Origin of the sequence: Sphingobacterium sp. SGR-19, assembly GCF_011043555.1 — a bacterium.
In the GTDB taxonomy this organism is placed as follows: Bacteria; Bacteroidota; Bacteroidia; order Sphingobacteriales; family Sphingobacteriaceae; genus Sphingobacterium.
In genome coordinates, this window is the sequence record NZ_JAAKGS010000002.1 from 634,386 (window position 1) to 692,056 (window position 57,671).

Annotated in this window: 54 protein-coding genes (2 of these 54 cut by a window edge); 33 read left to right on the top strand and 21 right to left on the bottom strand. The window is 42.0% G+C overall.

The genetic code is table 11. The features are described from left to right. Positions 1-377, bottom strand: partial view of an asparaginase gene (locus G5B43_RS06345; RefSeq protein ID WP_165293865.1) — the beginning only. Its footprint begins 646 nt before the window's first position; the window shows 377 of its 1,023 coding nt (coding positions 1-377); the start codon lies at positions 375-377; the stop codon falls past the left edge of the window. A gap of 9 nt (positions 378-386) precedes the next feature. Then, entirely contained in the window at positions 387-1,175 is a 789-nt protein-coding gene (locus G5B43_RS06350) for a TatD family hydrolase (protein ID WP_165293866.1), read from the bottom strand. Between the two features lie 183 nt (positions 1,176-1,358). Here G5B43_RS06350 and G5B43_RS19485 point away from each other — a divergent pair, with 183 nt between their 5' ends. The 4 genes from G5B43_RS19485 (at position 1,359) to G5B43_RS06365 (ending at position 4,530) form a co-directional block, all read left to right on the top strand. Continuing rightward, positions 1,359-1,490, top strand: coding sequence for a hypothetical protein (locus G5B43_RS19485; protein ID WP_262887162.1), 132 nt, complete (start codon positions 1,359-1,361; stop codon positions 1,488-1,490). Between the two features lie 131 nt (positions 1,491-1,621). Next, on the top strand, positions 1,622-2,716 hold the full coding sequence (locus tag G5B43_RS06355; RefSeq protein ID WP_165293867.1) for a type III polyketide synthase: 1,095 nt from the start codon (positions 1,622-1,624) through the stop codon (positions 2,714-2,716). Continuing rightward, positions 2,709-3,410, top strand: coding sequence for a methyltransferase domain-containing protein (locus G5B43_RS06360; RefSeq protein ID WP_165293868.1), 702 nt, complete (start codon positions 2,709-2,711; stop codon positions 3,408-3,410). Before G5B43_RS06355 ends, G5B43_RS06360 begins: the two co-directional genes overlap by 8 nt. Next, positions 3,397-4,530: an NAD(P)/FAD-dependent oxidoreductase gene (locus G5B43_RS06365; protein WP_165293869.1), complete on the top strand. Its 1,134-nt coding sequence runs from the start codon at positions 3,397-3,399 to the stop codon at positions 4,528-4,530. The genes G5B43_RS06360 and G5B43_RS06365 overlap by 14 nt, the downstream gene beginning before the upstream one ends. Before the next feature lie 61 nt (positions 4,531-4,591). On the opposite strand, the gene G5B43_RS06370 is transcribed toward G5B43_RS06365, so the two are convergent. From G5B43_RS06370 to G5B43_RS06380, 3 genes are all read right to left on the bottom strand, one after another. After that, positions 4,592-5,554: an FKBP-type peptidyl-prolyl cis-trans isomerase gene (locus tag G5B43_RS06370; RefSeq protein ID WP_165293870.1), complete on the bottom strand. Its 963-nt coding sequence runs from the start codon at positions 5,552-5,554 to the stop codon at positions 4,592-4,594. A gap of 22 nt (positions 5,555-5,576) precedes the next feature. Further along, positions 5,577-6,587 (bottom strand): DHH family phosphoesterase, encoded by a 1,011-nt coding sequence (locus tag G5B43_RS06375; protein WP_165293871.1) that lies wholly within the window; start codon positions 6,585-6,587, stop codon positions 5,577-5,579. A gap of 96 nt (positions 6,588-6,683) precedes the next feature. Then, entirely contained in the window at positions 6,684-9,305 is a 2,622-nt protein-coding gene (locus G5B43_RS06380) for a PQQ-like beta-propeller repeat protein (RefSeq protein WP_165293872.1), read from the bottom strand. Positions 9,306-9,527: 222 nt separating this feature from the next. Between G5B43_RS06380 and G5B43_RS06385 the strand changes: the two genes are divergently transcribed. After that, the gene (locus G5B43_RS06385; RefSeq protein WP_165293873.1) at positions 9,528-9,917 is read left to right on the top strand and encodes a DUF423 domain-containing protein; all 390 of its coding nucleotides are present in this window, start codon (positions 9,528-9,530) and stop codon (positions 9,915-9,917) included. A 1-nt stretch (position 9,918) separates the two neighbouring features. After that, a complete protein-coding gene (gene priA, locus G5B43_RS06390) occupies positions 9,919-12,399 on the top strand; it encodes a primosomal protein N' (protein WP_165293874.1) in 2,481 nt (826 codons plus the stop codon). On the opposite strand, the gene G5B43_RS06395 is transcribed toward priA, so the two are convergent. Both G5B43_RS06395 and aspS read right to left on the bottom strand, forming a co-directional pair. After that, positions 12,396-13,670 (bottom strand): LUD domain-containing protein, encoded by a 1,275-nt coding sequence (locus G5B43_RS06395; RefSeq protein ID WP_165293875.1) that lies wholly within the window; start codon positions 13,668-13,670, stop codon positions 12,396-12,398. The two genes, priA and G5B43_RS06395, sit on opposite strands and share 4 nt — an antisense overlap. A gap of 77 nt (positions 13,671-13,747) precedes the next feature. Then, a complete protein-coding gene (gene aspS, locus G5B43_RS06400; RefSeq protein WP_165293876.1) occupies positions 13,748-15,502 on the bottom strand; it encodes an aspartate--tRNA ligase in 1,755 nt (584 codons plus the stop codon). 401 nt (positions 15,503-15,903) lie between these two features. Here aspS and mraZ point away from each other — a divergent pair, with 401 nt between their 5' ends. The 14 genes from mraZ to G5B43_RS06470 all read left to right on the top strand — a co-directional run bounded on the left by mraZ (position 15,904) and on the right by G5B43_RS06470 (position 32,963). Continuing rightward, positions 15,904-16,380 carry a division/cell wall cluster transcriptional repressor MraZ gene (gene mraZ, locus G5B43_RS06405; RefSeq protein WP_165293877.1) on the top strand — a complete coding sequence of 159 codons (477 nt, stop codon included), beginning with the start codon at positions 15,904-15,906 and terminating at the stop codon, positions 16,378-16,380. After that, entirely contained in the window at positions 16,370-17,287 is a 918-nt protein-coding gene (gene rsmH / locus G5B43_RS06410; protein ID WP_165294082.1) for a 16S rRNA (cytosine(1402)-N(4))-methyltransferase RsmH, read from the top strand. The genes mraZ and rsmH overlap by 11 nt, the downstream gene beginning before the upstream one ends. A gap of 11 nt (positions 17,288-17,298) precedes the next feature. Beyond that, on the top strand, positions 17,299-17,712 hold the full coding sequence (locus G5B43_RS06415; protein WP_165293878.1) for an FtsL-like putative cell division protein: 414 nt from the start codon (positions 17,299-17,301) through the stop codon (positions 17,710-17,712). Between the two features lie 20 nt (positions 17,713-17,732). Continuing rightward, positions 17,733-19,853 carry a penicillin-binding protein gene (locus tag G5B43_RS06420; RefSeq protein ID WP_165293879.1) on the top strand — a complete coding sequence of 707 codons (2,121 nt, stop codon included), beginning with the start codon at positions 17,733-17,735 and terminating at the stop codon, positions 19,851-19,853. 5 nt (positions 19,854-19,858) lie between these two features. Further along, on the top strand, positions 19,859-21,313 hold the full coding sequence (locus tag G5B43_RS06425) for a UDP-N-acetylmuramoyl-L-alanyl-D-glutamate--2,6-diaminopimelate ligase (RefSeq protein ID WP_165293880.1): 1,455 nt from the start codon (positions 19,859-19,861) through the stop codon (positions 21,311-21,313). Between the two features lie 9 nt (positions 21,314-21,322). Then, entirely contained in the window at positions 21,323-22,567 is a 1,245-nt protein-coding gene (mraY, locus tag G5B43_RS06430) for a phospho-N-acetylmuramoyl-pentapeptide-transferase (protein WP_165293881.1), read from the top strand. A gap of 1 nt (position 22,568) precedes the next feature. Further along, the gene (murD, locus tag G5B43_RS06435; protein ID WP_165293882.1) at positions 22,569-23,942 is read left to right on the top strand and encodes a UDP-N-acetylmuramoyl-L-alanine--D-glutamate ligase; all 1,374 of its coding nucleotides are present in this window, start codon (positions 22,569-22,571) and stop codon (positions 23,940-23,942) included. Between the two features lie 25 nt (positions 23,943-23,967). Beyond that, positions 23,968-25,161 carry an FtsW/RodA/SpoVE family cell cycle protein gene (locus G5B43_RS06440; RefSeq protein ID WP_165294083.1) on the top strand — a complete coding sequence of 398 codons (1,194 nt, stop codon included), beginning with the start codon at positions 23,968-23,970 and terminating at the stop codon, positions 25,159-25,161. Between the two features lie 40 nt (positions 25,162-25,201). After that, positions 25,202-26,311 carry an undecaprenyldiphospho-muramoylpentapeptide beta-N-acetylglucosaminyltransferase gene (murG, locus tag G5B43_RS06445; RefSeq protein WP_165293883.1) on the top strand — a complete coding sequence of 370 codons (1,110 nt, stop codon included), beginning with the start codon at positions 25,202-25,204 and terminating at the stop codon, positions 26,309-26,311. Further along, positions 26,311-27,666, top strand: coding sequence for a UDP-N-acetylmuramate--L-alanine ligase (gene murC / locus G5B43_RS06450; RefSeq protein ID WP_165294084.1), 1,356 nt, complete (start codon positions 26,311-26,313; stop codon positions 27,664-27,666). Before murG ends, murC begins: the two co-directional genes overlap by 1 nt. Further along, on the top strand, positions 27,659-28,486 hold the full coding sequence (locus tag G5B43_RS06455; protein WP_165293884.1) for a cell division protein FtsQ/DivIB: 828 nt from the start codon (positions 27,659-27,661) through the stop codon (positions 28,484-28,486). The genes murC and G5B43_RS06455 overlap by 8 nt, the downstream gene beginning before the upstream one ends. A gap of 39 nt (positions 28,487-28,525) precedes the next feature. Then, complete coding sequence (gene ftsA, locus G5B43_RS06460) at positions 28,526-29,887, top strand: cell division protein FtsA (protein ID WP_165293885.1); 1,362 nt, start codon at positions 28,526-28,528, stop codon at positions 29,885-29,887. A 139-nt stretch (positions 29,888-30,026) separates the two neighbouring features. Further along, the gene (gene ftsZ / locus G5B43_RS06465; protein ID WP_165293886.1) at positions 30,027-31,730 is read left to right on the top strand and encodes a cell division protein FtsZ; all 1,704 of its coding nucleotides are present in this window, start codon (positions 30,027-30,029) and stop codon (positions 31,728-31,730) included. A gap of 90 nt (positions 31,731-31,820) precedes the next feature. Beyond that, the gene (locus tag G5B43_RS06470; protein WP_165293887.1) at positions 31,821-32,963 is read left to right on the top strand and encodes a sugar phosphate isomerase/epimerase family protein; all 1,143 of its coding nucleotides are present in this window, start codon (positions 31,821-31,823) and stop codon (positions 32,961-32,963) included. Here the strand turns inward: G5B43_RS06470 and G5B43_RS06475 are convergent, their stop codons facing one another. Continuing rightward, a complete protein-coding gene (locus G5B43_RS06475; protein ID WP_165293888.1) occupies positions 32,964-33,605 on the bottom strand; it encodes a response regulator transcription factor in 642 nt (213 codons plus the stop codon). 205 nt (positions 33,606-33,810) lie between these two features. On the opposite strand from G5B43_RS06475, the gene mscL reads away from it, so the two are divergent. From mscL to tsaB, 5 genes are all read left to right on the top strand, one after another. Then, positions 33,811-34,221, top strand: coding sequence for a large-conductance mechanosensitive channel protein MscL (gene mscL / locus G5B43_RS06480; protein ID WP_165293889.1), 411 nt, complete (start codon positions 33,811-33,813; stop codon positions 34,219-34,221). A 112-nt stretch (positions 34,222-34,333) separates the two neighbouring features. Beyond that, positions 34,334-34,492 (top strand): 50S ribosomal protein L34, encoded by a 159-nt coding sequence (gene rpmH, locus G5B43_RS06485; protein WP_105716541.1) that lies wholly within the window; start codon positions 34,334-34,336, stop codon positions 34,490-34,492. Positions 34,493-34,543: 51 nt separating this feature from the next. Continuing rightward, complete coding sequence (locus G5B43_RS06490) at positions 34,544-34,954, top strand: ribonuclease P protein component (protein WP_165293890.1); 411 nt, start codon at positions 34,544-34,546, stop codon at positions 34,952-34,954. Continuing rightward, complete coding sequence (yidD, locus tag G5B43_RS06495) at positions 34,917-35,171, top strand: membrane protein insertion efficiency factor YidD (protein ID WP_165293891.1); 255 nt, start codon at positions 34,917-34,919, stop codon at positions 35,169-35,171. Before G5B43_RS06490 ends, yidD begins: the two co-directional genes overlap by 38 nt. A gap of 5 nt (positions 35,172-35,176) precedes the next feature. Then, positions 35,177-35,878 (top strand): tRNA (adenosine(37)-N6)-threonylcarbamoyltransferase complex dimerization subunit type 1 TsaB, encoded by a 702-nt coding sequence (gene tsaB / locus G5B43_RS06500; RefSeq protein WP_165293892.1) that lies wholly within the window; start codon positions 35,177-35,179, stop codon positions 35,876-35,878. Here the strand turns inward: tsaB and G5B43_RS06505 are convergent, their stop codons facing one another. Together G5B43_RS06505 and G5B43_RS06510 are read right to left on the bottom strand one after the other, a co-directional pair. Beyond that, complete coding sequence (locus tag G5B43_RS06505; RefSeq protein WP_165293893.1) at positions 35,879-36,781, bottom strand: CorA family divalent cation transporter; 903 nt, start codon at positions 36,779-36,781, stop codon at positions 35,879-35,881. A gap of 78 nt (positions 36,782-36,859) precedes the next feature. Then, positions 36,860-37,483 carry an OmpH family outer membrane protein gene (locus G5B43_RS06510; RefSeq protein WP_165293894.1) on the bottom strand — a complete coding sequence of 208 codons (624 nt, stop codon included), beginning with the start codon at positions 37,481-37,483 and terminating at the stop codon, positions 36,860-36,862. Between the two features lie 212 nt (positions 37,484-37,695). Between G5B43_RS06510 and gyrB the strand changes: the two genes are divergently transcribed. Then, positions 37,696-39,654 carry a DNA topoisomerase (ATP-hydrolyzing) subunit B gene (gene gyrB, locus G5B43_RS06515; RefSeq protein ID WP_165293895.1) on the top strand — a complete coding sequence of 653 codons (1,959 nt, stop codon included), beginning with the start codon at positions 37,696-37,698 and terminating at the stop codon, positions 39,652-39,654. Positions 39,655-39,723: 69 nt separating this feature from the next. Here the strand turns inward: gyrB and G5B43_RS06520 are convergent, their stop codons facing one another. Together G5B43_RS06520 and G5B43_RS06525 are read right to left on the bottom strand one after the other, a co-directional pair. Further along, positions 39,724-40,335, bottom strand: a complete 612-nt coding sequence (locus G5B43_RS06520; protein WP_165293896.1) for a response regulator — start codon at positions 40,333-40,335, stop codon at positions 39,724-39,726. Positions 40,336-40,337: 2 nt separating this feature from the next. Further along, the gene (locus G5B43_RS06525) at positions 40,338-42,305 is read right to left on the bottom strand and encodes a sensor histidine kinase (protein ID WP_165293897.1); all 1,968 of its coding nucleotides are present in this window, start codon (positions 42,303-42,305) and stop codon (positions 40,338-40,340) included. Between the two features lie 206 nt (positions 42,306-42,511). Here G5B43_RS06525 and G5B43_RS06530 point away from each other — a divergent pair, with 206 nt between their 5' ends. From G5B43_RS06530 to G5B43_RS06540, 3 genes are all read left to right on the top strand, one after another. Further along, on the top strand, positions 42,512-43,288 hold the full coding sequence (locus tag G5B43_RS06530; RefSeq protein WP_165293898.1) for a carboxypeptidase-like regulatory domain-containing protein: 777 nt from the start codon (positions 42,512-42,514) through the stop codon (positions 43,286-43,288). Between the two features lie 35 nt (positions 43,289-43,323). Further along, on the top strand, positions 43,324-44,127 hold the full coding sequence (locus tag G5B43_RS06535) for a hypothetical protein (protein ID WP_165293899.1): 804 nt from the start codon (positions 43,324-43,326) through the stop codon (positions 44,125-44,127). A 204-nt stretch (positions 44,128-44,331) separates the two neighbouring features. Next, the gene (locus tag G5B43_RS06540) at positions 44,332-44,868 is read left to right on the top strand and encodes a hypothetical protein (protein ID WP_165293900.1); all 537 of its coding nucleotides are present in this window, start codon (positions 44,332-44,334) and stop codon (positions 44,866-44,868) included. A gap of 73 nt (positions 44,869-44,941) precedes the next feature. Here G5B43_RS06540 and rpsA read toward each other — a convergent pair whose 3' ends face one another. The 4 genes from rpsA to G5B43_RS06560 all read right to left on the bottom strand — a co-directional run bounded on the left by rpsA (position 44,942) and on the right by G5B43_RS06560 (position 49,223). Next, on the bottom strand, positions 44,942-46,876 hold the full coding sequence (gene rpsA / locus G5B43_RS06545; RefSeq protein WP_165293901.1) for a 30S ribosomal protein S1: 1,935 nt from the start codon (positions 46,874-46,876) through the stop codon (positions 44,942-44,944). Between the two features lie 104 nt (positions 46,877-46,980). Further along, complete coding sequence (locus G5B43_RS06550) at positions 46,981-47,394, bottom strand: acyl-CoA thioesterase (protein ID WP_165293902.1); 414 nt, start codon at positions 47,392-47,394, stop codon at positions 46,981-46,983. An 11-nt stretch (positions 47,395-47,405) separates the two neighbouring features. Then, positions 47,406-48,449, bottom strand: coding sequence for an endolytic transglycosylase MltG (gene mltG / locus G5B43_RS06555; RefSeq protein WP_165293903.1), 1,044 nt, complete (start codon positions 48,447-48,449; stop codon positions 47,406-47,408). A gap of 6 nt (positions 48,450-48,455) precedes the next feature. After that, positions 48,456-49,223, bottom strand: coding sequence for a PASTA domain-containing protein (locus G5B43_RS06560; protein WP_165293904.1), 768 nt, complete (start codon positions 49,221-49,223; stop codon positions 48,456-48,458). 189 nt (positions 49,224-49,412) lie between these two features. On the opposite strand from G5B43_RS06560, the gene G5B43_RS06565 reads away from it, so the two are divergent. Further along, a complete protein-coding gene (locus tag G5B43_RS06565) occupies positions 49,413-50,435 on the top strand; it encodes a D-alanine--D-alanine ligase family protein (protein ID WP_165293905.1) in 1,023 nt (340 codons plus the stop codon). Here G5B43_RS06565 and G5B43_RS06570 read toward each other — a convergent pair. Then, complete coding sequence (locus G5B43_RS06570; RefSeq protein WP_240904773.1) at positions 50,404-50,904, bottom strand: dihydrofolate reductase; 501 nt, start codon at positions 50,902-50,904, stop codon at positions 50,404-50,406. The genes G5B43_RS06565 and G5B43_RS06570 overlap by 32 nt on opposite strands. Positions 50,905-50,932: 28 nt before the next feature. Continuing rightward, positions 50,933-51,754 carry a thymidylate synthase gene (locus G5B43_RS06575; RefSeq protein WP_165293906.1) on the bottom strand — a complete coding sequence of 274 codons (822 nt, stop codon included), beginning with the start codon at positions 51,752-51,754 and terminating at the stop codon, positions 50,933-50,935. A 466-nt stretch (positions 51,755-52,220) separates the two neighbouring features. On the opposite strand from G5B43_RS06575, the gene mtaB reads away from it, so the two are divergent. Then, positions 52,221-53,543 carry a tRNA (N(6)-L-threonylcarbamoyladenosine(37)-C(2))-methylthiotransferase MtaB gene (gene mtaB / locus G5B43_RS06580; protein ID WP_165293907.1) on the top strand — a complete coding sequence of 441 codons (1,323 nt, stop codon included), beginning with the start codon at positions 52,221-52,223 and terminating at the stop codon, positions 53,541-53,543. A gap of 6 nt (positions 53,544-53,549) precedes the next feature. On the opposite strand, the gene G5B43_RS06585 is transcribed toward mtaB, so the two are convergent. Further along, positions 53,550-54,443 carry a DMT family transporter gene (locus G5B43_RS06585; protein WP_165293908.1) on the bottom strand — a complete coding sequence of 298 codons (894 nt, stop codon included), beginning with the start codon at positions 54,441-54,443 and terminating at the stop codon, positions 53,550-53,552. Positions 54,444-54,557: 114 nt separating this feature from the next. On the opposite strand from G5B43_RS06585, the gene G5B43_RS06590 reads away from it, so the two are divergent. Both G5B43_RS06590 and G5B43_RS06595 read left to right on the top strand, forming a co-directional pair. Further along, entirely contained in the window at positions 54,558-55,109 is a 552-nt protein-coding gene (locus G5B43_RS06590) for a C40 family peptidase (RefSeq protein ID WP_165293909.1), read from the top strand. Positions 55,110-55,198: 89 nt separating this feature from the next. Then, positions 55,199-55,699, top strand: a complete 501-nt coding sequence (locus G5B43_RS06595) for a hypothetical protein (RefSeq protein ID WP_240904774.1) — start codon at positions 55,199-55,201, stop codon at positions 55,697-55,699. A gap of 208 nt (positions 55,700-55,907) precedes the next feature. Here G5B43_RS06595 and G5B43_RS06600 read toward each other — a convergent pair whose 3' ends face one another. Beyond that, positions 55,908-57,314 carry a mechanosensitive ion channel family protein gene (locus G5B43_RS06600; protein ID WP_206367256.1) on the bottom strand — a complete coding sequence of 469 codons (1,407 nt, stop codon included), beginning with the start codon at positions 57,312-57,314 and terminating at the stop codon, positions 55,908-55,910. 73 nt (positions 57,315-57,387) lie between these two features. Next, positions 57,388-57,671, bottom strand: partial view of a nucleoside permease gene (locus G5B43_RS06605; protein ID WP_165294088.1) — the 3' end only. Its footprint extends 1,099 nt past the window's final position; 284 of the gene's 1,383 nt are visible here — the last part of the coding sequence; its start codon lies off the right edge, out of view — the gene reads right to left on this strand; its stop codon occupies positions 57,388-57,390.

Sequence of the window (57,671 nt, forward strand, 5' to 3'; positions counted from 1 at the left end):
CGTGCGTCCGTCCTGATTTCCCCGATAGGGAGTTGAGATCCGGATAGGATAACAGGCTTTTGAAGTCCTTCCAACATAAAACTTAAAATCGAAGCAGAGAATGACATCGTATCGGAGCCATGTAAAATAACGAAACCATCGTAATGGTCATGGTTATTCCGGATAATCTCTGCCATTTCCACCCAAATGGTAGGATTCATATTGGATGAATCAATAATGGGGGTAAAGGAATGTACGGTTAGTTTATAATCCAACCTCTCCAAGTCCGGTAGATTACGGGCAATCAATTCAAAGTCAAACGGGACGAAGGTGCCGCTTTCGACATCTTTTACCATCCCAATCGTACCACCCGTATAAATAATAAATATATTTTGCATGGTCAGTGTTTAGATACCAAATATTTTCTTCGAATTGCGCGTTGTGATTCGGGCTACCTCCTCGATATCGATTTGATGTAAATCAGCTACTTTTTGAGCGACATGGTAAAGATAGCTACTCTCATTTTCCTTCCCTCGATGCGGTGACGGAGCTAGGTAGGGGGCGTCTGTCTCCAGCACAATATGCTCCAGGTCTATCTCTTTAACCACCGCGTCTAGCCCAGCTTTTTTAAAGGTCACAACGCCGCCTATGCCTAACGTAAATCCCAAATCAATAGCATGTTTCGCTTGTTCGAGTGTGCCGGTGAAACAATGGAGAACGCCAAACAGTTTATCGTCTTTTAATTCCTCCAAAAGGATGAAAAGCTCATCAAAAGCATCTCGACAATGAATATCAATCGGCAACCCCATAGTCTTCGCCCAGTCCACCTGAATGCGGAAAGCATCACGCTGAAAATCCAACGTACTTTTGTCCCAATATAGATCTAGACCGATTTCTCCAATAGCATATATAGTATGTTTAGATAGCATACGTTCCAGCCGTTGCAGCTCCTCTTTGTAATTTTCTTTGACAGAACACGGGTGCAACCCCAACATGGGGAAACAATTCTCCGGATAGGCATTGACGGTTTCCATGACAAGAGAGACGGAGTCGATGTCTACATTCGGTAGAAACAAACGCTGAATGTTTTTATCGAAACAGCGCTGTAGATGTTCGTCCAATTTGGATGTTCCCGCATGGTAGTAAATGTGCGTATGCGTATCAGTAAATGTGTAAGAGTCAATCGACGTTATCATAGCGGGCTAAATTTAGGGTTTTCGGAGCACAACACCTAACGGCCGATAAAAAAAGCGAAGCTTATAAAAGTTCCATACGTTTAATGCTAAATTATTAATAGTTCATGCAAAATCCCTAATTTTCGTTATTTTCTACACAACTACCTTTTTCTAATTTAGTGCGCTAAGAATGTTACCTGCTATATGAAGCACAAACGTAAACCGTATTCTTTACCATTTTTTGTCCTTCATAGCTCGGCACAGGAATCCATGTGCCAAGAATATGAAGGTATAGATTTCAGCCGTTACAGCCATGGGGTACTTGCACCTATTTAGACGAGGAGTATTCTCTTCCTCTTTTATTTTTGTTAAAAAATAAATACGGTACAGGTCAGAAGAAATAGCGGATTTTATGGGTTTTAGAGAGCGGCGCAAAACCACCTACTGCTATATTTGTTATCTTATATATGGGTACACTAACTTCGATTGCGACGGCAGTACCTCGATATGGGCAAAAACAGATGCAGATATTTGAGGTCGTAAAAAAAATACATGCCAACACGGAAGAGGATGAACGCAAACTACGGTTTATGTACAGATCCAGCGGTATTGATACCCGTTATTCGGTCGTCCCTGATTTTTGTCCCAACATAGAAGATAGTAGACTTTTGGTCAACGATGGAGATGCGATAATCCAGCGAAAGCTTGAAGACCGGCTAAAAATATATGACGAGGAAGCGATTAGATTAGCTGCGGAAGTCGTAGAAAAATGTTTGCCAAATGATACGGAACCAGATAAAATTACCCACCTGATAACCGTTAGCTGTACGGGTGTCAAAGCACCTGGGATAGATATAGACTTGATTCAACGTTTCAACCTGCGGAGCGATATTTGTCGTACGTCTGTAAACTTCATGGGCTGTTACGCGGCTATCCATGGTTTAAAGCAAGCACATTATATTACAGAAAAGGACCCCGATGCGAAGGTATTGCTCGTATGTGTAGAGCTGTGTACCTTGCATTTTCAGACCGACCGGACGATCGATAACGTGACCAGTACCATCATTTTCGGAGATGGAGCTGCTGCCGTACTGATAGAAGGTGATAATGCGCGTACTAGTGGTTGGCGGTTAGCGGACTTTTATAGTGAAATAAATTTTGACGGTTTGGATGATATGGCGTGGCGGATTTCAGCGAATGGGTTTCTCATGACCTTGACCAATCAGGTCCCCGCTATATTGGAGCGCACCTGCGATGCGGTCATTAGGCGTGCGTTACAACGCTATAACATAAGAAAAGGGGATGTTGACCTATGGTGTGTACACCCCGGCGGAAAAAAAATATTAGAAGCTATTGAGCGAGGTGCCCATATTACAAAAGCGCAGCTGGACGCTAGCTACGAAGTACTCCGCGATTACGGCAATATGAGCAGCCCCACCGTACTCTTTGTACTAGAAAAATTGATGAAGAATACCCCAGATCGTGCGAAAGAAAAGAATATGGTTGGCATGGCGTTTGGCCCTGGCTTAACTTTGGAAACTTTTTACATTTATCATGTCTGATTTTCTAAAACGAAGTGACGAAAAGGAATTGTTAGACAACCCATCGGTTCCTTTTGAGGATATTAAGCAGACCATGCAAGAGCTGGGTACGATAAACACTTGGCTGGGTGGGCATCGTACGACTTTGGAGGGCCTGAAGAAGCTACTAAATAACAGAACGAAAGTTAGTGTTTGTGAAATTGGTTGCGGAGGAGGCGACAATTTAGTCGTGATTCAGAAATGGTGTCGAAGATACGGAATCGAAGCAGAGCTTACAGGTATAGATATCAATCCGCATGCTATTGCGTATGCGAAGTCACGTTATGGCATATTGGACATCCAATTCATATGTGACGATTATCGAGCGAATACACTTGTTAAAAAGCCAGATATTTTTTTTAACTCACTGTTCTGCCATCATTTTGATGAGGGAGATTTGGTCGAGATGCTGCGTTGGATGCGCGTAAACAGCCGATGCGGCTTTTTTATAAATGACTTACACCGTCATCCGTTTGCCTATTACAGTATTAAATGGTTAACCAAACTATTTTCGAACTCTTATCTAGTCAAACACGACGCTGCGTTATCTGTGCGGCGCGGATTTACCAAAGCAGAGTGGATGAATCTGTTTGAAAAGGCAGGCCTTAGCGGGGCAACTATAGACTGGCAATGGGCTTTTCGATATCTAATTGTGTGCAGGAATGGAGGGTATTGATTATGATATTGGCATTGTTGGTGCCGGCTTAGCTGGCTTAACCGCAGCTATACAGTTACGGAAAAGGGGATATTCTGTTGTAATCTTTGAAAAAAACAGTTTTCCTTTTCACCGTGTTTGTGGTGAATACATCAGTTTCGAAAGCTGGGATTACCTCACGGATTGCGGTATTGATCTTGCCGGTATGACGTTACCGGTTATTAAAAAGATACAAGTAAGTAGTTTAAGCGGAATATTGTTGAACGCGGATCTCGATCTAGGCGGTTTCGGTATTAGCCGTTATACAATAGATGGATTACTTGCTATGCGTGCGCGGGAGATAGGAGTGGAAGTTCAGGACAACTGCAAGGTAGATCATATGGAAATGTGCTCAGATTATTATTTAATTCACTCGTCCACTGCAAATGTCCGGGTACGGATGGCTATTGGTGCTTTCGGAAAACGCAGTAATATTGATGTAAATTGGAAACGTGATTTTATATCGAGGAAACCAAATGCACTCAATAATTATATCGGTATAAAGTATCACATTAAAACCAGTTTCCCAGACGATACGATCGCGCTACATAATTTTAAGAATGGTTATTGTGGTATTTCTAAAATTGAAGGCAACAAATATTGCCTATGTTATTTGACAACAGCATCTAACTTGCGGGATAGCGGCGGCATTAAAGAGATGGAGCAACGGTTTCTATATCAGAATGCCTATTTGCGGCAATTGTTTGAACAAAGCGAGTTTCAGTATAGCCAACCACTCTCGATTTCTCAGATTTCATTTGATACAAAGGAACCTGTTTTCGCCCGTACGCCACTTGTCGGCGACACGTGTGGTATGATCACACCGATTTGCGGGAATGGGATGAGTATGGCTATGCATAGCGGGAAACTGCTCACCCAACTTGTCGACAAATATTTACAAAAACAGCTCTCACTAGATGACATGCTAGCCGCATACGTGGAAGAATGGAAAAAGCAGTTCGCTGTACGTCTGCGGACCGGACGCTTCGTACAAAGCCAATTGGGCAAGGAATGGCGAACGAATCTGTTCGTATCGTTGCTGAAAAAATTCCCTGCGATAACTAATCGAATCATGGAAAAAACGCACGGTAGAAACTTCTGAATTGCAAAAAGGCGAACGGGATAGTCTTCCGTTCGCCTTTTTAAATAAAATAACTAAAGAATTAATTTACGGCCACTGAATCGGCCGGTGCTTCTTTAGGGCCGGGTATGATATCAACCAATTCCACATCAAAGACTAACGGTGCATACGGAGGGATTTTTCCCCCACCACGTTCACCGTAACCGATGCTTGATGGGACCAGTAATGTTGCTTTTGTACCTTTATTCAATAACTGCAAACCTTCTGTCCAACCTTGGATTACAGGGTCATGGCCTACACGGAAACGGATCGGCTCGTATTGACGCATCGGATTAAATGTGTTCTGTTTTTTTGCCAACTCTGCATCATTTGTGTCGAAGATCGTACCGTTAACTAACGTTCCAGTATAATTTACGACGACCGTATCACCAACAACTGGCTTGTTTCCAGAACCTTCTTCTTTTACGATATATTGTAAACCAGAATTTGTTTTCTTAGGCTCCAACTTGTTTTTCGCGATGTAGTTTGCTAGTTTGCCTTCTTCAGCTTGTTTCAGTGTTTCGATTTCTGCTTTGAAATATTCGTCCACCTGTGCATACATAGCTGAATCTGTTAGATCACCTTTTTTGAAGTGCTTTCTTACTTTAACTTTGAATTCAGCATAGTGATCTGCAAACTCTGGTTTAGGTTGTCCTGTTTTTGCAGCCATGGTGTCTAAATTCAGCCGGAAAACAGCGCTATCGCCTTCTCCTAACATTTTGAACATCGAATTATAATCGCCAGCGTATAAACCTGGGATAGAATCTGGAGCGATGTTTACAATCTGAGGCAAACCGATATCGTATGTACTTTGCAATAGGGAATCCTTACGATCCGATGTTACGATCATGTCTACCGACAATAAATCGCCTGGCTGGGCTTTTTCTGCTCCTGCGTCTTTAACAATGTTATATTCAAGACCGCCTTCGCCTTTCTTGAAGTTTTGGCAACTTGTTGTAGCTAATAAGCCCACAGCAGCCGAGAGGAATAAGATTGATTTCTTCATTCTGATATAGTCACTTTAAATTTTATGTTGTTAATATTTCTTTATATGTTGGCAATATAGATTTGAACTTGTTTACGGTCTGGCTGAGCGTCTCTGTCGAACTCCCCCCCGAAGCGTTTAAATGTCCTCCTCCATTAAAGTACTTTTTACATATTTCATTACATGGAATCTCTCCCGTCGACCGCAAAGATAATTTAATTAATTCGGTTCTGTCAATAAATAACGCAGCTAATCGTATGCCTTTAACAGATAAAGCATAGTTTACCAATCCTTCGGTATCTCCGGTAGTGACTTGGAACTTTTCCAAATCCTCTTTTGTAACCGCAAATACAGCTGCATTGTATTCCGGAATAACCTCCAGACAGTTTAATAAGCAATACCCCAAGAACTTCAATCGATTTTCAGTGGAGCTGTTGTAAATATGTTCGTGTATTTCCCAGTTCCTAGCTCCAGCTTCGATAAGTTTCGATATAATCAGGTGTACAGCTGCGGTAGTAGAACGGAATCGAAACGAGCCGGTATCGGTCATAATACCTGCGTAAAGACAAGTGGCGATTTCCGGTGTTATAGCCGCCGCATCTTCATAAACATCGGAGATAAATGTATATACCAGTTGAGCAGTTGCCGCCGCCGTGGCATCCCAATAACGAAGGGAAGCAAAATCTTCGGGATCCAAATGGTGATCTATCATCCATTTTTGGCCGTTTGCAGCCCGAAGAACAGGTTCCAAAATATTAGTACGGCTCAGTGCACTGTAATCCAAGCAAAAAATAATATCAGCTTGTTGTATAAGGCGTTCTGCTCCTGTAGTATCGTTTGGGAAGATAATAACATCTTCACGGCCGGGCATCCAATTTAGAAAATCCGGAAAATCAGACGACAATACGACCGCTACCTGATGACCTTTCGCTTTCAACCAATGATATAAACCTAAAGAGGAGCCAAGTGCATCTCCATCCGGTTTGTGGTGGGTTGTGATAACGATATTCTTAGGTTGGGTCAGTAAGTGTAAATTATTTTCTCCTGTCAGCATAAATCTTATAAGTGTGCAAACCTACTATTATTTTACGGGTTGCGGAAATTTTTGGAATGATCTCTTTCTTAAAAAATGTTAAGTTTTCCAATTCTGTTAATGCTTAAACGCATACAACTTCCTATCTCGTCTCACACAAAGTAAATAAGTCGCACTGTTGTAATCAATTTTTCCATAATAGAAATCTGGCAACGCTTCGATAGGAAAACCATCTCTTAACGATCCCTTTTCATCGAAAAGATAGACGAGGTAGTTTTTGCGGGAAGCGATACCCAAGGAGTAGCTATTCGATCCATCTGCAAAATACTGTGGACGATCGGTTATTTCTTGGGTAAATGTAAAGTCGAACAAAGCGCTGCTGTCTTGGATATTTTTTATCAGTAGATGCTTTTGATTGAGCATCGCCATACGATACGCGGCCCCATCTGTGCTCGGAAAATAGGAAATCAAGGAACGGTTTCCTCCTTGCTCCAGCTTATAGGTTTTAGGCTCTTCAACAAAATCCATCGTAAGCGAAATCTGAGCGGTGTCAACAGCGTATACTGCATGTCGGTTTTGTTCCAGTTGGACTATGGCTATCGGATTTTTAAACTGACTGTCGCCTATAATTTCTTCTTTAAGCAGATTGCCTTGCGCATCGAATTGATAGAAGTGACCATTTTCTGTACCTAAAAAAACTTGATTGTTGTAGACTTTAATATCAAATAATATTTTTCCGGCTAGATTCATGTCACCCCAGCTTTCCACCTTTTCGCCATCCACTGTATAGACCAGCAACTTGCGACCCGCAGGAATAAAAATCAACTGTTCTCCACCAATATTACTGATGGTAGGCGTATACGTAGGTTCGCTGTCCATACCGAGTGAAAAACTAGGTAACGAGTTGCCTTCAGGGTCAAACCGATAAAGCCTGTTTCGATCGGTTACCAATACAATGGAGCGGTCGTCCAATTGCTGGGCTTCCCCTACTATTCTTCCATGGAATACCGTTGACCATAGTTTGTTCCCGGAAGGGCTAATCGCATGTACGCTGTGGTCTTGCTCTTGGATCAAGATAAATTGACTGGTGTCCGAATGTTCGAAAACTTGTGGTGCGGTAATTGGTCGGTTGTTGAATTCGTATACCCAGTCGGCAGCAGCACCTAACGCATTTTTACTTTTGTATACACCATAAATACTGGATTGGAAATTACCATTATTGCCTGCGATTTGAATAGACCAAGAATAAAAATCTTGATAACCGAAGTTGTTCTTATCACGGAAGCTTTCACGATGGGAAGCTTTAAGAAGATTGCTGATCATAGAAGATGATGCGCTTGTACGTATGAAACAAGTGATATTAGCTTCGTTTCCCTGTATTCTCTCCGAATTTTTGAAACCTAATGTGTTAGTCAATAAGTTCACACGTCCCCAATCACGTCGGTATTCGACCAACAGGCTTTGATAGTTGGCTAAGACCAGAATATTCCGCACGCGCAAGAAATAGGGACGGGTGAATGATTTAAGTGGATCGCCATAAAGTGCATAGGGAATATTCGAATGGTTAAATCGATAAAGAGAATCCGACACCCTCGTGGCTATGGATGAGATAAATGCATCCAGTTTGGTAGAATCTGCGACCGAGATAAAAGCCAACTCGGTTTGATTACTTTGTTCTACCAAAGCAAACTCGTGGCCGAAAATAGGGTGTATATCTTCTTCAAAAGAGACATCCTTGCTTTTTTTTATTTCAGCAAACTGAGCTTGCAATTGGGGTAGCTCCCCACGTTGTTTCAATAACGCAAGCAAATCTTTTCGGAAGCTATCGGTGTCGCTGATAGCAAAAGAAAGGTAAGAAGCCGTGTTCTGGGGAAAGTAATTGTATAAAGTTTGTGAAGTTTTATGTTGGTTTCCGAACAGTTCTATATAGTTTTCTTTTCGATGAGCCGTCTCGCTTTCGCCGCTCAATATCAGCGCGTCGTTCTTGAAGCTTAAATTCCATGCAGATTGACCACCGAGATTGTCGAATAGTTTGATAAAATTACCTGCATTTCTGCGCATAAGGTGTTCAGCAATACGAGGTATCTGTTCATGAACAAAATATACACTGAGGGGCGAATTTCGACTGTTATTCTCTATAAAATAGTCAATTTCGTCTTTACCTAATTTAGGCGCACGCCTATCCATAACCTGATAAAGTAAACTTTCCGAATAAGATGCGAAGAAAATGTCTTTGTAGTAAACGATGTGGAATATAGAGTCTTTAACCCCTTTATCTAGGCTATAAATGCGATTCTCTAGTGTGTCTTTTTGTGTTACGATATAGATAGATGCTGCTTTTTCCAGGAACAAGTCAATTGCCTCTGCATCGATTCGCATCGATGTCGGAATAGTAAATAACGTGGCAATAGCCTCTTTTTCTGGATGGAAAGAAACGTATTGGTCGACTCCGTTTACATAGGGCTGGATAGTTGAATGTCGGAGAAGTTTTGTCTTCAGTGTCTGCCATTGTTCGAATTCCTGTCTGCCTACCATGGCTTCGAAGATTTCAAAATCTTTGAAGATGTTATCGGTCGTCGCATCATTTTGGAACGTGGCGACCAGAAATGTTTCTTTAGGAAGGAACGTAAGTGGACGGAGCGTTTCCTTTTTTTCTCCTTCTAAATTTGCAAAATAATATAGGGAAGCACCAACAATGGCGACGAACAATAAAATGGTAATGATAATCGTATTTCTCATCAAAGACAGTCTCTAACAGATTCAAAATTAAAAAAATAAAATGTGTTTGTGCCTTTTTGCAGAAAACGAAGCGAAAATTGATGACCTCCATGACGCCATGCCTCCGTAATAGCAAGCTTTCTAAACTAGAATGGTGTTTTGTAAAAATTAAAATACAATATGTGTTATATTTTATTACATTTATACCCACGAAAGAAATATCACTAGAATACGATCTCTTTTATGAACAAACAAATTATATTAATAGCATCTTTTTTCGGATTGACAGCTGTAATATTAGGGGCATTTGGGGCGCACGGACTAGAAGGGAAAATCAGCGATTACCATTTGGATACATGGAAAACGGCAAACCAGTATCACTTTTATCATACTTTTGCTTTGTTGTTCTTGTCCACTTTTTCTAGAGCAAAGAATGCCTCGATACGTGTTTCTTTTATCGCATTTACAATTGGTATTCTATTGTTTTCAGGCTCTTTATATTTGTTGAGTGTCCGTTCGTTGATCGGTTTGGAAGGGTTTGCCTGGCTGGGGCCCGTGACACCGCTTGGTGGACTTTGCTTTATGGTAGGATGGGTAGGGTTGTTTGTAGCTGCTGTCCGGAATCGGTCTTAAAATGTCAGAAACCTCTTTATTTCATAACAATCGGGAAACACTGTTTGTCGATGTTATTTTACCATTATACATCGCTAAAACCTACACCTATCGCGTTCCTTTAGAATCGAATGCCGATGTCGCCATTGGAAAACGCGTTATTGTACAATTCGGTCGTAATAAAATCTATGCGGCGATTATCCATAAGATTTCTAAAGAAGCGCCTTTAAGTTATGAGGCAAAGTATATACTCAATGTAATAGATGAAGAGCCAGTGGTTGATGCTAACCAGTTGGCTCTTTGGGAATGGATTTCCGGTTACTACATGTGCTATCTGGGAGAAGTTATGCAAGCGGCTTTACCAGCAGCGTTAAAGATGGCGAGCGAAACAAAAATTGTGGCGTCAGAAAATGTAGATCTGGATCGTTCGCTTTTATCTGACAAGGGATACATGGTCATGGAAGCGTTGGATGTGGCGGGAGAATTGACGATAAACGATATCGTTAAGCTATTAGGACAAAGCACCGTTTTCCCACTATTGAAGAAACTTTTTGATCAAGGATATATATTAATATCTGAAGAGATAAATAATAGATATGTGCCAAAGCGTAAGGCATGTTTAAGGTTTGCACCAGAGTTTGATGATGCCGAAGGTATACGTGGATTGCTGGATTCCTTAAACCGTGCTCCAAAACAGCAGGATGCGGTTTTAGGCTTCATTCAGCTTCGGAAAACAAAGTTGGATATTACTCGACAGGATATTATGGAGGTGACGGGCGTGAGTTCGGCGATCGTAGCCTCATTGATCGAAAAGGGCGTATTTACCGTCGAAGAAAAAATTGTATCCCGTCTAGGAGGTGAAGAGATAGAGATAACGGCAGATTTTGACTTTAATGCCCCACAACAGCAGGCTTTTGATGCGATAGAAGGTTTTTTTGAAAAGAAAGACGTTGTGCTTTTGCACGGTGTAACGGCTTCGGGCAAAACACAGATTTACATACGGTTGATTGAGCAGGCGATAGAGAACGGTAAAAATGCTTTATATCTTTTGCCGGAGATAGCACTGACTACACAGATTACCGATCGATTAAAACTGCATTTTGGGGATAAACTGGGCGTTTATCACTCGAAATTTAATGATAACGAGCGGGCAGAGGTATGGCATAAAGTATTGAAAGGAGAATATAGAATAGTTGTAGGCGCTCGTTCTTCTGTATTTCTGCCGTTTCAAAATTTAGGGCTGGTCATAGTCGACGAAGAGCATGAGAATTCTTATAAGCAATATGAACCAGCCCCGCGATATCACGCTCGTGATACTGCCATTTATCTGGCTCACCTACAACAAGCAAAAGTGTTGTTAGGATCAGCCACGCCATCGATAGAAAGCTACTACAATGCTAAAGCGGATAAATATGGTTTGGTGGAACTAAAAGAGCGCTTTGGAGAATCCCAACTGCCCGATATACAGATTATCAACGTAGCGGAAGAGGGGCGTAAAGACCAGATGTTTTCTTATTTCAGCGGTGTCTTGTTACAGGGTATAACAGATGCTTTGGAACGAAAGGAACAGGTGATTTTGTTTCAGAACAGACGTGGGCATACACCATTCGTACAGTGTAATACTTGCGGTTGGGTAGCCAAATGCGTGAACTGCGATGTGAGTCTGACGTATCATAAATCGACCAATCATTTGCATTGCCATTATTGCGGGCATACCGAACCACCGGTACAGGTTTGTCCTGCATGTGGAATGCCCCATATCGAAAGCAAAGGTTTTGGGACGGAAAGAGTAGAGGAAGAACTGGAATTGCTGCTGCCGCAAGCGCGGCTAGGACGTTTGGATTTAGACTCCACTAAAGGAAAATATGGATTTGAGAATATTATTACGGCGTTTGATGAACACGAGTTCGATATTCTTGTGGGCACGCAAATGGTGGCAAAAGGATTGGATTTTGGACGTGTTAGTCTAATTGGTATCATCAACGCTGATGCGATGATTAATTTTCCCGACTTTCGGGCCTATGAACGGGCCTTTTCGTTATTTTCCCAGGTGGCGGGACGTGCGGGGCGTCGAGAGCATAAAGGAAAGGTAATCATTCAAACACATACCCCAAATCACCGCGTGCTGGAACAAGTCATTCAGCACGATTATGAAGGTATGTTCATGACGGAAATAAAAGAACGCAAGAATTATCTGTACCCGCCTTTTTATCGTATCATTAAATTGGATGTTCGCCATACAGATAGACAGCATGCAAGCGATGCGGCTACTCGTTTAACCAATTTGCTTCGCGCACAGTTGGGCAATAGAGTATTAGGGCCAGAACCGCCGCTGATTTCTCGGATACGGAATCACTTTATTCAAACGGTTACTTTAAAAATCGAACGAAACAACGTCAGCATCGCGCGCGTAAAGGAATTAATCAACCAAGCGATAACACAATTTGGTATGGAAAAACAATACAAGGGCGTTCGTATTTCTATTGATGTAGATCCTTATTAATCCCCCCGCTCTTTCCACTGTTTGGCGAACGATTTATCTGCAAGATTTGGTAATTTGCGATGTTTGCCCCAAGTTTTCTTGAAGAAAATTTGCAGAAAGAAATTTTTTATTTTTCCACTGAAAAAATCGATCAGTCCGCGACGTTGGACGGCATAAGTAAATATTTTCCAAGTGCGTTTTTCCTTTTTTGACACTAGACCTTGCTGTACCGAATCCCGACGATTAAGTAAGGCCAACCGGAGGAAGTCGATGTCAACAGCACATGCTTCGAAGCATGTGCCACAAAGGGGGGAAGCGTAAGCCGGATGTTTTAGCTCCGATACGTTGTTTAAATTGGGAGGTACAAGTGAATTGATAAGGATCTGATAGGTGGTGTCATACCTTTGTCCGGCAATATTTTGGTAAGTGGGACATACATTTAGGCTGGCCTCACAACAAATGCAATAAAGAGCTTGGCGTTGGTCATTTTTTTCCAATACATTGGTCCGGCCGTTGTCCAGCAAAATAACGTACATTTCTTCTGGACCATCCGTGTCATGCACTTGTCGGGGTCCGCTTAAAATAGTATTGTATGTGATGAGATTTTGTCCCGTTCCATGGGAAGCGAGTAAGGGACAGAATAAATCCAAGTCGTTGATGTTTGGGATAGTTTTCTCTATTCCGGCTAATGCGATGTGTACCTTTGGAAAGGAGATAGTAAGTCTTGCATTCCCATCATTCTCCGTAATGGCAATACTGCCCGTATCAGCGATAATAAAATTTGCTCCCGAGATGCCTATATCCGCCGTCGTGTACTTTTTCCGTAACAATTTACCGGCTTCTATCGTCTGTTGTTCTGCTGAGGTATCTAACGGCGTTTCAAAATCATTCTCGAAAATCTCGATGTTTTGCTTTTCTAAAAATTTTTTAAGCTCGATTTCTTCAGCTACCATGGACTTGGATTTCACGACAGATTTCGCGTGATGACGCTCCATGATTTTTGATATCTCCTGACGGGCTTCTTCCGCATCATTCGCCCAGATCACCTGTCCGCCGTTTTTGGTGAAGTTGCTCTCAAAATCCAACAGATAGCGCTCTAGATTTTCGATGGTTTTCCACTTAATAAGATGGGCCTTCTTTTTCGAATTTTCCAAATCGAAAAATTTGCTCTTACTACGCTCGAACGCAAGATTATATTTGTCGATATTCATGTTGATAATCTCCCGACGGCGTTGGTCAAAGGATTTGACGGCACTATCTTTTAAAAATCTGTCTGCAACCTGCTCTCCCATGACAGTAAAACTAATCTTTTTTCGAAAGATAAGCAAGCATATTGGCTATACTATAAATTCGACTAAGATTAGATATATTATCCTTTTATATTCAGCGCTAGACTCAACTCGTTTAGCTGTACGTTGTCAATAGCTGCTGGAGCATCAATCATCACATCGCGTCCCGCATTGTTTTTCGGGAAAGCAATAAAATCACGTATAGTCTCCTGCCCTCCTAGAATAGCCACCAAGCGATCGAGACCGAATGCTAACCCTCCGTGTGGAGGTGCACCGTATTGGAAGGCGTTCAATAAAAAGCCAAATTGCTCCTGTGCCTGCTCTAGTGTAAATCCAAGATGTTTAAACATCAATGCTTGTGTTTCCTTATCATGAATACGGATTGAACCACCGCCAATTTCATTACCATTCAGCACCAAGTCATACGCATTGGCACGAACTTTCCCAGGGTCAGTATCCAAGAGATGCATGTCTTCTTTTTTTGGAGAAGTGAATGGATGGTGCATAGCATGGTAACGTCCTGTCTCCTCATCCCATTCAAGTAAAGGAAAATCTGTTACCCATAGCGGAGCAAACTCGTCTGGTTTGCGTAACCCTAAACGGTTGGCCAGTTCCATACGTAGGGCGCTTAGTTGCGTGCGTGTCTTATTCGCTGGTCCGGACAGAACCAAGATAAGATCTCCCGCTTTTGCACCGGTAACCTCCGCCCATTTGGCAAGATCGGCTTGATCATAGAACTTATCGACAGATGATTTGAATGTTCCATCCACCTCGCACTTGCAGTACACCATGCCTGATGCGCCTACTTGTGGACGTTTTACCCAATCAATTAAGGTATCGATTTGCTTTCTCGTGTAGGACGCGGCCTCTGGTACAGCAATACCGACTACCAATTCGGCGTTGTTAAACACGGCAAATTCCTTATGTTGGGCAACGGCATTCAGTTCGCCAAACTCCATGCCGAAGCGGATATCGGGTTTATCGTTTCCATATCTTTGCATAGCTTCGTCGTAGGTCATACGAGGGAATTGCGCGATATCAATATCGTGTGTCGTTTTCAACAAATGACGTGTCAGCCCCTCGAAAACGTTTAGGATATCTTCCTGTTCAATGAATGCCATTTCGCAGTCAATCTGCGTGAATTCCGGCTGACGGTCTGCGCGCAGATCCTCATCGCGGAAACATTTCACTATCTGGAAATATTTATCTAAACCGCCTACCATTAATAGCTGTTTAAAGGTTTGTGGCGATTGCGGTAAGGCGTAGAACTGTCCGGGGTTCATGCGGGATGGAACCACGAAATCACGTGCACCCTCTGGCGTAGACTTAATTAAATAAGGCGTTTCCACTTCACAGAAGTCCATATTCGATAAATAGTTGCGAACCTCTTGCGTTACCTTATGACGGAAAAGTAGGCTGTTTTTTACCGGATTACGGCGGATGTCCAGATAACGATACTTCATACGCAAGTCTTCACCACCATCTGTTTCATCTTCAATTGTAAAAGGTGGAAGTTGCGCTTCGTTCAGTATCATTAATTCGTTTACGAGTACTTCAACCTCTCCGGTAGGAATATTGATATTTTTCGATTCCCGCTCAATAACGGTACCTTTTATCTGTATAACAAATTCGCGCCCCAATGATCTTGCCTGTTGCATAATGGTTTCATCAGTTCGTGCTTCGTCGAAGATCAACTGCGTGATACCATAACGGTCACGTAAATCTACCCAAATCATAAACCCTTTGTCGCGCGACTTTTGAACCCAGCCCGCTAGTGTGACTTCTTTATCTGTATCGGTTAATCTCAGTTCACCGCAATTATGACTTCTATACATTGTTATTCGTTGTTTTGTCCGTAACTCATAACGCATGATTCGTGGTTGTAGAATACGCCCGAATAACGTATAACGAGTTGCGAATGGATGTTTGCGCAAAAATATTGGATTTTACGGACAATAAAGATTTGTTTCTTCTTTTTTTCATACTCCCACTTTATCCCACCTTTTATTTGCAGAAAGATAACAAAAGAAGAGTAAGGCGGTTTTCTTTGTCGAAATATTAATATTCCCAATAGGATCGGGGCTTTACATCATTTTCGTTGTTACGGGTGTAAAAATGGTCGTGGCGGCTTTTGTGGCTTTTTTACTATGTGGAAAACTTTTTTGTGTTATATTGTGGGAGAAAGTGGGGGAAAGTGTATACTTTTACATTGAAATTTTGATTAGCTGAATAGACTGTGAACTATTTGATCGGAGAATACGAATGCAAGCTGGACGCCAAAGGTAGAATGGTGGTCCCTGCCGCGCTCAAAAGGCAACTGCCTGACGTGGAGCGGGATGGGCTTGTTGTGAACCGTGGCTTCGAGAAAAATTTGGTTATTTATACACGGGCGGAATGGAATAGGATTTTGAGGCAGTTGTCTAGGCTCAATCAATTTCAGCCTAAGAATCGAGATTTCGTAAGGAAGTTTATGAGTGGGGCAACAGAGTTGATGCTCGATTCAGCGGGTAGAGTTTTGATGCCGAAAGCCCTGTTGGAGTATGCGGAAGTGGGGAATGAGTTGGTCTTGGCATGTAATTTAGAAAAGATCGAGGTATGGTCGAAGGCAAAATACGAAGAGCAGTTGGATGCGATATCAGAAGATGATTTTTCAGACTTAGCTGCACAAGTGATGGGTGGATTTGATTTGGAAGGAGGGCAAGATGGCGAGTAATCCTACTGTTTACCATATTCCGGTGATGTTAGAGGAGTGTATGGAGGGGCTAGCTATCAAGTCGGATGGTGTTTACGTTGATGTAACGTTTGGTGGCGGTGGCCATTCACGTGAGATCTTGAAAAGATTAGGTGAAAATGGCAGATTGATAGCGTTTGATCAAGATCCGGACGCGGTAAAGAATACGGTGGATGATCCACGGTTTACGTTGGTGCAACACAATTTTAGGTTTTTGAAAAACAATCTGAGGTTGTTGGGTATCCGGCAAGTGGATGGGGTGTTAGCGGATTTAGGGGTTTCTTCTCATCAATTTGATTCACCGGAGCGTGGTTTTTCCATCCGTTACGACGCTGATTTGGATATGCGAATGGATCAAGTGGCTGATTTGGATGCGAAGAAAGTGTTGAATACATACGCAGAAGCAGAATTGCATCGCATTTTTGGTATGTATGGTGAGATACAAAATGCGCGGTCATTGGCAAAAACGATCGTAACTGCCCGTCTAAGTGAGTCTATTGAAACCGTGGCGGGACTGAAAGAGGTGATTAAGCGTCTGGTGCCGAAAGGGAAAGAACATAAATATCATGCGCAGGTGTTTCAAGCTTTGCGTATCGAAGTGAATCGCGAGCTGGAGGCGTTGCAGGAGTTTTTGGAACAGACTGTCTCGGTGTTGAAGCCGGAAGGGCGCTTGGTTATCATGTCTTACCATTCGTTGGAAGATCGGTTGGTCAAGAATTTTATGCAAAAAGGAAAGTTTAGAGGGGACGTGGAAAAGGATTTCTTTGGAAATGAAATAAAGCCGTTTAAAGTCATTAGCCGTAAAGCGGTGACAGCGAATACTAATGAATTGGCGGTAAATAATAGGGCGCGTAGCGCGAAGCTGCGTATAGCTGAACGCGAAGCTTAATTTTTTGAGATATGTCTAGAAAAAACACGGTCAGAAACAAAGAATTAAGTGAAGAGGTTCAGGAAAAAATGAACGAATCTGTTGAGGAAAAAGTCGAAGAAACCCAGCATTTTATCCGTTCTATTTTTTCAACAAAGCGTTTATCCAGCTATCTGGTGGCGAGAAATTTGCCTTTTGCGGCATTTGTGGCATTGCTTGGTTTGTTGTATATCTCCAATCGGCATTTGGCGGAAAGGACGGTGCGGGATATCGATCGTTTGGGGAGGGGAGTGAAAGAATTGAGTTGGGATTACAAATCGCTGTCTGCTGAATTGATGAAGTTGACCACGCAGACAGAGATTGCGAAGCGGGCAGATACGCTGGGGTTGAAAGAACGTATGGAGCCACCCATTAAGTTGGAAGTAGTAAGAGAAGAAAAGAAGTAAACAGAAAGACACGGAGTCGTATGAATATTAGGAAAACTATACTTATTCGCGTATACGTGGCATTCGGCCTCATGGTGCTTTTTGCGCTAACGGTGTTCGGTAAGCTTTTACATCTGCAATATGTGGATGGCGGGGAGTGGCGTGCAATGGTGGATAGCTTAACCATCCGAGAGCGTGGGATTGAAGCTGCTAGAGGTAATATTTACTCCAATGATGGTAGCTTGTTGGCTACTTCTGTTCCAGAATATGAACTTCGCTTTGATGCGATGTCGATACCATCGGAGGCTGATGACGTGTTTCATTCTAAAGTGGATTCGCTGGCGACACGTTTATCGGCACACTTCAAGGATAAATCTTCCCGGCAGTATTTGGTCCTGTTAAAAAATGCGCGTGCTAAAAAGCAGCGGTATGTCTTGATAAAGCGAGGGGTTTCGCATCAGGATTTGAAGGTCATCAAGACTTTTCCATTGTTCCATACATTTAGGGAGGGCAAGAAGAGATATCCGACGAGTTTGGTTACCGTGCGCGAAAACAAACGGATTTTGCCCTTTACTAACTTAGCAGCGAGAACCATAGGGTATAAAAATACGAAGGGAGATACCGTGTTGGTGGGCTTAGAGGGCGCTTACGGGAAATATATTGATGGAACGAGTGGATCGCAACTGATGCAGCGTATTGCGGGCGGTGTTTGGGTGCCTGTTAACCGCGAGGTGGAAGTCGCGCCTGTGGATGGTTCGGACATCATTTCGACGTTAGATGTGAATATGCAGGATATGGCGCAACGTGCGTTGGAGAAGCAGTTGATTGCGAGCGATGCAGATAATGGTTGTGTTGTGGTTATGGAGGTAAAGACGGGAGAGGTGAGGGCTATTGCGAATTTTACGCGGGATAAAGAGGGTGTTTTCCGCGAGAAATATAATTATGCTATAGCGCAGGGAGCAGATCCGGGATCGACATTTAAACTGGCGAGTTATTTGGCGTTGTTGGATGACGGGTTTGTGGATACCGCAAGCACGGTGGATATAGGAAACGGTACGTATAAAGTGCCTGCTCATACGATACGAGATTCGCACGCTCCCAAAAAATCAGTTTTGACCGTGAAAGAAGCTTTTGAGGAATCTTCGAATGTAGGTGTGGCCAAACTGATCAACACTTATTACGGGAACAAGCCCGCAAAATATACATCGAAGTTGCATCATTTTGGATTGGGTAAGCCTTTGGGTTTGCAGATTCCAGGTGAGGCTATTCCGTGGGTGAAGACGCCTGATAGTAAAACGTGGAGCAAACTGTCGTTAGTACAAATGGCTTATGGTTATGAATTACGATTGACACCCTTGCAAACGTTAGCCCTTTACAACGCGGTTGCCAACGATGGAAAATTGTTAGCGCCTTTGTTCGTGAAGGAGATTCGGCACTTGGGTAATACAGTGGAACGTTTTGATGCGAAGGTGCTTAACAAGCAAATTGCTTCGAAAGAAGCTATTCACAAAATGCAAGCGATGTTGGAAGGAGTCATGACGGAAGGAACGGGTAAACGTTTGAGCTCGCCCTTATATACGTCGGCAGGTAAAACGGGAACAGCGCAGATGAACGATGGTGCTCGAGGATATGGGCAACGTCGTTACCAATCATCCTTTGCAGGTTATTTCCCGGCCGAGAATCCGAAATATTCGATGATTGTGGTTATTCGTAACCCAAGAAGAGGATATTATGGTGGAGCCATCGCCGGCCCGGTCTTTAAAGAGCTGGCCGATATGATTTATGCAAATGATCTAACCTTGCACGGGACGTTAGCCAACAGAAAAGTAAATACCGCCGGGGCAAAATTACCGTTGACATTAAGAGGTTCGAAAGAAGCTTCAAAAACCGTTTACCAAGCATTAGGGTTTAACCCGTCCAATTGGAATACGATAGCGCAGGCGGCAGATTCATCTGCCAAAGCCGTTCCGTTTGTAGAGACTCAAGTGAAAGAGGGAGTTGTGCCGAATGTATTGGGTATGGGATTGTCGGATGCTATATTCACCATGGAAAATGCCGGTTTTAAAACAAAAGTTTCCGGTTGGGGTAAGGTCGTTAATCAATCCCTTATTGCGGGAACAAAATTAAAAGTAGGTACGCCTATAGCATTGTCACTGAATTAAAAGATATGAAGCTAAGAGAATTATTACATGCGATTCCAGTACAACAGCTCGAGGGTGCCCTCGAAGTAGAGGTGTCGTCCGTATGCTTCGATTCGCGGGAAGTTTCGGCGGATAGTCTTTTTGTTGCTGTGCGAGGCGTTCACACCGATGGGCATTTGTACCTCGATAAGGCGGTTGAGAGTGGGGCGACAGTATTGGTGTTGGATACCTTACCCAAGCAACTATCGGCTGAGGTGACCTACGTGGTTGTGGCGGATACGTCGTATGTGTTGGGGTTGTTAGCATCTAATTTTTATGGTGATCCTTCCAAAGCATTAAAACTTGTCGGCATTACCGGAACCAACGGTAAGACGACGATTGCCACGCTTCTTTTCAACTTATTTAAAAGCTTAGGATACCACGTCGGACTGTTATCCACCGTGGAAAATAAAATTGGGGATCGAGTTATTCCTGCAACGCATACGACCCCAGATCCTATAGCGCTAAATATGTTGCTTCGGGAGATGGTAGACGAAGGATGCGATTATTGCTTTATGGAGGTGAGTTCACATGCAGTCGTGCAGCAACGGATCGCAGGACTGCGTTTTGCGGGCGGCGTATTTTCGAATATAACGCACGATCATTTGGATTTTCATGGCACTTTTGACCATTACCTCAAGGCTAAGAAAAAGTTTTTTGACGACTTAGATAGGTTTGCTTTTGCGTTGACCAATATAGATGACCGTAACGGAGCGGTGATGCTGCAAAATACATTCGCCCATAAAAAGACATACGGTTTAAAAAATATGGCCGACTTCAAGGCTAAGGTTATCGAAAGTCACCTGGATGGTATGTTGCTACAGGTAGATGGGCATGAAGTATGGGTAAAACTGGTTGGTGGATTTAATGCTTATAATCTGCTCGCAGTGTATGGAGCGGCGATTCTCTTGGAACAGGAAACGATGAAAGTGCTGACTGCTATGAGTGATATTGTAGGAGCAGAGGGCAGATTTGATGTGGTACGTTCAGCAAAGGGTTTAGTGGGCATCGTAGATTACGCACATACGCCCGATGCTGTAGAGAACGTTCTATCGACAATCCGGGAACTGCGGAAAAGTGACCAACAGATTATTACGGTATTAGGTTGTGGTGGCGATCGCGATAAAGCCAAACGTCCAGAAATGGCAGAGGTAGCTGTGCGTTTGAGCGATAAGGTCATCATTACATCGGATAATCCGAGAACAGAGGATCCGATGGCGATCATCCGAGATATGGAAGCGGGTGTAGATTCGAAAGATCGTAAACATGTTTTTACCATTGCGGAACGTAGAGAGGCTATCCGGGCGGCTTGTCATTTGGCCCAACCGGGTGATATTGTACTGGTTGCAGGAAAAGGACACGAGAAATACCAAGAGGTTAATGATGTACGTCACCATTTCGACGATAAAGAAATTTTAATAGAAACGTTTAACGAACAATAAGAAATACGGATGTTATATTATCTATTCAGCTGGCTACAAGAACACATACATTTTCCGGGAGCGGGATTGTTTCAATACATCTCGTTTCGGACAGCAATGGCTGTTATTGTATCGTTGATCATTACGACAGTGTATGGAAGCCGATTGATCCGGGCTTTACGCAATAAGCAAGTGGGGGAGACGATCCGTGACTTAGGGTTAGAGGGCGAGAAGCAAAAGGTTGGCACGCCGACAATGGGCGGGCTGATCATCATCGGGGGGATCTTGGTTCCTACACTTTTATTTGCAAAACTGGATAACATTTATGTAATCATCATGATTATCACGACCATTTGGATGGGTACGATTGGTTTCTTGGACGATTACATCAAAGTATTCCGTAAAAATAAAGAAGGACTTGCCGGGCGTTTCAAGATTATCGGACAGGTGGGACTGGGGACATTAATTGCTATCACCATGTATTTCCATCCCGATATTGTTGCTCGGGAAAAGGTACAGAATCCCACCTCGACAAAAGCAGTGGAGATCATGATGGATACCCAAACAGGGGAGCGTTATTATGCGGAAAACGTAAAATCGACAAAAACCAACATTCCTTTTTATAAGAATAACGAGTTCGATTATACCGAAGTATTGAGTGTATTTGGGTTGAATGGTTACGTTGTCACCTTTATCGTTTTTTTGATTGTTGTGGTATTTATCGTTACGGCAGTATCTAATGGCGCTAATATTACCGACGGGATAGACGGACTGGCTACAGGAACTTCGGCGATTATCGGAATTACGTTGGCGATTCTGGCATACGTGTCAGGTAACGTGATTTTCTCGGACTATTTGAATATTATGTATATCCCCAACTCCGGCGAGCTGGTGATTTTTGCGGGGGCGTTTGTGGGTGCCTGTACAGGTTTCTTATGGTATAATGCTTATCCTGCGCAGGTGTTTATGGGGGACACGGGTAGCTTAACTATTGGTGGTATTATCGCGGCGTTCGCAATCCTTATTCGAAAGGAACTGTTGATTCCGATGTTGTGTGGTATTTTCTTGTTGGAAAACCTATCGGTGATTATGCAGGTGTCCTATTTCAAATACACCAAGAAAAAATTTGGTGAGGGTCGTCGGATATTTCTGATGTCTCCTCTCCATCACCATTATCAGAAAAAAGGTTATCATGAATCGAAGATTGTGATGCGATTTTTTATCGTATCGATTATCCTTGCGATTCTGACGATTGTCACGTTAAAAATAAGGTAAGATGTCCCATATAGCGCATACATACTATCCACAATCTGGCTTTCTGGCGATACTAGGCGCTGGGGAGAGCGGTGTTGGTGCCGCTATTTTGGGTAAGGATAAGGGCTTCAATGTATTCGTTTCAGACAAAGGTGCAATAGATGACAGATATAAGACGGCATTAAAGCAAGAGGAAATTGCATTTGAGGAGCAACAGCATAGCGAAGATAAGATCATGCAAGCTGCTCTGGTTGTCAAGAGTCCTGGTATTCCGGAACATGCACCTTTGGTGAAGGCATTAAGAGCAGCAAATATTCCGGTGATTTCGGAGATAGAATTTGCTGCGCAGTATACAGACGCGAAACTCTATTGTATTACAGGCTCGAATGGTAAATCAACCACAACGATGTTGACTTACTATATGTTGCAACGTGGCGGCATAAATGTAGGTTTGGCGGGAAATATCGGTAAGAGCTTTGCGCTACAGGTAGCACGTGAAAATTACGATGTATATGTGTTGGAAATATCCAGTTTTATGTTGGATGATATGTATCATTTCCGCGCAGATATAGCGGTTATTTTGAACATCACGCCCGATCATTTGGATCGGTATGACCATCAGATGGAAAACTATAGGGCTTCCAAATTTAGGATGATCAGAAATCAGACAAAAGACGATTATTTCATCTATTGTTTAGACGATGAAGAAACGGTAAAAGGATTAGACCTATTTAAGACAGAAGCGCAGTATTTGCCTTTTACACAAAAAGAAGTAGTGGAGCAGGGAGCGTATATAGATGAAGAAAAGAATATTATAATAAGAGTACCTAACAAAGACATTTTTGCGATGAATATTGAAGAGTTATCATTACAGGGGAAACACAACGCATACAACAACATGGCCTCAGGCTTGATTGCGAAGGTTCAGGAATTACGCAACCAAACGATGAAGGAGAGCATGGAATCGTATGTGAATATCGAGCATCGTTTGGAACATGTTGCTTGTATTGGAGGGGTAAATTATATCAATGATTCAAAAGCTACGAATGTTAATTCTGTTTGGTATGCTTTGGAGAGTTTTTCACCCGATATTATTCTGATAATGGGTGGGGTAGATAAGGGTAATGATTATGAAATGTTGCGTGATCTGGTGAAATCAAAAGTAAAAGCGATCGTATGTATCGGTAAGGACAATGTCCGTATCCATGAATCGTTTGAAGAAGATACGGATGTGATTGTAAATAGTTCATCGATGCAGGACGCGGTCGAGATAGCTTCCTATATGGCAAAAAAGGGAGACACCGTACTGTTGTCTCCGGCATGCGCAAGTTTTGATTGGTTTAAAAATTATGAGGAGCGAGGAGAGAAATTCAAGGAGGCTGTAATGTCTTTGTAGAACAGATAAAATTTGATATAGCATGATGGATCAGATTTTCAGTAAGTTAAAAGGCGACAAGTGGATATGGATTATTGTATTCATTCTGTCCGGTTGGTCTCTGCTGGCTGTGTACAGTTCGGTAGGTACACTCGCCTATAAAGAAGGTAAAGGTACAGAACTGTACCTGTTCAAGCACTTCTCTATTATTGCTGTGGGTTTGGTGCTGATGTATTTATCGCACAAATTAGATTACCGTTATTATGCGGGCATTTCTAAGTTGTTGATGATTATTACCATACCGCTGTTACTCTTTACGTTGATTGGGGGTAATAAAGTAAATGAGGCCAGTCGGTGGGTAACAATACCCGTCATTAATCAAACGTTTCAAACATCGGATTTGGCAAAATTAGCACTGATTACATTTTTAGCTCGTATGCTGTCGCGCAAAGCGCATGAGATAAAAGATCTTAAAAAATCATTTATTCCGATAATGGGAACGGTATGTTTGGTCTTTGTCCTTATCGCGTGGGCGAACTTATCGACCGCTTTAATGTTGTTTGGTACGAGTGTGTTGTTGCTTTTGATTGGCCGGGTGAGCTTCAAGCAAATCGGCATTGTTTGCATCGGTGGTGCGTTCTTGCTGTTGTTGGTGATATTGATCGGCCCGCGTCGTGCTACCTATATTAGCCGTTTTGAAAGTTTCTTTAAAACAGAACAAACTGTACAGCATACTGTTCCTTTTCAAGAAGATAAAAACTATCAGGCAAATCTTGCGAAGATGTCCATCGCTTCGGGTGAATTGTTTGGCAAGGGGGCAGGGAACAGTGTAGGTAGAAACCTATTACCGCACCCCTATTCCGATTTTATTTTTGCGGTTATTGTGGAAGAATACGGCACGATTGGTGGGGCTATCCTACTCTTCCTGTATGTCGCATTGATGTATCGATGTATACGTATTGTGACTCTAAGTCCGCGGGCGTTCGGTGCTTTTCTAGCGGCAGGTTTAGGATTCAGTTTGACGATACAGGCATTGGCGAATATGGCGGTTGCCGTCGGATTAGGGCCTGTAACCGGCGTGCCATTACCGTTGGTCAGTATGGGGGGGACATCCATCTTGTTCACCAGCGTGGCATTGGGTATTATTTTAAGTGTTAGTCGGAATGTCGAAGAACTGAAAGGAAAAGAAGAATTGAATGAAATACCGAAACCCCAGAAAGTGGTTGTCGGAACGATATAGGAATGAAGGGTGATGGTGTAAGAGAACTAAATACAGGAAAATGGGATACAAAGTAATCATAAGCGGAGGGGGTACAGGCGGACATGTCTTTCCAGCTATTGCGATAGCGAATGCGTTACGTCGTATAGAACCGGAAATCGAAATTTTATTTGTCGGTGCGAATGGACGAATGGAGATGGAACGTGTACCGGAAGCCGGTTACGAGATTATCGGGTTAGATATACAAGGTATTGATAGAAGTTCTTTGTGGAAAAATTTAGCATTACCTTTCAAGTTAATAGGCAGTTTCATGAAAGCGCGGAAAATTATAAGAGATTTTGAGGCTGATGTGGCTGTGGGCGTTGGTGGGTTTGCGTCCGGACCTTTGTTAATGGCAGCTAACGATAGGGGGTTACCTACGTTGATCCAAGAACAAAACTCGTATGCAGGTGTAACCAATAAAGGTCTGGGAAAGAAAGCGAAAAAGATATGTGTAGCATACGAGGGTATGGATAAGTTCTTTCCGGCAGAAAAAATAATTTTAACCGGCAATCCTATACGTCGCGATTCGGTCGCTATTGAAGGAAAGCGAGAATTTGCGCTGCAAATTTTTGGTTTGCAGCCGCATAAAAAGACCGTGTTGATTATAGGTGGTAGTTTGGGAGCAAAGCAGGTGAATGGTTATGTACTGGACGTAATACACGAACTGGGTGAAAAGGATGACGTGCAATTTATCTGGCAAACGGGAAAGACCTATTACGAGGATATGGAACGTATGCTCAAGCTAGATCAGTTGATTCCCGGTAATGTAAAGGTTTTTCCGTTTCTAGAACGCATGGATTTAGCCTATGCGGCGGCAGATTTAATTATTTCGAGAGCGGGTGCCGGAACGATATCGGAACTTTGTGTAGTAGGAAAACCGCTGATATTGATCCCATCACCCAATGTTGCAGAAGATCACCAAACGAAAAATGCGCAGGCTTTGGTTGCAAAAAATGCAGCTGTAATGATCTCGGAAGCAGATGCTCGGGGTACAATGATGTATGTGGCGTTGGAGTTACTTGCTGATGAGGCTAAATGTGCATCGTTAAGTACAGAGATAAAAAAGATGGCCATGCCGGATGCGGATGAAGTGATAGCAAGAGAAGTATTGAAATTATTAAATAGATGATGAACCTTGACCATATAAAACGTGTTTATCTACTCGGAATCGGGGGAATTGGTATGAGCGGATTGGCTCGTTACTTCAAACACCTCGGATGCGACGTGCAGGGGTATGACAAAACGGAGACCGAGTTGACACGTACTTTGGTACAAGAAGGTATTCCCGTCATCTATCAAGATGATATCGCATTATTGCAGGATACATACACACAATCGGCTACGGAAACATTGTTAATTTTCACACCGGCCGTCCCAAAAGACCTTAAACTGAAAGCCTACTTTTTAGAGCAAGGCTTTACGCCTTACAAACGTTCGGAAGTATTGGGCATGATTAGCGCGAGCCGATTTACGATTGCAGTGGGAGGAACACATGGTAAGACCACGACATCAACGATGATTGCGCATATTCTGAAGGATTCGGGATACGATTGCTCCGCTTTTTTAGGAGGAATTAGCTCGAATTACAACAGCAACGTGTTGTATGGGGAAAATAATGTCGTGGTGGTCGAAGCCGACGAATATGATCGTTCGTTTCTTACGTTGCATCCCAATATCGCTGTCGTGACTTCAGCTGACCCCGATCATTTGGATATCTATGGTGATGAGCAGCATCTTATCGAATCCTTTGCCTTGTTTTTGCAGCGCGTGGTTCAAGATGGTATTTCTATTGTCAAGAAAGGGTTGCCCTTTAGCGGCGATATAACCTATGCAAAAGAGGAGATATGCGATGCGTATGCACAACATATCCACGTGGAAAACGGTGTGTTTTATTTTGACTATGTTTCCAAACAAACGGAAATTCCAAACATACCGTTAGGGATTCCAGGTTTGCATAATGTGGAAAATGCTGTAGCTGCTACCACGGTGGCATTACAGCTTGGGATAAATGCAGATAAAATTAAAGCTGCATTGACTTCTTTCCGCGGGGCAAAGAGGCGGTTCGAGTATGTCGTTAAAACACCAGCGCATGTGTATATTGACGATTATGCCCATCATCCCGAGGAGCTGCGGGCGTTTCTGACATCGATGAAGAAACTTTATCCAACAAAGAAATTGACCGTCGTTTTCCAGCCCCATTTATATAGCCGAACGCGTGACTTTGTGGACGGCTTTGCAGAGGTGTTGGGGTTGGCAGATGAATTGCTATTGATGGATATTTATCCCGCGAGGGAATTACCCATAGACGGTGTAACCTCCACATGGTTGTTGGATAAGATAACGATAGATCGTAAACAGCTTGTGTCGCCGGAGCGTGTTTTGGAAATCGTAAAACAGCATCCTCCGGAATTGATCGTAACCGTAGGAGCAGGTGATATTGACAGATTGGTGAAACCTTTAAAAGAAATATTGGAAAATGCTTAAGGCAGTTCGTAACATACCGTGGAGGCAACTTGGTTATGCTTGTATAGGGCTTATCGCCTTGGCAGGGATAGGTATGTTGATGAGCTTGGTCAAGAAGAAAGATACTGCGCAAGTTTGTGCTTCCATGAAAGTGGTTGTAGAAGGAAAGGAAACTTTTATCGACCAACACGATATTTCCGATTTAGTGAATACGAACTTCGGAACAGTAGTCGGAAAGCCTTTGAACGAGATTCCGATCGATAAGATTGAAAAGGCATTGATAGAGCTTCCCTACGTATCTAGTGCAGAGATTTATACCGATATGGACGGGATATTGCAAGTCGTTGTACAACAAAGGGAAGTCGTTTTGCGTGTCGTGAACAAAGCAGGTAAAGAATACTATATCGATACCAAAGGAGCAAAGGTACCTGTAACATTAAAGTACGTTCCGCATGTTTTGGTGGCAAATGGAAATATACAGGAAGGATATGAAAAGCCATTGGATACTATTCGGACTCAATTGGTGAAAGACTTAGTTGCTATCGTGGAACATGTAAAAGACGATCCATTGTGGAGCAACCAGATTGTTCAGCTTTATGTGGACAATCAACAAGATATTGAGATTATTCCAAGGGTAGGGACACAACCACTGATTATCGGTAATGCAGATAATTTAGACAAAAAGTTAGATAGATTGGAGATTTTCTACAAAAACATTCTGCCAAAGGTTGGTACGGGTGCGTATGAAAAAGTGAATGTGAAATATGATGGACAGATTATATGTGAACGTCGGAATGGATGGATGCTAGACAGTTTACAGATGAAACTAAAAATGAAATAAATAATATTGAAATATACAGCAACAAATACACAGCATATTATGAAACCAAGATTAGCAGAAAACGAAAAAGATAGTCCAATCATCGTGGGATTGGATATCGGAACAACGAAGATTTGTGTTACGGTCGGTCGTCGTAGCGGAGCCAACAAAATTGAACTCTTGGGTGTCGGGAAAGCCGAGTCCTCCGGTGTGAACCGCGGGGTAGTCGCGAACATCCAACGGACGGTAAGCAGTATTCGGGATGCTGTCTCGATAGCTGAATCGCAATCGAATGTCGACATTAAAGTTGTCAACGTTGGAATTGCAGGTCAGCATATTAAAAGCATTCAACACCGCGGTATATTGACCAAGCGCGACTACGATGAGGTGACTCGTATTGACGTGGAGCAGTTAATTTCCGATATGTATAAGCTAGTACTCCCTCCAGGTGAGGAAATTATCCATGTATTGCCACAGGAATTCACCATCGATAACGAACCGGGCATTAAAGAGCCTATCGGTATGGCGGGACGTCGCGTGGAAGCTAATTTTCATATTATTTCGGGGCGTGTGACCGATATCAACAATATTAAACGTTGTGTAGATAATTCGGATTTGGAAATCTCTTCCCTAGTCTTGGAGCCTCTTGCATCATCTGAAGCTGTGTTGGATGACGAGGAAAAAACTGCTGGTGTGGTGTTAGTGGATATTGGTGGCGGCACCACGGATGTGGCTATCTTTCATGAAGGTATTATTCGTCATACGGCTGTTATCCCGTTAGGCGGCAATATCGTAACGGAGGATATCAAACAAGGTTGCTCCGTATTGCGAAACCAAGCGGAACAGTTGAAAGTTCGCTACGGTTCTGCTTTGGCGGATGAAAACAAGGATAATGAGGTGATCTGTGTGCCGGGCATCCGTGGACGCGAGGCTAAGGAAATCTCCGTAAAGAATTTAGCCTACATTATTCAGGCGCGGATGGAGGAAATCATCGAACATGTTTACTACGAGATTAAATCGTCCGGATACGAGGATAAACTGATTGCAGGGATTGTGATCACAGGTGGCGGTGCCCAATTGAAGCATCTGGTGCAATTAGTGGAGTATATTACCGGTATCGGTTGTAGAATCGGTTATCCAAATGAATATCTAGCGAAAACGGAAATGCTAAACAGACAGGCTTTGGAAGAATTGAAAAGTCCGATGTATGCGACTTCCATTGGCCTGTTAATTAAAGGTGTGCAGGCTGTAGAAGAAGCGGAAGCAACCGAACAAGCGGTGGAGACATCAAGAAAAAGTGGAAAGGTAAAAGAAATCGCAGAGGAAAAGAATAAAAAGGAAAGTTGGTTTTCTAAGCTGTTATCCGATTTTATCAAGGATGATGCGGGAATTGACGACGATACGTTTATAGGAAGGAAATAAGTTTTCCACAACAAGTCTTTTTTCCACAAATTCACAAATGTGGAAAACTGTTGTGAGGATTTTGGTATTATTACATTTGAATTGTTGAACCTATCGGGATTTTATAAGTGGTTTAGCAAGAGTTAAATAGGGTATTTTTATGTCGATACAATTTGAAATGTTAAAGGAACAATCATCAATAATTAAGGTTATTGGTGTTGGTGGTGGCGGTGGCAATGCCGTAAACCACATGTACAAGCAAGGGATTAGTGGTGTAGACTTTATTGTTTGCAATACAGATGCGCAGGCATTGGAGTTGAGTCCTATTCCGAATAAGGTACAATTGGGAGCAAGTTTAACAGAGGGAATGGGCGCAGGAGCAGATCCTGATGTGGGTGAAAATTCAGCTATTGAAAGTATTGAGGATATCAAACGTATGTTAGGTACCAATACGAAAATGCTTTTTATCACAGCAGGTATGGGCGGCGGTACAGGTACTGGAGCAAGCCCTGTATTAGCGAAAGCTGCGAAAGAGCTGGGTATCCTAACTGTAGCTATTGTAACTACTCCGTTTACATTCGAAGGTAAACGACGTCGCTCACAGGCGGAAGAAGGCTTGTCGGAATTGCGTAAATATGTGGATTCCTATTTAGTCATTTCCAACGACCGGTTGCGCGAAATATTCGGTAATTTAACTATGACTGCGGCTTTTGCGAAGGCTGACGATATCTTGACTACTGCTGCCAAAGGTATCGCGGAAATCATCACAATCCCGGGTTATGTAAATGTGGATTTTAAAGATGTGCGTACAGTAATGAACGATAGCGGTGTTGCCATTATGGGAAATGCTGTTTCTACAGGTGAGAACCGTGCTTTGGAAGCAGTAACCGGTGCATTGGCTTCTCCTTTGCTGAAGGACAATGAGATTGAAGGGGCGCGTTATATCCTACTCAATATTACTTCTGGTAAGAAAGAGGTAACAATGGATGAGGTCGCTATTGTAACAGATTATATCCAAGAACAAGCGGGATTGTCGGCAGACCTAATTTGGGGTAACTGTATCGACGAGAGTTTGGAAGACGAGTTGTCGGTAACCATCATTGCCACAGGTTTCCAGACGGCGGAAGAGCGTGTCAAAGAAAAAGAAAAAGAAAAAATTGCGTTACCCTTAACACCAGAACCTGCAGCAAAACAATTTGTAAAACCAGTAGCTCAAAATCAATTTGTAAAGAAAGAAGAACCTGCGACTACACAACAGACGTACATTAAACCTGTACAGGATACAGCCGAGAAGTCACCTTCTTTAGAAACTCCTGCAACTCCTCAAGGAGATCTGTTCACCTCTCCGAAACCGATTCATGCGGCAGTTGCAAAAAAAGAAGAACCGGAAGTTATTCGTCACACGCTGAGTTTAGAAGAACCAGAGCAAGAGGAGGCTCAAGAAGAGTCAGGTTTTGAGTTGAAGACATCACCTTCCATATTTGAATTTAAGTTACCTTCTGTATTCGATGTATACAGTAAGGAAACGTCTGATATAGAAAATACGGAAAAATCAGAAAATATAGCGAAAGAAGAACCTGTAGCACAAGTAGAATCTGCGCCTGAAAAGGAAATAGATTTTGAAGATCAGCTTATGAAAACGAAAGAACGTATATTGCGTTTAAAAGAGTTGAGCATGAAGCTGAAATCTAGCAATGGCTTACAAGAATTGGAAAACGAACCGGCTTACAAACGTAGACAAAAATCGTTGGAAGATGTGCCGCATTCTTCACAATCGCAAGTCTCACGGTTTACATTGTCGTTTGATGACGGAGAGACCGAGATTCGGCCGAACAATTCATTTCTGCATGATAATGTTGATTAATCATCGAGATCAAAATACACTTGGAAGGACAGCAGAAATGCTGTCTTTTTTATTTATATTTACCAAGTAAAAATTAAAATCTAGACGTATATGTTGGCTAAACTAAATAACCCGATATGGGTCATGAGTTCTGCGTATGATAAATTGTCTTTGGACGAACTAATAGCTACCTCCAAAGGAGTAGGGGCACAGGGCATCGATTTATGTGTATTTAGAAAAGACGGAACACGTGAAGATCACACCGCTACCCATTTGGATTACGAAGGCTTTTCGGCTGAGGATGGAAAGCGCCTTATCGAGAAATTCAATGCTGCTGAATTGAGCTTGTCCCTAGGAGCGTTTGAAAATATGATCGGCGGTGATCCCGGACAGCGTATAAAAAACCAAAACCATCTGTTACGTCTTATTCGCATAGCACATCTATTAGGGGGGGATAGAAATGATGTGAAAGTAGGAACATTTGTAGGATATAACCACGAGCTCGGAAATGAAATTGATGGTTTCCAGAAGAATTTAGAGGAATATAAGCGTGTGTTCGAGCCTATCGTAAAATATGCGGAAGATCTCGGTGTTACGATTGTATACGAAAATTGTCCAATGGAAGGCTGGCGTTCTGCGCGCTATACCTCTACTTATAATAACTTACCTGCAGTACTGGCTGCTCGAAAATTGATGTATACCCTAATTCCGAGCAAAGCGCACGGAGAAATATACGACCCATCACATGATATATGGCAAAGTGTAAATCCAGTCGACGTAATGGAGCAGATGGATATTGAACGGTTGAAGCGCGTTCACGTGAAGACCACACGTAATTTGAAAACAAAAGCTCGTGTAGAGTGGGGAGGGATGTATCCTATGCAGCACGTGGATGCTTCACTAGCAGAGCAGGCAGGCATTACCATTCCGCAACACGACTGGGATCGCCATCATTACGAAGCTATGCTTCCCGGATTCGGTGGAACCGATCACATGGACTGGAATGATTTCGTTACCGTGTTGCACCGGAGAGGTTTTGATGGGCCTTTTGAGATTGAAAATGAAGCGAAGAACTCAAAAGACACTGGCAACATTGCTGCAACCAATCAAGGATTCGCAAATTGTGTCCGTTTCCTATCACCTTTGTTGTGGGATCTGGATGATAAAAAAGGATATACCTATCAACGTAGTAGCTTCTTGGAAGAGCCATCTATGAAGGATATTCCGGAGGTAACAATAGGAGAATTAAGGTAGTTATGCTTCGCTATGCAATTTGAATAATTCAATGAGCTCGGGTATATTGCCTACATTGAGTTTCTCGAAAACACGACTCTTATATGTGCTCACGGTAGAAGAACTTAATTCCATCAACTTAGCAACTTCCAAAATTCCCAATCCTTTGGTAAGATGTTTAGCAACATCCATTTCACGATTGGATAATTTATGTAGAGGATTGCTCTTGTCAAAAGAGGACTTGCTTGTTGTGAGCTTTTGTATGTAAAGCTCCTTGACGGCATCTGACATATATTTGCCGCGTGTCATGATACTTTCTATAGCATTTTTAAGCTCAGACATAGCCGTTGTCTTATTAAGGTAACCACAAGCGCCCGCATTGATGTATCGCAACGCATAGATGCTCTCTTCATACGAGGAGAAAACTAATATTTTAACTTGAGGTTGAATGTCCAATAACTCCCGGATGACTTTGATATTGTTGCCGCCGGGCATATTAATGTCCAACAGGAGCAGGTCGAATGAATCCGTACGCAATTGGCTATAGACCTCATCGTATGTTTGTGCTTGTTGAATATTGGCGCCGGGAATACACTCCTTAATAATCATGGAAGCGCCTAGTCTCACAATACTATGATCGTCCGCTATTAATATTTTCTTCATTATGGGTTACTTATGTTGGTGTTTAACAGTTCAATACATGAAGCAGTTTTTCTGCATTTACACAGCAAATATAGAAAAAAGTCTATTAAGTAAATGTCATAATGCCTAACGACAGTATTTAAAGAGCAATAAAATATAATGAAATTTTTGAATATTGTAGATTTAATTGTCATTTTTGTTATGGATTGTTTTTAAATTTAAAATTATGGGATTTCTAAAAGAATTTAAGGAATTTGCCATGCGCGGAAGCGTCATCGACCTTGCTGTCGGTGTGGTAATTGGAGGTGCCTTTGGTAAAATTGTTACTTCCATGGTGGATGATATTATCATGCCGCCTATTGGCTACATTACAGGTGGGGTCGATTTCAGCAATATGAAGTATGTTATCACCGAAGCAAATGAAGCTGCGGGTACTACTGAAGTTGCTATTACCTACGGCAATTTTATTAATGTTATTATTCAATTCCTCATTATTGCTTTTTGTATATTTTTGGTTATTAAAGGAATAAACTCGTTAAAGCGTAAGGAAGAAGCTGCTCCGGAAACTCCTGCGGCACCAACTAAAGAAGAGGTATTATTGACCGAGATTCGCGATATCCTAAGAAGTAAGTCGTAAGTGCAATTTTATTCGGATGAAAAATTTGCTTCTTTTCTAAAATAACAGTACTTTTGCATTCCCTTGTATAGGGGAGGATTGATTAAGATATAAAAACAAGCATAATAGCGTCATGAAAAGAACATTTCAGCCTTCGTTAAGAAAAAGAAGAAATAAACACGGTTTCCGTGAGCGTATGAGTACAGCTAACGGTAGAAGAGTATTGGCTGCTCGTAGAGCTAAAGGAAGAAGACGTCTTTCCGTATCAGACGAATACCGTCACAAAGGGTAATACATACGAGCCGGTGACTCCCGCGGGCTTGTGTTCCGGCAAATAGTCACCATGAGCTATACATTTACAAAGGAAGAACGATTATGTAGTAAAAGGCTTATCGAAAGTCTTTTCCGTAATGGTTCTTCTTTTGTTGTTTACCCTTACCGTATTGTATTTCTGTACCGCCCGCTGGTACAACAAGATGCTATTCCTGCACAATGTATCATCTCCGTATCCAAGCGCCGCTTTCGAAAAGCAGTAGATCGGAATGCTATCAAACGTCGTATACGCGAGGCTTATCGCCTGCAAAAATCAGATTTATATAACTTTCTTCAAGAACATTCCCTACATTTGCTCCTGGCATTCCAATATGTGGGAAAGGAAAAGGAACCCTATACAATGCTCTATCAACGTATGGGAAAAGTATTAACCAAGCTGAAAGATGAGCATACTCAAATTTATATGGGAGAAGCTGATTAAAAAGCCATTACAATGGTTTTTTATACTTATCATCCGCTTTTATCAACTTTTCATTTCGCCGTTTCTGGGTGCCAATTGTCGGTACACGCCTACCTGTTCACAATATGGTAAGGAAGCCATTCTAAAATATGGTCCTTTCAAAGGTGGATATCTGGCTATTCGACGGATTTTGAGATGCCATCCTTGGGGAGGGCATGGGCACGACCCTGTTCCATAACGTTTATGATCGAGAATACGTACATCTTACAAATAGAAACAGCGACACCGGTATGCTCCGTCGCTATCAGTAAAAATGGTGAAACCATCGCCAAGGTAGAAGCCGATGCTCCAAATTTACATGCGAGTCACCTAACACTATTCATGGAGCAGGTGTTAGATAAAGCTGCTGTTACAAGGAACGATTTGGCTGCTGTCGCGATTAGCATGGGGCCGGGATCCTATACCGGACTGAGGATCGGCGTTTCGACCGCTAAGGGCTTATGTTATGCGCTGGACATTCCGTTGATCGCGGTGAATACGCTGGAGGCGATGGTCTATGGATTTATTCCGCAAGAGCATAGTGTAGATGCAGGCCGTATATTTGTGCCGATGATTGATGCTCGTCGGATGGAGGTCTACATGGCTAAATATGATTCTCACTTACAATGCATAGCGGAAACAGCCGCCTGTATTATCAATGAAAATTCTTTTTTTGAAGAAGCTGAAAATAACGGCTATATCCTCTTCGGAAGTGGCGCTGACAAATTTGAAACGCTATTTGAAAATAGTCATACTGTGCAGGTAGAAATAGGATTCCGTAATTCAGCATCATTTTTTGATAAATTGGCTTTCCGGAAGTTCCAACAGGGTATGTTTGAGGATGTAGTGTATTTTGAACCTTACTATCTCAAAGACTTTATCGCTACTACGCCAAAAAAGCGTTAATTATAACCATCTACGCTTTTTGAACCAGTAATAAATGAGTGCAGCAAGAACTGCCATTGCTAGCATGATCGCCGGATAACCGTAATACCATTCCAGTTCGGGCATATTTTTGAAGTTCATGCCATACACGCCTACGATGAACGTAAGTGGCATAAAAAATACCGAGATGATCGTCAATGTGCGCATAATATCATTGGTGTGGTTCGATTCTATATTGAAATATACGGACAGAAGTTGTGCTGTATTTTCCGAGATGTTACGATATAAAGTAGATGAGCGGGCATAAATATCTTTTAAATCCTGTGTATAGATATTTTTAAAAGCGGACAGGTGGAAGAAATCCACGATATCCTTATAAAGTGTTAATATAATGCGAATGAGATCAATTTGACGTTTGATATAATAAAGCTGGCGTAAGAAATCCTTTTTCCTTCGGTTTAAAAATACCATTTCTTCATAACTGTCCAATTGCGTATTTAGCTTGGTAATAACCAGGTTTTCAAAGGTCTTCAACGCCTCAGAGGTAAGATGGTTGATAAAAAGTTTGCTTGAATTGAGTTTTTGCAAAGGAAAGCTGCCGGCAAGTTTTTCCAAGTATTCGATATTCCCACGATGGACTGTAATCACAAATTTATCGCTAAAAAACACCGATATGCGTTCAGTAATCTCGGTTAGGGTATCGGAAAAATTGTCAAACTTTGTAGGAATCGAGCGGATAATGAGAAAATGGTAGTTTTCGAATTCTTCTATTTTAGGTAGCTGACCGATTTGCAGGCAATCTTTGATGGAGGCTTCGTGTAATTGATATTTGGATCTAAGGAGTTCGAAATCTTGGAGTGTAGGCTCGGATATATCAATCCAATCAAAAGGAGCATTGCCAGAATCTAAGATGGTGCGTACCATAATGACATAATAATATATTCATGAAATCACGAAAACAAATAAGGCTACTCTTTTGAATAGCCTTATTTGTTCGAATTCTTATTTCTTCTCTTTGGCTTTTTTGTCCTTGTATTCTTTATTCAGCGCTTCGACGACTTCTGCGGTGATATCCATTTTCTTTTCCGCATACAGTACGGTAGGATTAGAAACGGAGTACGTCAATACCAATTCGTAACCTTTCTCTTCCGCATGCTTTTTCAGATATTCGGTAATCGTATTGTACACATTGGTGAACTCAGTCGATTCGTCTTGCGCGATAGACGCAGACGCATTTTGGTCTAAACGGCCAAGTTCATCTTGTTTGCGGGCAAGTCTCTCTTCTGTCGCCTGACGATCAGAAGCACTCATGGAAGCTGCTTTTTGTTGGTATTCGGCTACTTCACGTTGGAAAGCTTGTCCTTTGCTTTGTAAATCGCTTTGCGCTTTCTTTACTTTTGCCTCTAGTTTAGCTCTAACGTCTTTATAATATTCGTATTTTTCTGATAAGGTATCCGAGTTTATATAAACGATCTTCTCTTCTTTGTTGGCATTCGCTACAGATGCAGTCGAATCATTTGTCGTATTGGTAGCTCCCGTGTTGGCGTTTTGATTACATGAGGCAATAGCCATTACGGCAACTAACCCTAAAGATACTTGTGATACTGTTTTAAATAATTTATTCATTCTAATATAGTTTTCAGAAAACAAACCTAAGATAAAAAATTAAATTTTAGAAGTTCTTTGTAAATTATAGTATTTAAAGCGCCCGATTTTAGTGTATTTTTCAATGAATCATGGTTTAAGCCATGGCATATTACGTGTATACCAGCTCTTGATTTTTAGGGAAAAAAATCGTATTTTTGAATGTTAAACGATACTCATTTTAATTTAATTTCATGAGCGAAGAAAATAAGAATCCATCAACGTACTCGGCGGATAATATTCAAGTGTTAGAAGGTCTGGAAGCGGTACGTAAGAGACCTTCCATGTACATTGGTGATACGGGTGTTAAGGGTTTACACCATCTGGTTTATGAGGTGGTCGATAACTCCATTGACGAAGCCGTAGCAGGGTATTGTTCGGATATTGTCGTTACGATCCATAGCGATAATTCTATCTCTGTTAGAGATAACGGACGCGGTATTCCGACAGGTATTAACAAAAAGGAGAACAAATCTGCTTTGGAGTTGGTCATGACCGTACTCCATGCGGGTGGTAAATTCGATAAAGATACCTATAAAGTATCCGGTGGCTTGCATGGTGTCGGGGTTTCTTGTGTGAACGCGTTATCTACCCACTTATCTGCCGTTGTACATCGCGAAGGAAAGATTTTCCAGCAGGAATATGAAAAAGGTAAACCGCAGTATGATGTCAAGGAAATTGGTGAAAGTGATATCACGGGAACCATAGTTACTTTCCGTCCGGATCCCGAGATTTTCACGATGACAACCACATACAACTATGATACGCTGGCAAATCGCTTGCGCGAATTGGCGTTCTTGAATAAAGGTGTGCGCTTGTCATTGATAGATGAGCGGGAGATCAATGAAGACGGCTCACGTAAGTCGGATGAGTTTTTTTCGGAAGGCGGATTACGTGAATTTGTTAAATTTTTAGATGGCACCCGCCAACCGCTTATTCCGGAGCCTATATATGTCGAAGGTATAAAGCAGGGTATACCGGTAGAATTATCGTTGCAGTATAACGATACTTATGCCGAAAACGTCCACTCGTATGTAAATAATATTAACACCATCGAAGGCGGTACGCACGTAGCTGGTTTTCGTCGGGGGTTGACTCGTACGTTAAAAGCGTATGCTGATAAATCTGGTTTGCTGAAAAATCTTAAAGTCGACATTACGGGAGATGACTTCCGTGAGGGTTTAACCGCTGTTGTATCGGTTAAAGTCGCTGAACCACAATTTGAAGGGCAAACCAAAACGAAATTGGGTAATAACGAAGTGATGGGAGCTGTGGATATGGCTGTAGGTGAGATTTTGGGTGTCTATCTAGAAGAAAATCCGAAAGAAGCAAAAACCATCGTACAGAAAGTTATCATCGCCGCTCAGGCTCGTGCTGCTGCGCGTAAAGCAAGGGAACTTGTACAGCGTAAGACAGTTATGGGAGGTTCTGGGCTTCCGGGGAAATTAGCAGATTGTTCAGACAATGACCCTAAGAGCTGCGAGATTTTCTTCGTTGAGGGAGACTCGGCGGGTGGAACAGCGAAGCAAGGGCGCGACCGTCGTTTTCAAGCTATTATGCCATTGAGAGGAAAGATATTGAATGTAGAGAAAGCGATGGAGCATAAGATTTATGAAAACGAGGAAATAAAAAATATGTTTACGGCATTAGGCGTAAGCGTCGGGACGGCAGAAGATTCCAAAGCACTGAACTTGGAGAAACTACGGTATCACAAAATTATCATCATGACGGATGCCGATGTGGACGGTTCGCATATTGCGACGTTGATTTTGACGTTCTATTTCCGTTATATGAAAGAATTGATAGAGAAAGGTTACGTATATATCGCAACGCCCCCGTTATATCTCGTAAAGAAGGGGAAGGAGTTTGAATACGCGTGGAGCGAAGATCAGCGCCTTGCCGCGATTCAACGTCTGAAAGGTGCAGGAAAGGAAGATTCCGTGAACGTACAACGTTACAAGGGGTTGGGAGAGATGAACGCGGAGCAGTTGTGGCAAACAACGATGGATCCTGAACATCGCACCTTGCGCCAGGTAACAATCGATAATGCAGCAGAGTGTGATCGTATCTTTTCCATGTTAATGGGAGATGAAGTTGCACCCCGTAGAGAATTTATTGAGCGTAACGCAAAATATGCGAAGATTGATGTTTAATATAAATGAATGTAATATAGAAGATCCCGACTTTTTACAGGTCGGGATTTTTTTTGGAGGAAAGAAAATTCATATCAGCTTCTGTTCGATAGCCATTTTCACCAGTACAGCTGTATTTTTTGCACCTAGTTTCAATAGCAGGTTCTTTCGATAGCCTCGAATCGTTTCGGGACTTAGGAAAATGTGCTCTGCAATCTCTGTATTGGTCAGACCTTCCGAAATGAGAAGAAGTAGTTCGCGCTCGCGGGGGCTTAACCAGATGTTTTTTTCAGCAGGACGCTTCATCAACAGATCTACTTCGTGACATAAAAATGTTTCTCCCGCGGCAACGGCTTCTATTCCCGCCATAACTTCATCTGCCATAGCATTCTTAATAAGATAACCAGAAGCGCCGTTATCTAGCATTTGCCGAACAATAGCATACTCGTTGTGCGTGGTCAAAGCCAGGACTTTGATTTCCGGAAATTGTTCTTTTATCTCCTTGCAAAAATCTAGTCCGCTAATATCAGGTAGTCCAACATCCAATAATAAAACATCTGGTTTCCAGAAGCCGAGGGAAAGCCGACACTCCGCCGCACTATGTGCTACGCCAACTACGGTTGCTATGGTTGATTCGGCGATGAGGCTCTGTAATCCTTCAGTTAAGATTTTGTGATCGTCTACAATGGCTACGTTAATCATGTTTATCTTCTTTTTTTGAAATCAATTTCCACGTGGATTTCGGTACCTTGTTCGGACGAATAGATGTTTATCTTGCCTTGGAAAGCATCCACGCGTTGTCTCACATTTTGTAACCCCATGCCTTCTGTGACCTGCTCTTGGTCAAACCCGATCCCGTCATCCTGCACGGTGAAGGATATGCGGTCTTCCTCCTGCACTAATTGTACGTTAATATGTTTTGCTTGGGCGTGCTTGAGCGCGTTGTTGACCAGTTCGTGGATACAACGATAGATCATGATCTCCATTTTTTCCGACAAGCGGGTTTCATCACCAAAATAATGAAAGTCGGCGATGGGGATCGCGGAACAGAAATCAGTCAGGGAAGCTTTTAAACCGTAACGCAACAACGACTCCGGCATCATGTGATGCGCTACACGGCGCAGCTCCTGTATAGAATCGTCGAGCATGCCGATAGCTTTCTGAAAACGGGTTACATCAACGGTTTCCAATACGGCTGCTTCGCCTGTCACCTGCGGTAAATTGAATTTCACTAGCGACAACATGCTGCCCAATCCATCATGTAGGTCTTTTGCCAAACGCGTGCGCTCGGCGGTTTCCCCGTCTAAAGTAGCCTGCACCGCTACCAGTTGTTTCTCCTGTTCCAGCCTTTGCGCTTCTTCTTCGGCAAGTTTTCGTTTATTGACAGCTAGTCGGTAACGGATATAAGCAAAGGCGAGGGCAACGAGTAGAATAACGGCACCAGCGAAACCCAGCCAGATATAAAGTCGACGTTGCTTTTCCAATGCGGCTATTTTAAGTTCTTTTTTCTCGGTCTGATATTCCATTTCAAGATATGCGAGATGCTGTTGGTTGTTTTCGTTAAACAGTGTATCCCGTAGCCAATACGCAGAATCGAGATAATGGTAAGCTATTTGGTACTTTGTCTGATGAGCGTTTGTCCTTGCAAGAAGTGACCAGCCGAGCTCTTCATAACTCCGCGCCTGTAGTTTTTTCGCTAAAGCCAAAGATTCTTCGGCAGCTTTATGCGCTTCATTAAACTGTCCATTCGCATAATACGCTTCGGCAACGACATTGGTGGATTGCATTAATACCCATTCATTTCCAGCTTGTCTAGCTAAATCGATGGCAGTTTTTACTAGGGGAATAGCTTGTTTAAACTCGCCTCGATAAGTATGGAGAACACCGTAATTATAATAATACAGCAACAGGTGATGTTTATAGTTGTTTGTCTCAGCAATCTGCTGCATTTCATTAAGGAGAGTAGTAATTTCCTCCGGATCTGCTTGATCCGTTCTCACATGATCAACTAATATACTTACCAGAGACAGAATACCTGTAGCTATCATAAACTCATCTTTATTTTTCCGGGCTATCTCTACGCACTCTCGGGCGTACATCTCTGCTCGTTTATTATCCTCGCCATATAATATTACAGCTAGATTATTCAATGTCTTCGAGCGACTTTCTTCATTCCCCATTCGGTCAAATAGTCGCAGCGCTTCGGTATATTCTTCTACAGCTCCTAGATCATCTCCTTGTTTTTGTTTTATAGCGCCATAGTTGAGACGGAGGATACTGCTTTCATCCACCGCCTCTTTGGTATTTAAAACGTGGTATATACTGTCTGCGAGACCATAATAATAGTAGGCAGAGTCAAAGTGATGCCTAGCATCGTTATAATAAGCTCCTAAAAGACGGTAACTATTTCCTAACAGTAAGGGATCTCGTTGTTTTTTTGAAAAATAGACCGCTTGTTTTGCCATATTGAAAGCTTGATCGGGATCGCTAAATATAGCTGTCTTGCTGCTACGAATGAGAGAATCTATATTGACTTTCCCGCTTTTGTCCGTGTATTTCAATATTAAGGAATCTACCGACTGTGCACGTAAATGGTAGGGAATGCTAAGCGCTATTAAGAGGGATAGAAACGGCCACAATCCGTATGTCTTTTTATATAAATATCTTTTCATAACGCTATTTAAAAAAAGTTTATCAATCGATGTTAGTTATCACTATAGCAAAGGTAAAGTATTTATAACCAATAAAAACCCCCTTTTGGGGGTAAGACCGAAAGGTAGCCACCTGTAACTTTGCTTTTACAATACGAGGAAGATGTAAGCATATTGCTCACAACTCAAGAGAAATAAAGCAATATTATAAACTAAAAAGTAAAGCGATGAAGACAGCAAATAGACTTCTGATAACGGGAGCATTATTGCTCACTATTTGGTCTTGCTCCAAAGACAATGGTAGCGAAGAATCAAACGCAGAGAAAGGCAATGACGAACCAAAAGCGGAAAAAAGTTATGCCACTGGTAAAGTGGTGGACGGACAGGGGAATCCTATAGCAGGAGCTAAGATACTGTTGGACAATACCGTGTTTTATGCATCCTACATCCACGGTGCGACCCAAGAGGACGGCACCTACAAAATTAAAGTACAACCGGGATCCTGGCGCACCTTTGCTTATGTAGAGAGAACCTACAACGGACAGAAATACAGGATGGAACTTTTTCCCGATAAAACGGATTCTTTTTCCGAAGAAGGTGCCGTCCGAAACTTCGTTTGGAAATTGGAAGGCCAAATGCCATGGGAAGCGGAAGGTCATTACGGTGGTTTCGTGATGCTGAGAACAGATTATGGTTTTTACGAAGATGAGAAAGATATCGAGTTGATATTTACACCTGTCGGACCACTGATTGACGGCTCTGCAGGACGTATATTAACTATCCGCTATGGTGGAGACAAATGGCTGAATCGCTCTGAATTACAGGATATTCCCATTGGGCGATATAAGGTGGCAGCAACGTTAAAAAAGAATGGAACAAACCGACCGTTGAAAATTGAAAACTGGGATAAACAGGATGGTTCCGTGTCTGAATTGCAACTGGACTTTCTCCCCGACCCTCCAAATAGAGGTCACAATTCGGCGTCTATCGCCATCGGATATTAAACAGCATGTTCATAACATTTTAAAATCACACGATAATGAAAAAATTACTATTTGCATTGTTAAGCATTTCCCTGCTGTGGACTTCCTGTTCGAAGGGAAAGGAAGACTGCGATCCCGATGATGAAGAAAGTCCCTGCTATCTGATCGTCGGTGTCGGCGATAAGTTGCTGATGACGGAATTAAAAGTAAACGGTAAGATAAACAGTCGATATGAATATGACCAACAGAATCGGGCAATTGTGATGCATGTGTATGATAACGACGGAACAAGCTCACCAATAAAATTTTACTACGGCGGAGATAATATAGTAAAAGTGGAGTACCTATCAGGTGGTGAGTTGGTTATGACCGAAGAATATATCTACGGTTCGGGAGACAAACCCACATCGGGTGTGCTGAAAGATCGTGATGGAAAAACAGATGTACGCATCGAATTCACGTACACTAAAAATGAAGTAAGAGAAACCTCTTTCGATATGGAGGGGAATATGGCTGATTATCATATCTACCGGTTCGACGACAAGGGAAATCCCACCACGAGCATAATCAATGCCAGTGGAAATATGGGCTTCACAACGACCCTAACACATGGAGATTATGACGATCATCCGACTGTCATGACCCATCGGCTCTGGCATTGGAAAATCGGCGCCGTCAACAACGCTCGGTCCTTTTCATCGATCACACAAATGACCGGTGGCGGTACTATCAATAGCGTGGATCAAATCTGGAAGTTCACATATAATGCAGCAGGCTACCCGATGAAAGCCGAGGCTTACGACAGGCAAACAGACGTATTGATGGAAACGCAAACTTACACGTATATAAAAGCAAATTAGGTAACAGGCAATAAGCCGTAAGTTTCGGGTAGTTCTTCATCGATTAGTTAAAATTAAACTGCCTGTTACGTCAAACTAATAAGAATTGTCTATGTGGAAGGGAATGACGTTACTAATATTGCCCCTGCCGGTGTGGATCTCAAAGATTATAACCAAGTTAAAGCTGCTTTAAAATTTTAATTAACACAAATAATAATTACAATAATGAAAAAATCAATCTTTATTCTTCTGGCAATTTTTATTGCCGCAGCTGCCCAAGCGCAGCCTTTTCAAAAAGGGATAACCACTGCTAATGTCGGTGTCGGTTTAGGAACTGCACTCGGCGGGCTTGGTAAGGCGCGTCCGGCTATCAGTGCATCCATTGACCACGGGGTTTGGGACGTCGGACCGGGGATTATTAGTTTAGGCGGTTATGTCGGCAATACCGGATACAAGTATACGAGCGGGAGCTATACCTCTAAATGGAATTACATCGTGGTGGGCGCACGCGGAGCCTATCATTATAACGGCTTTACCTCGGTTCCTAAGTTAGATGTCTATGGTGGTGCGATGCTCGGCTATAATATCGTTAAATATTCATCCGATGGTGATGATATGAATATGGCAAACAGTTATGGCAGTGGTATTGGGTTTAGTGGATTTTTAGGTAGTCGGTGGTTCTTCAGTGATAGCATGGGAGCCTATGCCGAATTAGGATATGGCGTGTCTGTGTTGAATGCTGGTTTAACGTTCAAATTTTAGAAGGCAGCAATACAAAAGCAAAAGCCCCGATGGATGTCCATCGGGGCTTTATGGTATTTAGCAAAACCTAAAATTATTTAGATTTCTTTTCGTCACCTTCCATTTGCTCTTTCAATTGAGCAAGAACATCTAAATCACCTAAAGTAGATTTCTCAACAGAGTCTTTTACTTTTTTCACAGCTGAATTAGCAGCTTTTGCTTCTTTTTTACGATTATTGAATTCTTCGATACGAGCTTCTGATTTTTTGTCTTCCCAGATACGTGAGTGAGAAATAACCAAACGCTTGTTCTCTTTGTTGAACTCAATAATTTTGAACTCAGCAACTTCGTCAACTTTCAGTGGGTTACCGTCTTCTTTGATAGAGTGTTTGTTAGGGCAGAAGCCTTCAACACCATATTGTAATGCAACGATATCACCTTTGTCACCAACTTTGATTACAGTACCTTCGTGGATAGAACCTTCTGTAAAGATAGTTTCAAAAGTATCCCACGGGTTTTCTTCCAATTGTTTGTGTCCTAAAGAAAGTTTGCGGTTTTCTTCGTCAAGTTCCAAAACAACAACCTCTAATGTTTCACCTACTTTAGTGAATTCGTTAGGGTGGTTGATTTTCTTAGACCAAGAAAGATCAGAGATATGGATCAATCCATCGATACCGTCTTCTAATTCAACAAATACACCGAAGTTTGTCATGTTTTTAACAACAGCAGATTGTTTAGAACCAATTGGGTAACGCTCTGTGATGTTTTTCCATGGGTCAGGAGTCAATTGTTTGATACCTAGACTCATTTTACGCTCTTCACGGTCTAATGTTAAGATTTCAGCCTCAATTTCGTCTCCTACTTTCAAGAATTCTTGCGGAGAACGTAGGTTTTGAGACCAAGACATTTCCGATACGTGAATTAAACCTTCTACACCAGGGATAATTTCAAGGAATGCACCGTAGTCAGCTACAGTAACGATTTTTCCTTTTACTTTAGAACCTACTGCTAGGTCTTTGTCTAAAGATTCCCAAGGATGCTCTGATAATTGTTTAAGACCTAAAGCGATACGTTTTTTCTCATCGTCAAAGTCTAAAACAACCACGTTGATCGTTTGGTCTAAAGCCAATACCTCTTTCGGGTGCTCGATACGACCCCAAGAAATATCTGTAATGTGAAGCAAGCCGTCAACACCACCTAGATCGATAAATACACCGAAGTCTGTGATGTTTTTAACAGTACCTTCCAATACTTGACCTTTTTCCAATTTCGCAACGATTTCAGATTTTTGGTTTTCTAAATCGTCCTCGATCAATACTTTATGTGATACAACAACGTTTTTAAACTCATGGTTGATTTTAACCACTTTAAATTCCATTGTTTTACCAACGTACACGTCGTAATCACGGATAGGCTTGATGTCGATTTGTGAACCAGGTAAGAAAGCTTCTACACCTTTAATATCCACAATTAAACCACCTTTAGTACGTGATTTAACGAAACCATCGATAATAGCATCATTTTCCAATGCTTCATTGATAGCTTCCCAAGATTTTTGTGTTTTAGCACGTTTGCGTGACAATACCAACTGACCATTTGCATCCTCTTGTGATTCTACAAATACGTCAACTTTGTCACCAACTTTCAAGTCAGGTAAGTCGCGGAACTCAGATGATGCTACAAGACCGTCTGATTTAAAGCCTACGTTCAATACAACATCTTTGTTATTGATTGATACTACCGTACCTTCAATAATTTCACCTTGGTTGATTTGATTGAACGTTCCAGCGTATTGCTCTTCTAATTTAGCACGCTCTGTGTCACTGTAGTTACCGAACGCTTTTTCATCTAAATCCCAGTCGAAGTCACCCTCTGGTGTGCTCCAAGCGGTAGATTTGATGTCGTCGATTAAATTTGAATCTGCTTCAGACTCGATTTGTTCAGTGTCTTTCACTACTTTAGTGTCAGCACCTTGTAGCTCTGCGTTTTTCGCCGCTAACTCTTTTTCTGCTTCTTGTTTTTTTGCCATTAATTATTAATTCTCCTTTTCCCTGCGTTGCAGGGACTGCAAAGATACGAAAAACTTTTATTTACAATAGATTATATTGAAAAAAGTCATTTTTAAAGCACGGCTTACGATGAGTGGAAATACCGTTCCATCTTTTCCTGGAAAATTTGAGGGGCACGACATGGCTTGTTCTTTTCCATATCGACAAATACAAGTTGGGTGTAACCCGTATTCAGCAGTACCCCATTTTGATTATATATCTCGTATTCAAATTTAATACGTACCACCGGTTTTTCTTTAATATAGGTTTTGACCGTAATCAGGTCATCGTATCGGGCGGGCTGGTAATATTTGCAAATCAGATCGGTAACGGGTAACATAACGCCGATATCCTCTAATTCCTTATACGAAATGCCTGTACTACGCAACATCTCCGTACGGGCTACCTCATAAAATGACGCATAATTTCCGTAGTATACATAACCCATTTTATCTGTTTCTGCATAGCGTATACGTAAAGTGGTTTCGTGTGTAAACATGTTCGTTTCTCCTATCTCATTATATTTCGTTCGTTCAGCGCGCGCTGAAATTTCCGTGCATTTATCAAATGTTCTGCTTGTGTTCTGGCGAAATTATGGTAACCGGAGAAATCATCCTTGGCACACATATAAATGTAATCATGCTTGCTATGATTAAGGACGGCATCGATGGATGCAATGCTGGGAAGCATAATTGGCCCCGGGGGCAGCCCTTTATATCGATATGTATTGTATGGATTGTCGATGGTGAGATGCCTATTTAGTACGCGTCGAATAGTAAAGTCACTATTAGCAAAGATTACTGTCGGATCTGCTTGTAATAACATTCCTTTTTCCAAACGATTGAGGTATAGCCCTGCGATATCCGGCATCTCATCGGTATGTAATGCCTCTCCTTTAACAATGGAAGCTAGCACACTAACCTCCTGAGGCGTTAGATTAAGAGCTGCAGCTTTTTTCTTGCGTTCGGTTGTCCAAAACTTGTTGTATTCCTCATGAAAACGTGCGACGATTTTGTTTGGCGGGGTATTCCAATATATCTCATAGGTATTCGGGATAAACATGGTAAAGAAGTTATCCACCGTAAAACCATACGATTCGGCAAGCTCTTCGTTATCAAGAATCTCGATAAAAGTAGTTGAGTCCGCTTCAAAGTTTTTACCGAGCAAAGCTGCAAAGTTCTCTTTAAGACGAAGATTTTCAAATCGAAATTTGACTGCCTCCTGATAACCTCCTCGAAGATTGCCTATCAAGCGTCTGTTGGACATGCCTTCGGTAAGCTTATAACGTCCCGGCTTTACACTTTTCGGATACTCCATAGCCTCTGCTATATAACGAAAAAATGCAGGGTTCTTGACGATCTGTTGTTCGGTAACCGCGCGCATGACATCATCGAAAGTATCATCTGTCTTTACATACAGATATTCCTGCTTATCCGTGACACTTGGTCCTATAAAAGCCTGGTAACCTATCCACGCAGCCACGGCTCCTAGAACCAATAATAAGATAAATATAATTTTGAACGCGTTCCGAAAGCCTCTTCTTTTTTCCGCCATGTTTCTTTAGTTAGGTAACGAATGAGATAACGTTACGTTTATCGCGCTGCCCAAGCTTATAAATCCAGCCGTACTATCTGGTTGTTGGGAAATGATTGTTGTCGACAACGAATCGGTGATCGTTCCAGAATATGCGATGTCACCTAAGCTCAATCCGACACCTGAAAGGGCAAATCGGGCTTCGCTCAATGATAAACCAATAAGATTAGGTACTTCAACGTCGTCTGCTCCCCGCCCGTTACCCAATACAAGCGTTATCTGCGATCCTTTTGGGATGAGCCTTCCAGCTTTTAACGGTTGGCCGCCAAATTTGACATCTAAAACGACATCTCGTGCGATATCCGCAATGTATACGGTGTCAGCGATTTTAAGAGACTGGTTTTTTAAAATCGCAGACGCTTCAATGAACGTTTTCTCAATAATATTTGGGAAAGCTACCTCTGGCGGTGTTTCGGTGATAATGGTCAGGTAAATCGTCCTTCCGGTTTTTACCTGTGATTTAGGATCCGGATCTTGTTCGATGACCAGTCCCGGTTGTGCATCCATTTGATACACATAGTCGATCGAATATTCTAAATCCGCTTTCTCGAGCGTCTTCATCGCGTCGTCGATGTGTCGACCCTTTACCTGTGGCACTTCGATGGAAACGCCATGCTTTGTATACCATTTGAGCCCGAAGAAAATACCTAAAAATAACAGCGCGAATGCGATCAAGGCACCAATTAAGTTCTTTCTAAACGTATCTGTTCGCAGATACAGCAATAATTTCGACATCTATTGTTCCTATAAAATTAAGATACATTTGCCATGTACCGAACTTTCTATATAATAGACAAAATTATTCTTTTTTCGCTGTAACACAAGTTATATTTGTTCTCGTTTAACATTAATTAAGAAGTTAGTCGGTTAATAAGGTTGAATGAACCCTTCTGGACTGTCAATGGTATCAATATATAACAACACATGAAGACGAAAGTGGCTTTAATTACCGGAGGTTATACCGGGGAGGCAGAGGTTTCTTTTAAGAGCGCTGCATTTGTACAGGAACAACTTGACAAGGACAAATATGATATATGCCCCATAACGATCACGTTGGATACTTGGTTTCACGTGACGGATGCAGGCATTAAAATTCCGGTAAACAGAGCGGATTTTTCGTTGGATATCGACGGACATGTCTTGACGTTTGATATTGCTTTTATTATTTTGCATGGTTCGCCGGGCGAAGACGGGCGGTTGCAGGGATATCTTGATATGATTGGGATTCCGTATACGTCATGCGGCGCATTGACATCTGCACTAACTATGAATAAGGAGTATACCAAAGCGGTTATCGTCGGTATCCAAGATCTGCATGTGGCGAAATCTGTTTTGCTGTTTAGAACGAATCGAGAAGACGCTAAGGAGATCGTGCAGCGAAATCTAATTTTGCCTTATTTCGTAAAACCCAATGCTGGTGGGAGCAGTATAGGGATGTCAAAAGTGAAAGCGTTATCAGAACTACAAGAAGCATTGGATAAAGCTTTTGACGCCCCAAATACCGGCTGCCAGGTTCTTGTCGAAGAATTTGTAACAGGTCGTGAATTTTCTCAGGGCATTTTTCGAAATGCAAAAGGAGAGCTGGTGGTATTACCCGCTACCGAGGTTCGCACGACACGAGAGTTTTTTGATTTCGAAGCAAAATATGTAGCCGGCTTAACGGAAGAGATCACACCTGCTGACTTAACAGACGAGCAGAAAGAAAGAGCTTCCCGAATTATTCAGGATATCTATGTCCGCTTGGATTGCAAAGGTATGGTGCGCGTCGACTTCTTTTTAGAGACCGGTACAGATAAGTTTTACTTTATTGAAATTAATACTATCCCCGGACAGACACCACAAAGTTTTATACCACAACAAGTTCGGGCTGCGGGAATGAAAGAAGGTGATTTTTATGCCGAGTTAATTGAAGCGGCTATATCATCCGCTCCCAAACTTCAAAAGTAAAATCATAAACATGACGTTCATCCTGGACGTGCCTTTCTTCACTCACCTTTTTCCACGCGGATTGTGGGAGCTCTGGGAAGTAGGCGTCTCCGTTCAGTGTGGTGTGTACGCGTGTTAGCAGGACCTTTTGAGCGAGTGGAAGCGCCTGTTGATAAATTTTGGCACCGCCGATGATGAAGATTTCCCTTTCATCACGACAATACGTAAGTACCTCGTCGAGCGAATTGGCTACATCGACATTGTCTGCTGACCAATTCAAATCTCTCGTTAGAACAATATTGCGTCGTTGCGGTAACGGCTTTCCAATGGATTCATACGTTTTTCGACCCATGACAACAGAATGGTCTAACGTATGCTGTTTGAAATATTTGAAATCATCGGGGAGATGCCATAGCATCTGGTTGTTTTTTCCAATAGCATTGTTCTCTGCTGCAGCAACAATTAGTGTTATTTTTAATTCACTCATCATTCATCACTTATGGTTCATCACGCAGTTCCTACACGGCAACAGGAGCTTTAATATGAGGGTGAAACTCGTAATTTTCCAATTCAAAATCTTCAAACTTAAAATCGAAAATATTTTTTACATCCGGATTTATTTTCATGGTCGGCAGCGGCTTCGGTTCTCGGCTTAGCTGCAACTCCGTTTGTTCGAAATGATTGCTGTATATATGAGCGTCTCCTAATGTGTGGACGAAATCACCAACTTCCATATCACATACTTGAGCAACCATCATAGTCAATAAAGCGTATGATGCGATATTGAACGGTACACCCAAGAAGATATCCGCGCTTCGCTGGTAAAGTTGGCAAGAAAGCTGTGGCTTCATTATGCCCTTTTCAGGTTGCACGGGTGCAACATAAAATTGGAAAAAAGCATGACAGGGTGGGAGTGCCATGTTTTCAATTTCCGCAACATTCCATGCGGAGACGATAATCCGGCGAGAGTCAGGTGATTTTTTAAGCTGCTCCATAACTTGCGTTATTTGGTCGATATGGCGGCCGTCCGGTGTTGGCCAAGAGCGCCATTGTGAACCATATACAGGCCCCAGATTACCATTTTCATCAGCCCATTCATCCCAAATGCTTACCCCGTTCTCTTTTAAATAGTTGATATTTGTATCGCCTTGTAAGAACCAGATCAATTCATGTATGATGGAACGAAGATGCAATTTTTTTGTGGTAACTAACGGAAAACCGTCGTTGAGGTTGAAACGCATCTGGTAACCAAATACACTGCGTGTTCCCGTACCCGTACGATCCGTCTTATCAACCCCATTTTCATAAACATGTTTCAGTAAATCCAGATATTGTTTCATAATGACTACGAAGATAGTTGTTTCTTTCCTTTTTTTCTAGATAAAAAAAGGAACAAAAAAATCACGACTTGTATCGTTCCGCTATTTTTACTCGCCGATTCCTTAACAAAATTAAACTCACTTCGTTCAGACAAAATTTTGTTTTAGCGGAATCGTCTTCATAAAATCACGCGGAACGATACGATGTCGATTGTAGTCCACGTATCGTGGACTTTGGGTGTCTATGGCACCATCCTTTCCCTAAGATAAAAAAAGGTCGCCTCAAAACTTCGATGTGGAATTCGTAGGTTAAGGAGGGGGATACAATTGCACTATCCTGCCCTTAATTTTTTTAGGTCGCCTCAAAAGCTTTGGCAACTGTAGAAATTTCATTTTCGCACTATCCAGAATGCCAAAGGTTTTCAGCGACGAGTTTTTTTTGGTTACTTTTTTTTGAGGGAAAAAAAAGTAACTTTGCAAAATCGTCATGAACAAAAAAGTAGCTTTTTATACGTTGGGATGTAAACTGAATTATTCAGAAACATCTTCCATCGGCAGGATTTTCAAAGAAGCAGGCTATGAAACCACTCCGTTTAATAGTAAGGCAGATGTCTATGTCATCAATACATGTTCGGTGACCGATCATGCGGATAAAAAGTGTCGTAAGGTCGTGAAAGAAGCACTAAAGCATTCTCCAAATGCGTATGTTACCATCGTGGGATGCTACGCCCAGTTAAAACCGCGGGAGATAGCTGAGATACCCGGAGTGGATATGGTATTAGGAGCAGCTGAGAAATTTAATATTATCGAACATATCAACGATCTAACGAAACAAGAAAAAGCTGTTGTTCATAACGCACCAATAGACGAAACACACCAATTTGTTTCTGCGTATTCCATAGGCGATCGGACGCGTACATTCTTAAAAGTACAGGATGGTTGTGATTACTCGTGTACATTCTGTACGATACCATTGGCACGTGGCGCGAGCCGTTCGGGTAAAATTGAAGATATCGTACGGCAAGCGGAAGAGATTGCGGCCTCGGGCGTAAAAGAGATTGTATTGACGGGAGTTAATATTGGCGACTTTGGGATACGGGATGGAAAACGGCAAGACCGTTTTTTGGATTTGGTGAAAGCATTAGATGAGGTGGAGGGCATAGACCGTATACGAATTTCCTCTATTGAGCCAAACCTGCTCGCGAATGAAATCATAGAATTTGTAGCACAATCTAAAAGATTTGTGCCGCATTTCCACATGCCGTTACAGTCGGGAAGTAATAAATTATTGGGGAAAATGCGCCGGCGTTATAAGCGTGAGCTTTACGCAGAACGTGTAGCGAAGATAAAATCGCTGATGCCCGATTGTTGTATCGGTGTAGATGTTATCGTGGGATTTCCTGGCGAGACGCGTGAAGATTTTCTCGATACGTATAATTTCTTAAATGAAATGGATATTTCCTATTTGCATGTCTTTACATATTCAGAAAGGGAAAATACGATTGCTGCGCAGATGGAAGGAGCCGTTCCCGGTGCGCAACGTAGTGACAGAAGCAAAATGCTGCATATCCTTTCAGAGAAAAAGCGACGCGCGTTTTATGAAAAGCAACTTGGTAAAATCGGAGAGGTGCTGTTTGAGAGTGATGTTAAGGACGGCTATATGCATGGATTTTCGAAAAACTATGTGAAAGTACGTTCATTGTATGACCCGTTACTCGTCAACGAAATTATACCGGCCAAATTCACGGCTATCACCGAACAATGTGAAGTGGAGATCGAAGAATTGCCTGAATTATTGGTACATGCATAATATTACCTAACGTTTACGGATATTGAGTAAAATCACCACCACCAATATGCCGGCTACCCCTATAAATTGCCATATAGACACCTCTTCCTTTAGTACAATATAGGACATACAAACAGCTACAGGCAGTTCAATGTAACTCAATATATTTCCGAGCGATACACCTGTTTTAGGGATTCCATAAGAGAATAAAAGAGGGGGTAGGACTGTCCCGAAAACGGAAAGTAACAATCCATAACGCCATAGGGATGAAAAAACCGAAGAGGTGAAAAGGGTAAACGGTTGCAATACAACAAAAACCAAGAGAAACGCCCCGATAATCATGTAAGCACTTTTTTGAAGAGGCGGATGATCGTTGCCAACCCGTCCACTGACGATAATAAATATGGCGTAAGCGGTAGCCGCAAGAAGCCCATAACCGATGCCAACGATGCTGACCGATTTAAAGTCATGCTCTAATAACCCTGTCGCGAGAACCGTACTTCCCAAGATAGCAGCAATACCGATCGTTTGTCGTCGCGTAAGTTTTGTTTTGAAGAAAATAAACTCGATCAGTTGTCCGATCCAAATATATTGCATCAAGAGAATGATGGCCAAAGAGGCCGGAACAAGCTGTACGCTTTTGTAATACAAAATACTGACTGCACCGGTAGATAGCCCGCTGACGATGATGTGCCATTTCGGTGAAGCGGAAGAATATTTGGAAAAGTAGCCTTTATTAGCGATAAACATCATTCCAATGAATATCCATAAGAGTAGCATACCAAAAAGCGCTTGGATACCTGTTACCTCGCCCAAAGTGAAGCCTTGTGCATAGGCTTTTTTTACAAAGGTGGATAATATACCAAAGCTGGCAGCACCTAAAACAACAGCAATAATACCTTTTACTCGTTCCCTGTCCATTTTGGCGCGCAAGATACAAAATCATTCTCCAAACTTTGTTAAACGCATCCTGATGTTTATTTTTGTGCTATGCAGCACCGATCATACAAGTATATTACGCTATTATCATGGGTTATGGCCGTTTTTCTATTGGCGTCTTGTGGGGCCAAAAGAAAAGTACTCCATGGAAATCGCTCACATCGTGGCACACCTAATATGAGCATCCCTACAGACGCAAGTGATGCACGTGGTAAATCGGTATCTGGTTCTGGGATAGATAATTATGCTGCGATACTAGGCGTTTCCGCACGTGATTTGAACAACAAATCACTTTATTCTTTCATCGATAAATGGTTAGGGAGTCCGCATCGTCTCGGCGGTATGCAACCTTCAGGAATAGATTGTTCCGGCTTTGTGGGGATCTTATATAGAGAGGTATATGGTAAAAATTTACCAAGGAGCTCCCGGGATATGAGCGAACATGTGAAAAGAAAATATGAAAGACAATTAAAAGAGGGTGATTTGGTATTTTTCTCCTTTGGAGGAAGAAACATAGATCACGTAGGTGTGTACCTGCATAATAATAAATTTGTACATGTGTCGACACGGAGAGGCGTCATTATTTCTGACATCAAAGACAGCTGGTATTACAAATACTTTGTACGCGCCGGTACACCAAAAATCTAACATTTAAATTACAATCCCTTTTTAATAAGCCTATACTTTCCTGTCTAAGTTCAGCCGTAATGTGTATTTTTGCGACAAATTGATTTGTCATGAGTAGAAGATCGAAGACCATCTTTTTGGCACTGTGTATTATCGGTTCTTTTTTTATTTATTGTGTTTATTATTATTCCAATATGGTAAAGAATGCACCTTTTCGTTATTCCGATTTTGAATATATTTCCATTCAATACGGTTCGCGGGATTCGATGCTAAACAGCTACAATTCGGCAACGCAGGATTATCAATATCTCAATCGTGAAAATGAAATCGTTAAAAAGAAATTGAAGCTGACGAGCGATGATTTACTTTTTCTACACCGTAAAGCGATGGAAATGGGATTTTGGAATGTGGACAATGATATGACAACGCATAGAGCAGATTCGCTTGAAGGAAGGATGGTGCCGCGATACATTCTGGAATATAAGTACAAGGAAAAAGGAAAAACTGTGACGATGGATGCAGATTATCCGGGGAATCAAAAAATGATGGACGCCGCCAAAACGACGATCGAAACGGTTTTAGAGCGGATAAATATCGCGAATGCACGGTAAAAAAGATTAGCAACAATATTACCTTTTTAACATAAAGCTAATGAGCACTTCACATTAAAAGTTCACCTTTGTGGTGAGTAATTTTTGTTCGTCATTAATGTGTAATTAATGGTTAGTGTTTATGTTCAGGCTTGTTGTGAAACATGCCTAAAGCAAAAAGGTTGTCCACGATAGGACAACCCTTTTGCTTTTTACATACTTATTGAACTTAACTATCCGCCGATTTTTGTCCGGCTGATGAAAGATTTCCTTCTGCAAGAAGATAACGCAGATCGTCAGAAGCAGGAAGCTCGAACACCTCGAGGTGAAAGTATTTTATTGCTGCGAATAAATGATCAAACAAATCAGACATCGTATTTTCGAAGAATGTCCATTGTGTACCATTCGTAAACATGTACAGTTCAAGCGGCAAACCGTGTTCATTTGGAGCTAGCTGTCGAACCATCAACGTGAGCCCTTTATGTATATCTGGGTTATGCTGCGCGTAAGCATTTATATACGCCCTGAACAGGCCTACGTTGGTCATACGTCTACCATTGACCAGTACGGATTCGTCCACGCCGGTGCGCTGATTGTAGGACTGAATCTCTTCTTCTCGCTGCGCGATATACGGGGCCAGTAGCTTAATTTTCTTTAATTCTATAATTTCTTCTTTTGTAAGGTATCGAATAGAGGAAATCTTGATGTTGATGGAGCGCTTAATTCGTCTACCGCCCGAATCCTGCATACCTCGATAATTCTTGAAAGCATCGCTCAACAACGTATAAGTAGGCAATGTTACAATAGTTTTGTCGAAATTTTGTATTTTAACGTTGTTGAGATTAATCTCTAATACGTCACCGTCTGCTCCATATTTACTCATCTCAATCCAATCGCCCACGCGAACAGAATCATTAGCCGATACCTGTATACTGGCTACAAAACCGAGGATAGTGTCCTTAAACACCAACATGAGGATAGCGGACGCAGCGCCCAACGAAACGAGGAATGACCAGGGTGAATTACCTGTTAGTATGGAAACGATGAGCGTACCGATAACAAAAATCAAAAATATCTGTAAAACTTGCAAATAACTATCAAGAGGTTTATCTACAAAAGCTTTCGATGTACGCAAAATATCCCGTCCGGTCTTTAATAAGCTGTTGATAAACGCATATACGGATAAAATAACAACAATATGGAGAAATTTATTCAGACCCGTTGTGAAATTTGGAAATCCAACAAAGATAAACGGTATCATTTGTTGTGCTATAATAACGAGAATAAGCAAGCTAAGTTTATTTAATACTTTGTTGTTTAGCAGAAAATCGTCCCAACTTGTCTTCGTTTTCTTAATAACCTTCGTCAAAACGGAGTTAAATATAGCGCTGATGATAAAGTTGACTATATACAGTATCCCAAAAGCGATGACGAGTAGACTAGCAGAGGTAACGATATGGGCAAGTTTGTCTGACAAACCCGCGTTTTGTATGAAGTCAAATGTCCAATCGTAGAGGGCACTGGTTTGCTGTGCAGCCATGTTAATGAAGTCTGTTTTTTCCATTTTAGTAAACTGTCCTTTAATGGTAATGGAGCTATCAGATTTATTCACTCCCTGCGTGGTGGAATACGTCATGATGGTTCCATATTAACCAACAAATATAGGTAAACGTGAAGGAAAAACGACATTTTAGGAGGCTTTTACACTTTTAGTCGGTGTTCCCGTCGTGTTTATGTTTAAATAAAAAGCTAAATAAAAGAGCAACTATAAGCGTATAGCCGGCAAAAGCCAACCATATCCCACGCCAATCCTTTAACAAAACGTGTTCACTCAGGAGGCCGTCAGACAATATCGATATCCCCCGGGAATGGATAAATTGAAGCAGTGTGCTATTCATCGTTTCGGTCTGTAGATAGGCTGCCAGCTCCTCCACACTGAAAAATTCCAGCGTAAAATAATGGTCTATTACCCAACCCGAAATTAGGCTCCCCA

Excerpts from the sequence above, each read along its gene's own strand:
- priA (WP_165293874.1), top strand. The coding sequence starts at position 9,919 with ATGTCAGAAACCTCTTTATTTCATAACAATCGGGAAACACTGTTTGTC.
- G5B43_RS06530 (WP_165293898.1), top strand. The coding sequence starts at position 42,512 with ATGAAGACAGCAAATAGACTTCTGATAACGGGAGCATTATTGCTCACT.
- G5B43_RS06370 (WP_165293870.1), bottom strand. The coding sequence starts at position 5,554 with ATGAAGAAATCAATCTTATTCCTCTCGGCTGCTGTGGGCTTATTAGCT.
- G5B43_RS06600 (WP_206367256.1), bottom strand. The coding sequence starts at position 57,314 with ATGACGTATTCCACCACGCAGGGAGTGAATAAATCTGATAGCTCCATT.
- rpsA (WP_165293901.1), bottom strand. The coding sequence starts at position 46,876 with ATGGCAAAAAAACAAGAAGCAGAAAAAGAGTTAGCGGCGAAAAACGCA.
- murD (WP_165293882.1), top strand. The coding sequence starts at position 22,569 with ATGTCCCATATAGCGCATACATACTATCCACAATCTGGCTTTCTGGCG.
- G5B43_RS06365 (WP_165293869.1), top strand. The coding sequence starts at position 3,397 with ATGGAGGGTATTGATTATGATATTGGCATTGTTGGTGCCGGCTTAGCT.
- G5B43_RS06455 (WP_165293884.1), top strand. The coding sequence starts at position 27,659 with ATGCTTAAGGCAGTTCGTAACATACCGTGGAGGCAACTTGGTTATGCT.
- murG (WP_165293883.1), top strand. The coding sequence starts at position 25,202 with ATGGGATACAAAGTAATCATAAGCGGAGGGGGTACAGGCGGACATGTC.
- G5B43_RS06560 (WP_165293904.1), bottom strand. The coding sequence starts at position 49,223 with ATGTCGAAATTATTGCTGTATCTGCGAACAGATACGTTTAGAAAGAAC.
- ftsA (WP_165293885.1), top strand. The coding sequence starts at position 28,526 with ATGAAACCAAGATTAGCAGAAAACGAAAAAGATAGTCCAATCATCGTG.
- G5B43_RS06385 (WP_165293873.1), top strand. The coding sequence starts at position 9,528 with ATGAACAAACAAATTATATTAATAGCATCTTTTTTCGGATTGACAGCT.
- G5B43_RS06520 (WP_165293896.1), bottom strand. The coding sequence starts at position 40,335 with ATGATTAACGTAGCCATTGTAGACGATCACAAAATCTTAACTGAAGGA.
- rsmH (WP_165294082.1), top strand. The coding sequence starts at position 16,370 with ATGGCGAGTAATCCTACTGTTTACCATATTCCGGTGATGTTAGAGGAG.
- G5B43_RS06415 (WP_165293878.1), top strand. The coding sequence starts at position 17,299 with ATGTCTAGAAAAAACACGGTCAGAAACAAAGAATTAAGTGAAGAGGTT.
- G5B43_RS06510 (WP_165293894.1), bottom strand. The coding sequence starts at position 37,483 with ATGAATAAATTATTTAAAACAGTATCACAAGTATCTTTAGGGTTAGTT.
- G5B43_RS06595 (WP_240904774.1), top strand. The coding sequence starts at position 55,199 with ATGAGTAGAAGATCGAAGACCATCTTTTTGGCACTGTGTATTATCGGT.
- gyrB (WP_165293895.1), top strand. The coding sequence starts at position 37,696 with ATGAGCGAAGAAAATAAGAATCCATCAACGTACTCGGCGGATAATATT.
- G5B43_RS06550 (WP_165293902.1), bottom strand. The coding sequence starts at position 47,394 with ATGTTTACACACGAAACCACTTTACGTATACGCTATGCAGAAACAGAT.
- G5B43_RS06380 (WP_165293872.1), bottom strand. The coding sequence starts at position 9,305 with ATGAGAAATACGATTATCATTACCATTTTATTGTTCGTCGCCATTGTT.
- G5B43_RS19485 (WP_262887162.1), top strand. The coding sequence starts at position 1,359 with ATGAAGCACAAACGTAAACCGTATTCTTTACCATTTTTTGTCCTTCAT.
- mscL (WP_165293889.1), top strand. The coding sequence starts at position 33,811 with ATGGGATTTCTAAAAGAATTTAAGGAATTTGCCATGCGCGGAAGCGTC.
- ftsZ (WP_165293886.1), top strand. The coding sequence starts at position 30,027 with ATGTCGATACAATTTGAAATGTTAAAGGAACAATCATCAATAATTAAG.
- aspS (WP_165293876.1), bottom strand. The coding sequence starts at position 15,502 with ATGTATAGAAGTCATAATTGCGGTGAACTGAGATTAACCGATACAGAT.
- G5B43_RS06375 (WP_165293871.1), bottom strand. The coding sequence starts at position 6,587 with ATGCTGACAGGAGAAAATAATTTACACTTACTGACCCAACCTAAGAAT.
- G5B43_RS06535 (WP_165293899.1), top strand. The coding sequence starts at position 43,324 with ATGAAAAAATTACTATTTGCATTGTTAAGCATTTCCCTGCTGTGGACT.
- G5B43_RS06360 (WP_165293868.1), top strand. The coding sequence starts at position 2,709 with ATGTCTGATTTTCTAAAACGAAGTGACGAAAAGGAATTGTTAGACAAC.
- G5B43_RS06490 (WP_165293890.1), top strand. The coding sequence starts at position 34,544 with ATGAGCTATACATTTACAAAGGAAGAACGATTATGTAGTAAAAGGCTT.
- mraY (WP_165293881.1), top strand. The coding sequence starts at position 21,323 with ATGTTATATTATCTATTCAGCTGGCTACAAGAACACATACATTTTCCG.
- tsaB (WP_165293892.1), top strand. The coding sequence starts at position 35,177 with ATGATCGAGAATACGTACATCTTACAAATAGAAACAGCGACACCGGTA.
- G5B43_RS06470 (WP_165293887.1), top strand. The coding sequence starts at position 31,821 with ATGTTGGCTAAACTAAATAACCCGATATGGGTCATGAGTTCTGCGTAT.
- yidD (WP_165293891.1), top strand. The coding sequence starts at position 34,917 with ATGAGCATACTCAAATTTATATGGGAGAAGCTGATTAAAAAGCCATTA.
- G5B43_RS06575 (WP_165293906.1), bottom strand. The coding sequence starts at position 51,754 with ATGAAACAATATCTGGATTTACTGAAACATGTTTATGAAAATGGGGTT.
- G5B43_RS06350 (WP_165293866.1), bottom strand. The coding sequence starts at position 1,175 with ATGATAACGTCGATTGACTCTTACACATTTACTGATACGCATACGCAC.
- G5B43_RS06590 (WP_165293909.1), top strand. The coding sequence starts at position 54,558 with ATGGCCGTTTTTCTATTGGCGTCTTGTGGGGCCAAAAGAAAAGTACTC.
- G5B43_RS06525 (WP_165293897.1), bottom strand. The coding sequence starts at position 42,305 with ATGAAAAGATATTTATATAAAAAGACATACGGATTGTGGCCGTTTCTA.
- G5B43_RS06475 (WP_165293888.1), bottom strand. The coding sequence starts at position 33,605 with ATGAAGAAAATATTAATAGCGGACGATCATAGTATTGTGAGACTAGGC.
- G5B43_RS06440 (WP_165294083.1), top strand. The coding sequence starts at position 23,968 with ATGGATCAGATTTTCAGTAAGTTAAAAGGCGACAAGTGGATATGGATT.
- G5B43_RS06565 (WP_165293905.1), top strand. The coding sequence starts at position 49,413 with ATGAAGACGAAAGTGGCTTTAATTACCGGAGGTTATACCGGGGAGGCA.
- G5B43_RS06355 (WP_165293867.1), top strand. The coding sequence starts at position 1,622 with ATGGGTACACTAACTTCGATTGCGACGGCAGTACCTCGATATGGGCAA.
- G5B43_RS06540 (WP_165293900.1), top strand. The coding sequence starts at position 44,332 with ATGAAAAAATCAATCTTTATTCTTCTGGCAATTTTTATTGCCGCAGCT.
- rpmH (WP_105716541.1), top strand. The coding sequence starts at position 34,334 with ATGAAAAGAACATTTCAGCCTTCGTTAAGAAAAAGAAGAAATAAACAC.
- G5B43_RS06585 (WP_165293908.1), bottom strand. The coding sequence starts at position 54,443 with ATGGACAGGGAACGAGTAAAAGGTATTATTGCTGTTGTTTTAGGTGCT.
- mtaB (WP_165293907.1), top strand. The coding sequence starts at position 52,221 with ATGAACAAAAAAGTAGCTTTTTATACGTTGGGATGTAAACTGAATTAT.
- G5B43_RS06570 (WP_240904773.1), bottom strand. The coding sequence starts at position 50,904 with ATGATGAGTGAATTAAAAATAACACTAATTGTTGCTGCAGCAGAGAAC.
- G5B43_RS06420 (WP_165293879.1), top strand. The coding sequence starts at position 17,733 with ATGAATATTAGGAAAACTATACTTATTCGCGTATACGTGGCATTCGGC.
- mltG (WP_165293903.1), bottom strand. The coding sequence starts at position 48,449 with ATGGCGGAAAAAAGAAGAGGCTTTCGGAACGCGTTCAAAATTATATTT.
- G5B43_RS06395 (WP_165293875.1), bottom strand. The coding sequence starts at position 13,670 with ATGGGAGAGCAGGTTGCAGACAGATTTTTAAAAGATAGTGCCGTCAAA.
- G5B43_RS06505 (WP_165293893.1), bottom strand. The coding sequence starts at position 36,781 with ATGGTACGCACCATCTTAGATTCTGGCAATGCTCCTTTTGATTGGATT.
- G5B43_RS06425 (WP_165293880.1), top strand. The coding sequence starts at position 19,859 with ATGAAGCTAAGAGAATTATTACATGCGATTCCAGTACAACAGCTCGAG.
- murC (WP_165294084.1), top strand. The coding sequence starts at position 26,311 with ATGAACCTTGACCATATAAAACGTGTTTATCTACTCGGAATCGGGGGA.